Source organism: Streptomyces sp. MJM8645, from assembly GCF_001625365.1.
GTDB lineage: Bacteria > Actinomycetota > Actinomycetes > Streptomycetales > Streptomycetaceae > Kitasatospora.
Window position 1 is genome coordinate 511,371 of record NZ_LJJF01000001.1, and the last position, 56,508, is coordinate 567,878.

50 protein-coding genes (2 of these 50 running past the window's edge) are annotated in these 56,508 nt (G+C 75.0%); 32 read left to right on the plus strand and 18 right to left on the minus strand.

Going from position 1 to position 56,508, the window contains the following annotated elements:
* Nucleotides 1-785: the 5' portion of a siderophore-interacting protein gene (locus A6F73_RS02075; protein ID WP_063346161.1), read on the minus strand. It extends 67 nt beyond the left edge of the window; only the first 785 of its 852 coding nucleotides appear in the window; the start codon lies at nt 783-785; its stop codon lies off the left edge, out of view.
* An 82-nt stretch (nt 786-867) separates the two neighbouring features.
* Here A6F73_RS02075 and A6F73_RS02080 point away from each other — a divergent pair, with 82 nt between their 5' ends.
* Entirely contained in the window at nt 868-1,683 is an 816-nt protein-coding gene (locus A6F73_RS02080; RefSeq protein WP_063346162.1) for a TetR/AcrR family transcriptional regulator C-terminal domain-containing protein, read from the plus strand.
* Nucleotides 1,684-1,691: 8 nt separating this feature from the next.
* Here A6F73_RS02080 and A6F73_RS02085 read toward each other — a convergent pair whose 3' ends face one another.
* On the minus strand, nt 1,692-1,889 hold the full coding sequence (locus A6F73_RS02085; protein WP_063346163.1) for a hypothetical protein: 198 nt from the start codon (nt 1,887-1,889) through the stop codon (nt 1,692-1,694).
* 271 nt (nt 1,890-2,160) lie between these two features.
* On the opposite strand from A6F73_RS02085, the gene A6F73_RS02090 reads away from it, so the two are divergent.
* From A6F73_RS02090 to A6F73_RS02100, 3 genes are all read left to right on the plus strand, one after another.
* A complete protein-coding gene (locus A6F73_RS02090) occupies nt 2,161-3,405 on the plus strand; it encodes a D-alanyl-D-alanine carboxypeptidase (RefSeq protein ID WP_079136176.1) in 1,245 nt (414 codons plus the stop codon).
* Between the two features lie 25 nt (nt 3,406-3,430).
* A complete protein-coding gene (locus A6F73_RS02095; RefSeq protein ID WP_063346165.1) occupies nt 3,431-3,841 on the plus strand; it encodes a PPOX class F420-dependent oxidoreductase in 411 nt (136 codons plus the stop codon).
* Between the two features lie 113 nt (nt 3,842-3,954).
* Nucleotides 3,955-4,368 carry a hypothetical protein gene (locus A6F73_RS02100; protein WP_063346166.1) on the plus strand — a complete coding sequence of 138 codons (414 nt, stop codon included), beginning with the start codon at nt 3,955-3,957 and terminating at the stop codon, nt 4,366-4,368.
* A gap of 90 nt (nt 4,369-4,458) precedes the next feature.
* Here the strand turns inward: A6F73_RS02100 and A6F73_RS02105 are convergent, their stop codons facing one another.
* Complete coding sequence (locus A6F73_RS02105; RefSeq protein ID WP_159398318.1) at nt 4,459-4,896, minus strand: hypothetical protein; 438 nt, start codon at nt 4,894-4,896, stop codon at nt 4,459-4,461.
* A gap of 610 nt (nt 4,897-5,506) precedes the next feature.
* On the opposite strand from A6F73_RS02105, the gene A6F73_RS02115 reads away from it, so the two are divergent.
* Together A6F73_RS02115 and A6F73_RS02120 are read left to right on the plus strand one after the other, a co-directional pair.
* Complete coding sequence (locus tag A6F73_RS02115; protein WP_063346169.1) at nt 5,507-7,846, plus strand: heavy metal translocating P-type ATPase; 2,340 nt, start codon at nt 5,507-5,509, stop codon at nt 7,844-7,846.
* Complete coding sequence (locus A6F73_RS02120) at nt 7,843-8,361, plus strand: copper chaperone PCu(A)C (protein ID WP_079135356.1); 519 nt, start codon at nt 7,843-7,845, stop codon at nt 8,359-8,361. The genes A6F73_RS02115 and A6F73_RS02120 overlap by 4 nt, the downstream gene beginning before the upstream one ends.
* A gap of 168 nt (nt 8,362-8,529) precedes the next feature.
* Here A6F73_RS02120 and A6F73_RS02125 read toward each other — a convergent pair whose 3' ends face one another.
* A complete protein-coding gene (locus tag A6F73_RS02125; RefSeq protein ID WP_063346171.1) occupies nt 8,530-9,396 on the minus strand; it encodes a universal stress protein in 867 nt (288 codons plus the stop codon).
* A 339-nt stretch (nt 9,397-9,735) separates the two neighbouring features.
* Here A6F73_RS02125 and A6F73_RS02130 point away from each other — a divergent pair, with 339 nt between their 5' ends.
* The 11 genes from A6F73_RS02130 to A6F73_RS02180 all read left to right on the plus strand — a co-directional run bounded on the left by A6F73_RS02130 (nt 9,736) and on the right by A6F73_RS02180 (nt 24,148).
* Complete coding sequence (locus A6F73_RS02130) at nt 9,736-11,433, plus strand: GAF domain-containing sensor histidine kinase (RefSeq protein WP_063350871.1); 1,698 nt, start codon at nt 9,736-9,738, stop codon at nt 11,431-11,433.
* Nucleotides 11,434-11,656: 223 nt separating this feature from the next.
* On the plus strand, nt 11,657-13,228 hold the full coding sequence (locus tag A6F73_RS02135) for an amino acid adenylation domain-containing protein (protein ID WP_063346172.1): 1,572 nt from the start codon (nt 11,657-11,659) through the stop codon (nt 13,226-13,228).
* Nucleotides 13,218-13,460 (plus strand): phosphopantetheine-binding protein, encoded by a 243-nt coding sequence (locus tag A6F73_RS02140; protein WP_063346173.1) that lies wholly within the window; start codon nt 13,218-13,220, stop codon nt 13,458-13,460. The genes A6F73_RS02135 and A6F73_RS02140 overlap by 11 nt, the downstream gene beginning before the upstream one ends.
* Entirely contained in the window at nt 13,457-14,905 is a 1,449-nt protein-coding gene (locus A6F73_RS02145; protein WP_079135357.1) for an FAD-dependent oxidoreductase, read from the plus strand. The genes A6F73_RS02140 and A6F73_RS02145 overlap by 4 nt, the downstream gene beginning before the upstream one ends.
* Before the next feature lie 94 nt (nt 14,906-14,999).
* Complete coding sequence (locus A6F73_RS02150) at nt 15,000-16,808, plus strand: class I adenylate-forming enzyme family protein (RefSeq protein WP_063346174.1); 1,809 nt, start codon at nt 15,000-15,002, stop codon at nt 16,806-16,808.
* Nucleotides 16,809-16,814: 6 nt separating this feature from the next.
* Nucleotides 16,815-18,203, plus strand: coding sequence for a hypothetical protein (locus tag A6F73_RS02155; RefSeq protein WP_063346175.1), 1,389 nt, complete (start codon nt 16,815-16,817; stop codon nt 18,201-18,203).
* Nucleotides 18,200-19,357, plus strand: a complete 1,158-nt coding sequence (locus A6F73_RS02160; protein WP_159398319.1) for a hypothetical protein — start codon at nt 18,200-18,202, stop codon at nt 19,355-19,357. Before A6F73_RS02155 ends, A6F73_RS02160 begins: the two co-directional genes overlap by 4 nt.
* Nucleotides 19,354-20,583 (plus strand): AMP-binding protein, encoded by a 1,230-nt coding sequence (locus A6F73_RS02165; protein WP_063346177.1) that lies wholly within the window; start codon nt 19,354-19,356, stop codon nt 20,581-20,583. The genes A6F73_RS02160 and A6F73_RS02165 overlap by 4 nt, the downstream gene beginning before the upstream one ends.
* Nucleotides 20,580-21,914 carry an MFS transporter gene (locus tag A6F73_RS02170; protein WP_063346178.1) on the plus strand — a complete coding sequence of 445 codons (1,335 nt, stop codon included), beginning with the start codon at nt 20,580-20,582 and terminating at the stop codon, nt 21,912-21,914. The genes A6F73_RS02165 and A6F73_RS02170 overlap by 4 nt, the downstream gene beginning before the upstream one ends.
* The gene (locus tag A6F73_RS02175; RefSeq protein ID WP_063346179.1) at nt 21,911-22,870 is read left to right on the plus strand and encodes an SDR family NAD(P)-dependent oxidoreductase; all 960 of its coding nucleotides are present in this window, start codon (nt 21,911-21,913) and stop codon (nt 22,868-22,870) included. The genes A6F73_RS02170 and A6F73_RS02175 overlap by 4 nt, the downstream gene beginning before the upstream one ends.
* 18 nt (nt 22,871-22,888) lie before the next feature.
* Nucleotides 22,889-24,148, plus strand: coding sequence for a hypothetical protein (locus A6F73_RS02180; protein WP_063346180.1), 1,260 nt, complete (start codon nt 22,889-22,891; stop codon nt 24,146-24,148).
* Between the two features lie 46 nt (nt 24,149-24,194).
* Here the strand turns inward: A6F73_RS02180 and paaI are convergent, their stop codons facing one another.
* Nucleotides 24,195-24,605: a hydroxyphenylacetyl-CoA thioesterase PaaI gene (gene paaI / locus A6F73_RS02185; protein WP_063346181.1), complete on the minus strand. Its 411-nt coding sequence runs from the start codon at nt 24,603-24,605 to the stop codon at nt 24,195-24,197.
* Nucleotides 24,606-24,762: 157 nt separating this feature from the next.
* Between paaI and A6F73_RS02190 the strand changes: the two genes are divergently transcribed.
* Together A6F73_RS02190 and A6F73_RS02195 are read left to right on the plus strand one after the other, a co-directional pair.
* Entirely contained in the window at nt 24,763-26,034 is a 1,272-nt protein-coding gene (locus A6F73_RS02190) for a sodium:proton exchanger (RefSeq protein ID WP_079135358.1), read from the plus strand.
* A gap of 132 nt (nt 26,035-26,166) precedes the next feature.
* Nucleotides 26,167-27,225 carry an IS630 family transposase gene (locus A6F73_RS02195; protein WP_244293570.1) on the plus strand — a complete coding sequence of 353 codons (1,059 nt, stop codon included), beginning with the start codon at nt 26,167-26,169 and terminating at the stop codon, nt 27,223-27,225.
* 4 nt (nt 27,226-27,229) lie between these two features.
* Here the strand turns inward: A6F73_RS02195 and A6F73_RS02200 are convergent, their stop codons facing one another.
* The 5 genes from A6F73_RS02200 to ctaD all read right to left on the minus strand — a co-directional run bounded on the left by A6F73_RS02200 (nt 27,230) and on the right by ctaD (nt 31,619).
* Nucleotides 27,230-27,682: a GNAT family N-acetyltransferase gene (locus A6F73_RS02200; RefSeq protein ID WP_208869037.1), complete on the minus strand. Its 453-nt coding sequence runs from the start codon at nt 27,680-27,682 to the stop codon at nt 27,230-27,232.
* Between the two features lie 224 nt (nt 27,683-27,906).
* On the minus strand, nt 27,907-28,287 hold the full coding sequence (locus A6F73_RS02205; RefSeq protein WP_063346182.1) for a pyridoxamine 5'-phosphate oxidase family protein: 381 nt from the start codon (nt 28,285-28,287) through the stop codon (nt 27,907-27,909).
* Nucleotides 28,288-28,366: 79 nt separating this feature from the next.
* A complete protein-coding gene (locus A6F73_RS02210) occupies nt 28,367-29,086 on the minus strand; it encodes a response regulator transcription factor (RefSeq protein ID WP_063346183.1) in 720 nt (239 codons plus the stop codon).
* A gap of 196 nt (nt 29,087-29,282) precedes the next feature.
* Nucleotides 29,283-29,810 carry a hypothetical protein gene (locus A6F73_RS40245; protein ID WP_063346184.1) on the minus strand — a complete coding sequence of 176 codons (528 nt, stop codon included), beginning with the start codon at nt 29,808-29,810 and terminating at the stop codon, nt 29,283-29,285.
* A gap of 117 nt (nt 29,811-29,927) precedes the next feature.
* The gene (gene ctaD / locus A6F73_RS02220) at nt 29,928-31,619 is read right to left on the minus strand and encodes a cytochrome c oxidase subunit I (RefSeq protein WP_347878509.1); all 1,692 of its coding nucleotides are present in this window, start codon (nt 31,617-31,619) and stop codon (nt 29,928-29,930) included.
* A gap of 664 nt (nt 31,620-32,283) precedes the next feature.
* Here ctaD and A6F73_RS02225 point away from each other — a divergent pair.
* Complete coding sequence (locus A6F73_RS02225) at nt 32,284-34,110, plus strand: AfsR/SARP family transcriptional regulator (RefSeq protein WP_063346186.1); 1,827 nt, start codon at nt 32,284-32,286, stop codon at nt 34,108-34,110.
* Here A6F73_RS02225 and lanKC read toward each other — a convergent pair.
* From lanKC to A6F73_RS41230, 3 genes are all read right to left on the minus strand, one after another.
* A complete protein-coding gene (lanKC, locus tag A6F73_RS02230) occupies nt 34,103-36,718 on the minus strand; it encodes a class III lanthionine synthetase LanKC (protein WP_063346187.1) in 2,616 nt (871 codons plus the stop codon). The two genes, A6F73_RS02225 and lanKC, sit on opposite strands and share 8 nt — an antisense overlap.
* Nucleotides 36,719-36,788: 70 nt before the next feature.
* Nucleotides 36,789-38,051, minus strand: a complete 1,263-nt coding sequence (locus A6F73_RS02235) for an MFS transporter (RefSeq protein WP_063346188.1) — start codon at nt 38,049-38,051, stop codon at nt 36,789-36,791.
* A 141-nt stretch (nt 38,052-38,192) separates the two neighbouring features.
* Entirely contained in the window at nt 38,193-38,366 is a 174-nt protein-coding gene (locus A6F73_RS41230; RefSeq protein WP_159398320.1) for a hypothetical protein, read from the minus strand.
* Between the two features lie 375 nt (nt 38,367-38,741).
* Here A6F73_RS41230 and A6F73_RS02240 point away from each other — a divergent pair, with 375 nt between their 5' ends.
* The 3 genes from A6F73_RS02240 to A6F73_RS02250 are packed head-to-tail and all read left to right on the plus strand — an operon-like array spanning nt 38,742 to nt 43,334.
* A complete protein-coding gene (locus A6F73_RS02240) occupies nt 38,742-41,852 on the plus strand; it encodes an adenylate/guanylate cyclase domain-containing protein (protein WP_063346189.1) in 3,111 nt (1,036 codons plus the stop codon).
* Nucleotides 41,849-42,793: a S8 family serine peptidase gene (locus tag A6F73_RS02245; RefSeq protein ID WP_079135359.1), complete on the plus strand. Its 945-nt coding sequence runs from the start codon at nt 41,849-41,851 to the stop codon at nt 42,791-42,793. Before A6F73_RS02240 ends, A6F73_RS02245 begins: the two co-directional genes overlap by 4 nt.
* Nucleotides 42,777-43,334: a GAF domain-containing protein gene (locus A6F73_RS02250; RefSeq protein ID WP_063346190.1), complete on the plus strand. Its 558-nt coding sequence runs from the start codon at nt 42,777-42,779 to the stop codon at nt 43,332-43,334. Before A6F73_RS02245 ends, A6F73_RS02250 begins: the two co-directional genes overlap by 17 nt.
* Here the strand turns inward: A6F73_RS02250 and A6F73_RS02255 are convergent.
* From A6F73_RS02255 to A6F73_RS02275, 5 genes are all read right to left on the minus strand, one after another.
* The gene (locus A6F73_RS02255; protein ID WP_063346191.1) at nt 43,325-44,218 is read right to left on the minus strand and encodes a hypothetical protein; all 894 of its coding nucleotides are present in this window, start codon (nt 44,216-44,218) and stop codon (nt 43,325-43,327) included. The genes A6F73_RS02250 and A6F73_RS02255 overlap by 10 nt on opposite strands.
* A gap of 78 nt (nt 44,219-44,296) precedes the next feature.
* On the minus strand, nt 44,297-45,439 hold the full coding sequence (locus tag A6F73_RS02260) for an AI-2E family transporter (RefSeq protein WP_244293259.1): 1,143 nt from the start codon (nt 45,437-45,439) through the stop codon (nt 44,297-44,299).
* A 292-nt stretch (nt 45,440-45,731) separates the two neighbouring features.
* On the minus strand, nt 45,732-46,493 hold the full coding sequence (locus A6F73_RS02265; protein WP_079135360.1) for a glycerophosphodiester phosphodiesterase: 762 nt from the start codon (nt 46,491-46,493) through the stop codon (nt 45,732-45,734).
* A gap of 69 nt (nt 46,494-46,562) precedes the next feature.
* Nucleotides 46,563-46,979 (minus strand): TOBE domain-containing protein, encoded by a 417-nt coding sequence (locus A6F73_RS02270; protein ID WP_208869038.1) that lies wholly within the window; start codon nt 46,977-46,979, stop codon nt 46,563-46,565.
* A gap of 140 nt (nt 46,980-47,119) precedes the next feature.
* Nucleotides 47,120-48,313, minus strand: a complete 1,194-nt coding sequence (locus A6F73_RS02275; protein WP_063346192.1) for an ROK family transcriptional regulator — start codon at nt 48,311-48,313, stop codon at nt 47,120-47,122.
* Nucleotides 48,314-48,543: 230 nt separating this feature from the next.
* Here A6F73_RS02275 and A6F73_RS02280 point away from each other — a divergent pair, with 230 nt between their 5' ends.
* The 9 genes from A6F73_RS02280 to A6F73_RS02320 form a co-directional block, all read left to right on the plus strand.
* Nucleotides 48,544-49,791, plus strand: a complete 1,248-nt coding sequence (locus A6F73_RS02280) for an MFS transporter (RefSeq protein ID WP_063346193.1) — start codon at nt 48,544-48,546, stop codon at nt 49,789-49,791.
* A gap of 91 nt (nt 49,792-49,882) precedes the next feature.
* Entirely contained in the window at nt 49,883-50,680 is a 798-nt protein-coding gene (locus A6F73_RS02285) for a dienelactone hydrolase family protein (RefSeq protein ID WP_063346194.1), read from the plus strand.
* On the plus strand, nt 50,680-51,282 hold the full coding sequence (locus tag A6F73_RS02290) for an RICIN domain-containing protein (protein ID WP_063346195.1): 603 nt from the start codon (nt 50,680-50,682) through the stop codon (nt 51,280-51,282). Before A6F73_RS02285 ends, A6F73_RS02290 begins: the two co-directional genes overlap by 1 nt.
* A 49-nt stretch (nt 51,283-51,331) precedes the next feature.
* Nucleotides 51,332-52,060: a VTT domain-containing protein gene (locus A6F73_RS02295; RefSeq protein ID WP_079135361.1), complete on the plus strand. Its 729-nt coding sequence runs from the start codon at nt 51,332-51,334 to the stop codon at nt 52,058-52,060.
* Nucleotides 52,061-52,173: 113 nt separating this feature from the next.
* Complete coding sequence (locus A6F73_RS02300) at nt 52,174-52,689, plus strand: DinB family protein (protein ID WP_063346196.1); 516 nt, start codon at nt 52,174-52,176, stop codon at nt 52,687-52,689.
* A gap of 270 nt (nt 52,690-52,959) precedes the next feature.
* Entirely contained in the window at nt 52,960-53,352 is a 393-nt protein-coding gene (locus A6F73_RS02305) for a cell division protein SepF (RefSeq protein ID WP_063346197.1), read from the plus strand.
* Nucleotides 53,353-53,558: 206 nt separating this feature from the next.
* Nucleotides 53,559-54,164: a TetR/AcrR family transcriptional regulator gene (locus A6F73_RS02310; RefSeq protein ID WP_063346198.1), complete on the plus strand. Its 606-nt coding sequence runs from the start codon at nt 53,559-53,561 to the stop codon at nt 54,162-54,164.
* Nucleotides 54,161-55,750, plus strand: coding sequence for an MFS transporter (locus tag A6F73_RS02315; protein ID WP_079135363.1), 1,590 nt, complete (start codon nt 54,161-54,163; stop codon nt 55,748-55,750). The genes A6F73_RS02310 and A6F73_RS02315 overlap by 4 nt, the downstream gene beginning before the upstream one ends.
* A 146-nt stretch (nt 55,751-55,896) precedes the next feature.
* Nucleotides 55,897-56,508 carry the 5' portion of an FCD domain-containing protein gene (locus A6F73_RS02320; RefSeq protein WP_063346199.1) on the plus strand. Its footprint extends 114 nt past the window's final position, so the window shows 612 of its 726 coding nt (coding positions 1-612); the start codon lies at nt 55,897-55,899; its stop codon lies beyond the right edge, outside the window.

Here is a 56,508-nt window from a genome sequence, read left to right on the forward strand (position 1 = left end):
AGCCGGTGGCGCCAGTACCCGGTGAAGTCGATCGACCGCTTCGGCACGCCGCGCTCCGCCACCAGGTGGCGGCGCAGTGCCCGCACCGCGCCCGCCTCCCCCGCGAGCCAGGCGAACGGCGTGCCGGCCGGCAGCTCGGCGGACCGCACGGCCCCGGCCAGCACGACCCCGGGGGCCGCCCCGCCCCGGACCAGCCAGTGCACGGCCAGCTCGGCGCGGCCCTCCAGTGGCTGCCGCTCGGCCTCGTCCGCGACCTCGACGAACGCGAGGGCCCGGACCCCGGCGGGCAGCGCCTCGACCAGCGTCGCGATCGCCGGCAGTGCCGACTCGTCCCCGGCCAGCAGCACCCAGTCGGCAGCGGCGGCGGCCTCGGCGAGCGGGACCGGCGGGGCGTACAGCGCCGAGGGGCCGACCAGCCCGAGCCGCTGCCCGGGCTCCGCGCGCTCCGCCCAGGCGGCGGCCGGGCCGGTGTCGCCGTGCAGCACGAAGTCGATCTCGACCAGCCGGGTGCCGGGCCGGCGGCGCCGGAGGGTGAAGCTGCGCAGCAGCGGGCGCCGGGCCTCGGGGATCGCCAGGTACGCCTGGTACCAGCTCATCGGGTCGTCGCTCTGCGCGGGCAGTTCGGGCACCGTTTGGCCGGGGCGGGGGAAGCACAGCTTCACCTGCTGGTCGGGCGCCGTGCCCACGGAGTCCGCCAGGGCCTCGGCCTCGAAGGTGACCCGGGCGGTGCGCGGCGTGATCCGGCGGACCTCGACGACCTCGACGAAGGTGACGGGCAGTGTCATCGAAAAACCCCTTCGGTTGATAACCTTACGGCATAAAGAGTTGTCGCGGCCGAGGATACTTTACGCCATAAGGAGTTGCTGCATGGTCGTCTACGCCGGACAGGGCGACGCCCACCGGTCCCTGTCCCTGCTCTGGGGCACACCACCGCAACCGCACGCCGGGCGCAGCGGCCCCAAACCGGGCCTCAGCGTCGACGCGATCGTCTCCGCCGGCATCGCGGTCGCCGACGCGGACGGCATGGCGGCGCTATCGATGCGCGCCGTCGGCGAACGACTCGGCCGCACCGCCATGGCCCTCTACACCTACGTCCCGGGCAAGGCCGAACTCCTCGACCTGATGCACGACCGGGCACTCGGCGAACTACGGCTGGACGTCGCAGACTTGGACGGCTGGCGACCCGCCGTCACCGCCTGGGCCGAGGAACTGTACGCCTGCTACCTGCGCCACCCCTGGATCCTCCAGGTCTCGCAGGCCCGCCCGGTGCTCGGACCGGCCGAACTCGCCGCCATGGAAGGCCTGTTGCGCGCCCTGCAACCGGCCGCCCTCGCACCCGCGCGGCTGCACGGCGTCGTCGCGGCGCTCTGGCAGTTCGTCCGCGGCACGGCCGCCGTGGCCGCCGAATCGCGCGGCGCCGCCGCCGCGACCGGCATCGCCGACGAGGACTGGTGGACCACCCGATCCGCCCGACTCGCCGAACTGGCACCGGACTTCACCGACCGATTCCCCCTGCTGACCGCCCTCCAGGGCGCCGGCGACGGCACGCCGCAGGACCGCGACCGGGCGGCCTTCCGCACCGGGCTCGCCGTCCTGCTCGACGGCGTGGCGGCCTCGGGGGCGGGGGCTGATCAGGGCTCCGAACAGGGCTCCGATCGGGACGCGGATCAGGCTTTGGGCTGAACCGCTGATCAGCCTCGGCGGGCCGCCGGGATCGCCAGCAGGATGCCGAGCACCAGCAGAGTGGCGTACCCGGCGGTCTCATGGCCGTCCGGAACCAGGAAACGGACGAAGCCGAACAGCCGGAAGCCCCCCAGCCAGCCCGCCGCCAGGCCGGACCCGCCGCCGAGGATCAGCACGAAACCGAGATAGCCGAGCAGCGTCTTCATACCCCGAGCCTAGGCAGCTCCCGGCGCCCGGGAATCCGACTTTCGGCGCGACCCGGGGATGACCAAAGTCGTCCCGTCGCCTTCCCCCGGCCGTCCCGGCGCCGTGCCGCCCGGGGTCCGGACCGCCGTACCGCCCGGGATCCGTGCCACCCGGGATCCGGACGGAGCAGCAGGCGCGGCGGCCCGGCGGCGCCCCGGGTACGTTCGCCGTGTGCAGCAGATGCCACAGCATGTCAGCAGAGTGGCGGCGGCCGCCGCGGTGTCCACCCTGATGCTCGCCGCCGGCGCCCCGACCGCCCCCGGGCAGGACGCCGCCGGTGCGATCGGCGGCGAACGGCTCGGCCAGTCCACCGTCCAGGTCGCTCCGCTGGCCGGGGCGCCCGCGCTGCCGCCCACGTTGACCGGGCGGTCCTGGCTCATCGCCGACGCCGGCACCGGCGAGGTCCTCGCGGCCCACAACGCCCACCTCCAGCTCCCCCCGGCCAGCACCCTGAAGATGCTCTTCGCGGACACCGTGCTGCCCAAGTTCGACCGCACGACGGAGCACAAGGTCACCACGGCCGAACTGGCCAACGTCGGCGCCGGCAGCAGCCTCGTCGGCGTCAAGGAGGACCTGCCGTACCGCGTCGAGGACCTCTGGCGGGGCGTCTTCCTCAGCTCCGGCAACGACGCCGTCCACGTCCTCGCGCACATGAACGGCGGCCTCCAGCAGACCGTCGCCGAGATGCAGGCCCGCGCCCAGGCCCTGCAAGCCCGCGACACCAAGGTGGTCTCCCCCGACGGCTACGACATGGACGGCCAGGTCTCCTCCGCCTACGACCTCACCCTGTTCGCCCGCGCCGGGCTGCGCAACGCCGACTTCCGCTCCTACTGCTCCACCCGCACCGCGCACTTCCCCGGCGGACTCGACAAGCTCACCGGGCAGCGCACCAGCTTCGACATCGCCAACACCGACCGGCTGCTCGGCAAGTACCAGGGCCTGATCGGCGTCAAGAACGGCTACACCACCAACGCGGGCGCCACCTTCACCGGCGCCGCCCAGCGCGGCGGCCGCACCCTGCTGGTGACGGTGATGCACCCCGACACCCAGACCCGGGTCTACGACGAGGCGGCCGAGCTGCTCGACTGGGGCTTCGCGGCGGCCGACAAGGTCCAGCCGGTCGGGCAACTGGTGGAGGACACCGCCGCCGCCCACCCGGCCACCATCACCGGCCGGGCCGGCGCCGCCTCGTCCGCCGCCCCCGCCGCCACCGCCGGCCAGGCGCACCCGCAGGCCGTCCGGGGCAACGACCCCGGCCTCGCCCCGGCCGCCTGGACGGCCATCGCACTCGGCGCCGTCCTCGCCCTGTGGGCCGCCGCGCGCACCGCCGCCCGCCGCCGCGCCGCACTCGCCGCCGACCCGGCCGCGCTCCCCGACCCGGGCGCCACCGCCCTCGGCGGGCACCGCCACCACGGGCTGGCCCGCCGGGCCCGGGCCCTGGTCAGGCACGCCTTGCCGCGCGCCCGGCGCGAATGATCAGGCACGCCCTAGACTTCCGGCCATGACCACGCCCGACCCCGTTCCCTCCGACCGGCTCGCCCGGATCGTCAGCCTCTCCTCCGGGAGCTACCTGCTCGTCACCACCTACAAGAAGGACGGCACCACCGTGCCGACCCCCGTGTGGGTGGTGCGCGACGGCGAGGCGCTCGGCGTCTGGACCGTCGCCGACTCCTGGAAGGTCAAGCGGATCCGCAACCGCGCGGACGTCCTGGTGGGCCCCTGCGACGTCAAGGGCCGGCCGACCGGCGAGCAGTACCCCGCCACCGCCGAGATCCTCAGCCCCGAACGCACCGCCGCCTACCGCACCCTGCTGCGCCAGAAGTACGGCCTGCTCGGTGTGCTCACCCTGCTCGGCAGCCGCCTGCGCCGCGGCGAGCGCGGCACCGTCGGCATCCGGATCACCCTCACCTGACGCACCACCCGGCTGACGGGGCCCCGGTGGGTTCGCCCGGCGGCCCCGCCGGCCCGGTCACTCGCCGGGCCGGCCCTGGGAAAGGCGTGACGAGGAAGGGCGTGGGAGAGGCCATGGAGGACAGGGACGCGAACGGGACCCGGGGCGGGCTGCCGCTGCTGGTGGTGGACGGGGCCAACGTGGTCGGGTCGGTGCCCGACGGGTGGTGGCGGGATCGGCGGGGCGCCGCCGAGCGGCTGCGGGACGCGCTGGTCGCCGTCGCCGGGCAGGGCCTGCCGGAGCGGCCCGGGCCGCTGGAGGTGGTGCTGGTCGTGGAGGGCGCGGCCCGGGGCGTGGACGGACTGCCCGAGGTGCGGGTGGTCGCGGCGGCCGGCAGCGGTGACGACCGGATCGTCGAGCTGGTCCGGGCGGCCAGGGCCGAACAGCCGGACCGGGACTGCCTGGTCGTCACCGCCGACCGCGAACTGCGGGCCCGGGTCGGCGCGCTGGGCGCGGCGGTCACCGGGCCGCGCAGCGTGCGGCGTTAGAGCCGGTCCCGTTCAGTCCCGTTCAGCCCCGTTCAGTCCCGTCGCGCGCGCGGCAGGACCGAACGGGACCCGCTCCGGGGCGCGGCGGGGTCAGTCCGCCTGGGTGGCGTACATGCCCCAGTGGATCGTCTGGTCGGAGGCGGTCACCGTGAACAGGAGGTCCCGGCCGGGCCGGGCGGGGATCTCCACCGAGCCGGTGCCGGTCGCGCCGACCGGGCACTGGACCGTGAAGTCGGCCGGCGCCAGGCCGGCGACGTGGACCTGGACCGAGCCGCCGCCCTGGCAGCCCACCGTCACGGTGAAGGGCTGCGAGGGGTTGACGGAGGCCGTCACCGCGCCGCCGTCGCCGATCCAGTCCGGGATCCAGATCAGGCCCGCCTCCCCCGGGTACGGCAGGATCTCCCCCGTCCCCATACCGCTCTGGACCGCAGCCGGGCCCGGCTGCGCCGAGGCCGTCCCGGCGACCGCCAGTACCCCCGCCAGCGCGGCCGCGCTTGCGGCCAGCGTCCGCTTCCCCGTACGTGCCATCGCTACTCCCCGCTGCGTTGACCATCCGTCCGGCCGCACGAGCTCGCGCGGCCGGGCCGGGTGCCGGTCTTCGGCACACGAAGGGATCTTATGACGATCAGATTTCAACAGGGGGCGGATTCGCCCGGACCCCGGGCCATGACCCGGATCACGGGCTGGAACGGCCCCGGGGCCGAACGCGTAGGCGCCTCCCGGAACCGGCCACGGGCACCGGCACCTAGTTGACGGGTAGTAGCCGGGACCCAGCGCATCGGGAGGCGCCGTCCCGGACGTTACCTGGTCACATCGGGTGCGTCATCCGAATTAATCCGGGCCCGGAGCCTGCCGTACGGGTCTCGCCGGGCCCGCGGTGCCAGGGCGCGCCCCACCGGTTCGGACCGTACGGGAACCAACCGCCCCCGCCGTCCGACTGCTGGGGGGTGAGTGCGAAGTCGCCGGGTGTCCGGCCCTTGAGTGTGCTGGCGGGGTTCGCCCTGCTGCTGGTGGTGGTGTTCGTGGTGGCGTATGCGGTGGGACGGCAGGCGGGCCCGGTGTCTCCCGGGCTGACGCCCGGGGGCGGCGCGTCGCCCGGGGCGCCCGGGATGGGCGGGCACGACATGGGCGGGATGCGATGAGCCCCGTTGCGGGGGCCGACGCCGGGGCCCTGGTGAGCACCGATCTGGCGGTCGGCGGGATGACCTGCGCGGCCTGCGTGGGCCGGGTGGAGAAGCGGCTGGCCCGGATCGACGGAGTGACGGCCGGGGTGAACCTGGCGACCGGTCGGGCCCGGGTGCTGCACCCGGCCGGGGTGCCGGTCGCAGAGCTGGTGGCGGCCGTCGAACGGGCGGGCTACACCGCCGAGTTGGCGCCCGCAGGGGCGGGCGTCGGGCTGCCGGACGAGGAGCCGGCGGAGCGCCGGCGACTGCTGATGACGACGCTGCTGGCCGTCCCGGTGGTGGTGCTGTCGATGGTGCCGTCACTGCAGTTCCCCGCCTGGCAGTGGGTCTGCTTCGCGCTGGCCGTCCCGGTGGTCACCTGGGGGTCGGCCGGGTTCCACCGCCGGGCCTGGCAGGGGCTGCGGCACGCGGCGGCCACCATGGACACCCTGGTCAGCCTGGGGGTGGTGGCGTCCTTCGGCTGGTCCGCGTACGCGCTGGTGTTCGGCGGCGCCGGGGAGGTCGGCATGCGGATGCCGTTCTCGCTGACCGCGGACGGCGGCGGCGCGGCGCACGTCTACCTGGAGGCGGCGGTCGGGGTGCCGCTGTTCGTGCTGGCCGGGCGGCTGCTGGAGGGCCGGGTGCGGCGGCGCAGCGGTTCCGCGCTGCGGGCGCTGGCCGAACTCGGCGCGAAGCAGGTGTGCGTCCGGGACGGCGGGACCGGCGAGGAGCGCCTGGTACCGATCGAACTGCTGCTGCCCGGACAGGAGTTCGTGGTGCGGCCGGGCGAACGGGTGGCCACCGACGGGGTGGTGGTCGAGGGCGGTTCGGCGCTCGACCTGAGCCTGCTGACCGGGGAGAGCGTGCCGGTGGAGGTCGGCCCCGGGGACGCGGTGGCCGGCGCGACCGTCAACGTCGGCGGCGCGCTGGTGGTACGGGCGACGGCCGTCGGCGCCGACACCCAACTCGCCCGGATCACCGCACTGGTGGCGGACGCCCAGGCCGGCAAGGCCCGGGCGCAGCGCCTCGCCGACGCGGTGGCCGGGGTGTTCGTGCCGTGCGTGCTGGCGGGCGCGGTGTGCGTGCTGGGCTTCTGGCTCGGCGCGGGCGCAGCCCCCCAGGCGGCGGTGACGGCGGCGGTCGCGGTCCTGGTGGTCGCCTGCCCGTGCGCCCTGGGCCTGGCCACCCCGACGGCACTGCTGGCGGCAACCGGGCGGGGCGCGGAGCTGGGCGTGCTGGTGCGCGGCCCGGAGGTACTGGAGAGCCTGCGCCGGGTCGACACCGTGGTGCTGGACAAGACCGGGACGCTGACCACCGGGCGGATGGAACTGGCGACGGTGACGGTCGCCCAGGGCTTCGACGCGGGGCTCGACTCGGAGCTCGACGAAGGGCCCGACTCGGGGCTCGACTCGGGGCTCGACTCGGGACTCGACGAGAGTGCGGTGCTGCGGCTGGCCGGCGCGGTGGAACACCGCTCGGAGCACCCGATCGGGCGGGCCGTGGCGGCGGCCGCGCGGGAGCGCTGCGGTCCGCTGCCCGCAGTGGACGGCTTCGCGGCCGCCACCGGGGTCGGGGTGTCCGGGGTGGTCGAGGGCCGGGGCATACGGGTGGTCCGCCCGGACGGCACGGCGCAGCCGCTGCCCGCCGACCTCGCGGACGCGGTCACCGCCGCCTCGGACACCGGCCGCACGGCCGTGGTGGTCGAGCTGGACGGGCGGGCCGCGGCCGTGCTCACCGTCGGCGACACGCTGCGCTCGGGCAGCTGGCGGGCGCTCCACCGGCTGCGCGGAATGGGGCTGGAGACCGTCCTGCTGACCGGCGACGGCCCGGGCGCGGCCCGGGCGGTGGCGCGCGAGCTGGGCATCGAACGGGTGCACGCCGCGGCCTCGCCGGAGGGCAAGGCCGCGGTGGTGGCCGAGCTGCGGGGCGCCGGGCGGACGGTCGCGGTGGTCGGCGACGGCGTCAACGACGCGGTGGCACTGGCCTCGGCGGACCTCGGGGTGGCACTGGCCTCGGGCAGCGACGCCGCGATCGGCGCGGCCGGACTGACCCTGGTGCGCGGCGACATCGAGGCGGTGGTGGACGCCGTCCGGCTGGCCCGACGGACCCTCGGCACGATCCGGGCCAACCTGCTGTGGGCCTTCGGCTACAACGTGGTGCTGATCCCCCTGGCGGCCGTCGGCCTGCTCAACCCGATGCTGGCGGCGGTGGCGATGTCGCTCAGCTCGCTGCTGGTGGTCGGCAACAGCCTGCGGCTGCGCACCTGGCAGCCCGGACGGGGCGCCTCGGCGGCCCGGAAGGGGGCGCGGCGATGAGCGGGGCGATGAGCGCGCTCGGACGGCTGCGGGTGGTCGGCCCGCCGGTGGGCGCGGCGGCACTGACGCTGGTGCTGCTGACCGGGTGGACGGCGGTCGGCGGGGCCGGGCGGCCCCGGCCGGTGGAGGCCGGCCCGGGCTGGCTGCTGCTGCCGACGGCAGGCGCGGCCCCGGCCACGGCGGCGTTCTTCACGATCCGCAACCCGGGCGACGTACCGGACGAACTGACGTCCGCCAGCTGGGAGTTCGGCGGCAAGATCACAATCAAGCGACACCTCCACCAGGGCGCCGCAGGCCGCTGGGAGCCGGTGACCGCCCTCCCGATCCCAGGCCGCGGCGAACTGGCAATGGCCCCGGAGGACGCCGACCTGATGATCGCCGACCCCCCACCCCTACGAGCCGGCCAGTGGGTCGACTTCACCCTCGGCTTCCGCCACAGCCCGGACCTCCACCTCAAGGCCCAAGTCCTCCCCCCGGGCACCCGCCCCCGCCCGGCCGAACCGCCGACACCCTGACACTCCCCGCCCGGATCACGCCCCGACACCCGTCGAGGCGCGATCCGGCCCCGCCGATGGCCCGGACCGCTGTGCGGTCCGGGCCATCTGTCTGCGGAGGGTGCGAGGTTCGGACTCGTGGGGGGTTGCCTTGGCCCGCTTTCCGGGCGGGCGCTGCCGGGGCGTTGGTCAGGGGTGGGGGATGACGGCGACTGGGGACTGGGCGTGGTGGAGGGCGGCGTGGGCGACGCGGCCGAGGCGGGGGCCGAAGTCGAGGGAGCGGTGGCGGCGGCCGACGACCAGGAGGGCGGCGCCGGCGGAGGCTTCGACCAGGCCGCGGGCGGCGCCGAGCCGGACGTCCTCGATCACCGCGGTGTCCGGGTGTCGCTCGCGCTGGCCGGCCAGGGCGAGGGAGAGCAGTTTGGCCTCCAGCGCCTCCAGTTGGGCGATCTCGGTGGGCGGCACGGCTCCGCCGGCGTAGCCGAAGACCGGCGGGAGGTCCCAGCCGTGCACGGCCCGCACCCGGGCGCCGCGCAGGGCGGCCTCCTGGAAGGCGAAGGCGAGCACCTCCTCCTCCGGGGCGTGCGCGTCGACGCCGACCAGTACCTCGGGCACGCCGTCGCCGGCGCCGTCGGGCGCGCCCGGCTCGCGCACCACGACCACCGGCACCGTGCTGCGGGCGGCCGCGGCCATGCCGACCGAGCCGAGCAGCAGCCCGGTGAAGCCGCCGAGGCCGCGTGAGCCGAGCACCAGGAGGGCGGCGTCCGCGGCCGCGGCGACCAGGCCGTCCACCGGCGCGTCCAGGACGGCGTCGGTGTGCACCGCCAGACCGGGGTGGCGTTCGCGGATCGCGTCGGCGGCCGAGGACAGGACCCGCTGCGCGGCGGCCGGCAGGTCGTCGGGCTCGGCGAAGGTGGCCACGCCGTCGGTCAGCCACGGCCAGGCGTGCACCAGGCGCAGCGGGGTGCCCCGGAGCACTGCCTCGTCGGCGGCCCAGAGGGCGGCGGTGGTGCTCTCCGGCGAGCCGTCGACCCCGGCCAGGACGGATGGCGTCATGAGGGTTCCTCCACTGTGTCGGCGCTTGGCGGGGCGGCGCGGGGACGGTGTGCGCACTGACGGCCCGTCCGCTCCTCCCCCACCCTGGCGGTCCGCCAGGGCCTCGCGACAGAGGCCGCAGGCCCCTCTGCGACGGGACGAAAGGCCCGCCCGTGGGAGCGTACGGCGCACCCCGGCGTGCGGGGTGCCGACACCCGGGCACTACCGTGAATCCGGCAATCGCCCTGATCGGGCGGCACCTGGCGCCCTCCGGCGGTGGGTGGAGGACGGGCCAGGGCGAGTACGAGGAGGACAGCGGTGGGCGGAGCGGACGGCAGCGCGGCGGGTGGCGGCGCGCGGATGCCCCGGCTGCGCCTGGACGAGCTGCTGGAGGAGCTCCAGTGGCGGATCGACGCGGCGCGCGGCACCCAGAACCGGGTGCACAGCCTGTTGGAGGCGGTGCTCGCGGTCGGCCGGGAGCTGGACCTCGCCCAGGCGCTGCACCGGATCGTCGAGGCCGCCGCCGACCTGGTGGACGCCCGTTACGCCGCGCTCGGGGTGATCGGCCCGGACGGGCACTCGCTGTCGCAGTTCCTGACGGTGGGGATGTCCGAGGAGGAGATCGCCGAGATCGGCCCGCCGCCGTCCGGCCGGGGCATCCTCGGCGAGTTGATCCGCGACCCGCAGCCGCTGCGCTGCCCGGTACTGTCCGAGCACCCGGCCTCGGCGGGCTTCCCGCCGAACCATCCGCCGATGCACACCTTCCTCGGGGTGCCGGTGCGGGTGCACGGCGAGGTGTTCGGGAACCTGTACCTCACCGACAAGCGCGGCGGGCTGGACTTCGACACCGACGACGAGGCGGTGATCTCCACCCTGGCGGTCGCGGCCGGGGTGGCGATCGACAACGCCCGGTTGTACGAGGAGGCGCAGCTGCGCCAGCGCTGGCTGCGGGCCAGCGCGGAGATCAGCCGCAGCCTGCTGTCGGGCGCGCCCCGGCTGGAGGTGGTGGAGCTGATCGCCCGCCGGGCCGGGGAGATCGCCGGCGCCGAGCTGGCCGACGTCTCGGTGGCGCTGGACGGTCCGCGGGAGCGGGCGGAGGAGCTGACGGTGGAGGTCGCGCTGGGTGGGGCGCCGGCCGCGCGGCTGGGGGTGACGGTGCCGGTGGACGGCACGCTGTCGGGCGCCGCGTACGCCTCCGGTTCGCCGGTGACCAGCGACGACCTGGCCTGCGACGCCCGCTACCCGGCGGGCCCGGCGGGGCGCTTCGACGGGCTGGGCCCGGCGGTCGCGGTGCCGCTGGGCACCGGGGCGGGGTACGGGCGGGGCGTGCTGCTGCTGGCCCGCGCGGCCGGGCAGCCGGCCTTCGGGCCGGACGAGACCGGGCCGCTGCTGGGCTTCGCGGACCAGGCGGCGCTGGCCCTGGAGCTGGCCGAGCGGCGGCGCGACGCCGAGCACCTGACGCTGCTGGAGGACCGTGACCGGATCGCCCGGGACCTGCACGACCTGGCGATCCAGCGGCTGTTCGCGACCGGGATGACGTTGCAGAGCGCGGGCCGGCTGATCGACAGCCCGGCCGCCGCCGACCGGGTCGCCCGCGCGGTGGCGGACCTGGACGAGACCATCAAGATCATCCGGTCGACGATCTTCGGGCTGCGCGCCCACAGCGAGCCCGACCGGGGCCTGCGCGCCCGCGCCACCCGCGTCGTGGCCGAGGCGCAGGGGACGCTCGGCTTCGCGCCCCGGCTGAGCATGGAGGGCCTGCTGGACACCGACGTGCCGCAGGAACTGGCCGACCACGCGGTGGCCGTCCTCGGCGAGGCGCTCAGCAACGCCGCCCGGCACGCGCGGGCGGGCCGGGTGGAGGTGACGCTGCGGGCGCTCGCCGGGCGGGTGGCCCTGGTGGTGGCCGACGACGGGGTGGGCGTGCCCGAGGGCGGCCGGCGCAGCGGGCTGCGCAACCTCGCCGAGCGGGCCGAGCGGGTGGGCGGCACCTTCACGGTCGAGCCCGCCGAGGGCGGCGGCACCCGGCTCTCCTGGGAGGCCCCGCTCGGCTCCTGACGTGCCGTCACCGGGATGTCGCCGGGCCTTCGCCCACGCCGCTCCGCGCCCTTGCGTGCGCCGTCCCTACTCGAACGACCGAACGCCCTCGGGCGGGTTCACACGTCGAGCACGCCCCCCTCGAAGAACGCTCTCAACATCCATTGTCGCCACGCATGTTCGACGGTAGAGTCGCCGTTCGCCGAGCACGGATGAGCATTCGACAGCATCATTTGGGGCGGCCATGTCAATTAATCAGGACACCCTCCAGGTCGCTCCCGACCTGATCCACGCGTTCACAAAAATGGCACGCCGCAATCCCCGGCACCCCGCGATCGTCCAGCGGGGGCGCACCCTCGACTACGGTCGGCTCGCAGAGCTGGCGAACACCCTGGCCAGGCGCCTGGGACCGGACCCCGGCACGGTCTGCGTGCCGGCCGTCCACACGGCCGAAACGGTGGTCGCACTTCTCGGCGTGCTGACCGCCGGAGGTACGTACTGCCCGATCGATCCGGCATTCCCGGAGGCCCGTCGACACGCCATGGCGACGGCCGCGAACTGCCGCACGGCGATACTCGGCGAAGCCGTCGCGGACCACCAACTCGGCACTCGATTAGTGGAGTTACCCGCCCTCTCGGAATTCCCCGGAGAACCGCCCGGAACCCTTCCGGCGGACCGCACCGCAAGCGGCCCGGAACATCCGGCCTACATTCTCTTCACGTCGGGTTCGACCGGGCAGCCGAAACCCGTCGCCACTCCCCGCCGGGCGGTCGCGGCCACGGCCCACGCACTGCGCGACCTCTTCCACCTCACCCCCCAGGACCGGGTGCTCCAGTTCGCCTCGCTCAACTGGGACACCTGCTTCGAGGAGATCCTCCCGGCACTCACCGCGGGCGCCACCCTCGTCCTCGACCCCGACGCGCACTGCGGATCGTTCCCGCGCTTCCTGCGGATGGTCGAGCGCGAGCGGATCACCGTCCTGGACCTGCCGACCGCCTTCTGGCACGAACTCGTCCACCACCTCGTCGACGACCGGGCCGAACTGCCGCCCTGCGTCCGGCTCCTGGTGATCGGCGGGGAGGCCGTCCAGCCGGCCCGGCTGGACGACTGGGCCCGGCTGGACACCGGGCGGATCCGGCTGCTGAACACCTACGGCTGCACCGAGACCACCCAGATCACCCACGCCGTCGACCTGTCCGGACCGCTCGCCCGCGAACCGGCCGCCCGCGCACCGATCGGCCCCGCACCGATCCGCCCCGCACCGATCGGCCACGCCCTGCCGCACGTCATCGAACGCCTCGGCGAGCAGGGCGAGTTGCTGATCGGCGGGCCGGGCCTCGCGCTCGGCTACCCCGGCCTGCCCGAGGCGACGGCGGCCCGGTTCACCACCGTCGACGGCGAGCGGTACTTCCGCACCGGCGACCGGGTGAGCCGCGGCCCGGACGGCCTGCTCACCCACCAGGGCCGCCTGGACGGCGAATTGAAGGTGCGCGGCGTCCGGGTGGACCCGGCGGAGGTCGAGGCGCACCTCACCGGCCACCCCGAGGTGACCGCGGCCGCCGTCACCGGTGCCACCCTGGCCGGCCGCACCACGCTGCTCGCATACGTCGTGGCACGCCGGCACACCTCCCCGCCGGACCTGGCCGGCGAGTTGCTGTCCTACCTGCGGGCCCGGGTGCCCGGCCACCTCGTGCCCGGGCGGATCACCGTCGTCCCCCGGCTCGTGCACACCCCCAGCGGCAAGGTCGACCGGGCCGGCTGCCACCTGCGCTACGGCGCCCACGACAGGTCGAAGGAGACCTCCGTTGAGCACTGACCTCACCACCCCCGCCACCCCGCAGGACCTGGTGGCCGTCTTCCGGCGCGTGCTGGAACGCGACGACGTGGCGCCCGACTCCGACTTCTTCGACCTCGGCGGCGACTCGCTGATCGCCACCCGGGTGCTGAGCGCCGTCGCGCGCGGCTACGCCGTCGAGCTCACCTTCGACGAGTTCCTGCTCGCGCCCACCCCCACCGCGCTCGCGCGCAGAATCACGGCCGCGAGATGAACGACCACCCGTCCGACGACGACCCGTTCAACGACCACCCGTTCAACGGCCGGCAGTTCAACGACCAGCAGCCCGCAGGCACCGCCGTCGTGGTCGGCGCCGGACTGGCCGGGCTCACCGCCGCCACCGGGCTGGCGGCGCACGGCTTCGACGTGACCGTCCTGGAGGCCCGGGACCGGGTCGGCGGACGCACCCACGGCATCGAGGCCGCCCCCGGCGTCCTGGTCGACGCCGGCGCCGCCTACCTGGGCGACCGGCACACCGAACTCCTCGCCATGATGGACGAGTTGGGGCTCAAGACCACCCCCACCACGATGTCCGGCGCCAGCCGGTTCGCGCTCGGCGGCGGCACCGGCACCGGCAGCGACGCCGAACCCGGCCCCGGCCCCGGCCCCGACGCCGCGACCCGCGACGGCCGGTTCCCGCCGCTCGACGGCGTCGCGCTCGGCGACCTGTTCGACCGGCTGTCCGAACTCACCGCCGCCGTACGGCCGGAGGCGCCCTGGCTCACCCCGGACGCCGAACGCCTGGACGCCCTGACCGCCGCCGAGTGGGCCGAGCAGCACCTCACCCACCCCGACGCCCGGCTGTTCTTCCCGCTGTTCCTGGGCGAGATGACGGCCGCCGACCCGGCCGACATCTCCGTCCTCCACCTCGCCTTCTACCTGCGCTCCGGCGGCGGCCTGCGCTACCTCAACGCCTTCGCCGGCGGCGCCCAGCAGGACCGGATCGCCGGCGGCGCCCACCAGGTGTGCGAGCGGCTGGCCGAGCGCCTGGGCCGCCGGGTACGGCTGGGCGAGCCGGTCCGGGCCGTCCACCAGGACGCCGACGCCGTCACCGTGCACACCGACCGCGGCGAACACCGCGCGGACGTCGCCGTCATGGCACTGCCGCCGCTGCTCGCCGACGCGATCGACTACCGGCCCGGCCTGCCGGTGCGCCGGGCCGGCGAGCGCACCGCACGCGGCTGCGCGGTCAAGGTCCACCTGGTCTACCCGGCGCCGCTGTGGCGCGACCACGGCCTGTCCGGCTGGTCGGTCAACGCCCGGGGGCCGCTGCTCTCCACCGTGGACGACTCCCCCGCCGAGGCCGGCATCGGAGTCCTGACCGGCTTCGTCACCGGCGCCGAGGCGCACCGCTTCGCCGCCCTCACCCCGCGGCAGCAACGCGCGGCGGCCGTCGGGCAGGCCGCGCAGCTCTTCCCGATGCTCCCCGAGCCGACCGCCTGCCACGTCACCGACTGGCTCAACGAACCGTACAGCCAGGGCTGTTACGCCGCCCTGCTGGGGCCCGGCGACTGGCCGCGGCTCGGCCCGGCGCTGACCGCGCCGCACCACCGGGTGCACTGGGCCGGCACCGAGACCAGCACCGCGTACTTCGGGCTGATGGAGGGCGCGATCCGCTCCGGCCACCGGGTCGTCGCCGACATCCTCGCCCGCGCCTGAAACCAGCGCCCGACGCCCGCACCCCCCGCCTTTCCCCCTCCCCGGCGCCGGTTCCACGAGAACCCGCGCCCGGCACCCCCCTCGGGAGACCCCCATGAGCGACCGCAATTCCATCGCGCCCCTCGCCGTCAGACAGCGGCTGATGACCGAACCCGCCCTGGGCGCGGGCAACTTCCTCGACCACGCCCTCGCGGCCAACCCGCACCGCGCCGTCCCCTCCGTCTTCACCCACCGCACCGACCACCGCGGCGAGGTCGTGCTGCGCGGCCACAGCCTGCTCGACCTGGCCGCGCTGCGCGACCGCTACGCCGCCTGGTACCACGCCAACGGGGTGCGCCCCGGCGAGCCGGTGGGCGTCGTGGTCGGCGAGGGCCTGGAGCCGCTGCTGCACTTCCTCGCGCTGACCTCGCTGGGCGCCGTCCCCGCGCTGGTCAACGACGCGATGCGGCACGACGTGCTGGTCCGCTACCTGGACCACGTCGGCGTGGTCGGCGTGGTCGCCGACGACCCCACCCGGCTGGCCGCCGCCTACCGCGAGGACCCGGGCCGCCGCCCGCGCTTCCTCGCCCTGGCCGCCGAGGTGCAGGCCTTCGACGCCGACGCCGTCGAGCTGCCCGCCGACCACCCGTACCGGCACGCCCCGGACGACGTGGTGGCGCTGATCCACTCCTCCGGCACCACCGGCACCCCCAAGTCCACGATGCTGGCGCACCGCCAGTTCTGGGACGGCAAGCAGCCGCGCATGGAGCGCTTCCCCGCCGAGCCGTACGACCGGCTGATGTCGCTGATGCCGCACACCCACGCCGGCGGGCTCAGCTACTTCCTCACCGCGACCCTGCTCGGCCTGCCCACCGTGGTGATGTCCGACTGGCGGCGCGCCGTCGTCGAGCCGGTGATGGAGGCCTTCCAGCCAACCATGGTCGCCTCCTTCCCCCGGACCTTCGTCGAGCTGGCCACCGGCGAACTCCCGGTCCGCGGCGCGGCCCGGGTGCACTCCTGGTTCAACACCGGCGACAGCGCGCACCACGGGCACATCCGCCGCCTGGTGACGCTCGGCGAGCGGCCTGCCGGGCTGATCCGCCCCTGGCTGCTGCCGCAGGACCTCGCCGACCAACCCGCGCTGCCCGGTTCGCAGTTCGTCGACGGCCTGGGCTCCTCCGAGATGGGCATGGCGCTCTTCGGCCAGGTGACCACCCCGGAGAGCACCCGCGACGACCGCTGCGTCGGCAGGCCGCTGGAGGTGGTCCTGAAGGCCGCCGTGCTCGACCAGGACGGCACCGAACTCCCGGACGGCACGGTCGGGTTGCTCGGCGTGGTCAGCCCCTCCCGGACCCCGGGCTACTGGCACGACCGGCGGCTGACCGAGAGCTTCGAGCTGGCCGGCTACTGGCTCACCGGCGACGTCGCCCGCCGCTCGCCCGACGGCCGGTTCTACCACCTCGACCGCACGGTGGACGTCATCGACACCGCCGACGGCCCGGTCTACAGCCTGCCGATCGAGGAGGTGCTGCTCGCCGACTGCGCCGACCTGGTGCAGGACTGCTCGGTGGTCGGCGTGCCCGGGGCGCCCGGCGAGGGCCAACGCCCGGTCGCCGTCGTCCGGTTGCAGGCCGGGGCCGGAGGGGACGCCGGGGCCGCCGGGGCCGGGGCCGAGGAGGTGCAGGACGCGGCGAACAAGGCGCTGGCCGCGGCCGGGCTGGCCGCGCTCGCCGCCGTCCGGATCGCCCGCACACCGCAGGACTTCCCGCTCGGGCCGACCGGCAAGGTGCTCAAGCGCGAGCTGCGCACCCGCTTCGCCGGCCTCTTCACCGACCCCCAAGCCGACCCCCAAGCCGACCCGCGAACCGAGCCCCGAACCGGCACCCAGGCCGGCCCCTCCACCGCCCCCTCCGCCGGCCAGTAGCCGGCCATGGACCACCCCGTGATCCGCCAGCCGTACACGTACGCGCGGACGGCGCTGGTCGAGCCGGACTGGCGGCGGCTGCCGGGCTGGCGCCACGTCACCGAGGCGCAGTGGCGCGACGCCCAGTGGCAGCGGGCCCACTCGGTGAAGACCGCCCGGCAGCTGCGGGCCGTCGTCGGCGACCGGCTCTCCGACCACTTCTATAGCGAACTCGCCGCCGACCAGGCCGGGTTCGCCACCATGCCGATGCTGCTTCCGCCGCAGCTGCTGAACACCATGGCCCCGGACGCCCCGGCCGACCCGCGGGCCTTCACCGAGGCGTTCCTGGCCAACCCGGTGCGCCGCTACATGCTGCCGGTGCGCACCGACCGGCACCCGCACTGGCCCAGCCACCCCCGGGCCGAACGGGACTCGCTGCACGAGGCGGACATGTGGGCCGTCGAAGGTCTGACGCACCGTTACCCCACCAAGGTGTTGGCCGAGTTGACCGCCACCTGCCCGCAGTACTGCGGCCAGTGCACCCGGATGGACCTGGTCGGCACCTCGACACCCCAGGTGGCCAAGACCCGGCTGCTGCTGCGCCCGGCCGACCGGCAGGAGCAGATGCTCGACTACCTCAAGCGCACCCCCGCCGTGCGCGACGTGGTGCTGTCCGGCGGCGACCTCGCCAACGTCCCCTGGCCCCGGCTGGAGTCCTTCCTGCTGCGGCTGCTGGACCTCGGCACCGTCCGGGACATCCGGCTGGCCAGCAAGGCCGTGGTCGGCCTGCCCCAGCACTGGCTGCAGCCGCAGTTGCTGGACGGCCTGGCCCGGGTCGCCGAACTGGCCGCCCGCCGCGCGGTCAACCTGGCCGTGCACACCCACGCCAACCACGTGCGCTCGGTCACCCCGCTGGTCGCCGAGGCGGCCCGGGCCCTGCTGGACGCGGGTGTGCGGGACGTCCGCAACCAGGGCGTGCTGATGCGGGGCGTCAACGACACCCCCGAGGACCTGCTCGACCTCTGCTTCGCCCTCCAGGGCGAGGCGAACATCCTGCCGTACTACTTCTACCTCTGCGACGTGATCCCGGGCGCCGAGCACTGGCGGACGCCGCTGCACCAGGCGCAGCGCCTCCAGGAGGCGATCATGGGCTACCTGCCCGGCTACGCGACCCCGCGCCTGGTCTGCGACGTCCCGCACGTCGGCAAGCGCTGGGTGCACCAGGCGGTGGCCTACGACCGCGAGCTCGGCATCTCGTACTGGACCAAGAACTACCGCACCGGCCTGGAGAGCGGCGACGGCGGCCAGGACGCCCCGCTCGACCGGCGCCACCCCTACTACGACCCGGTGGACACCCTCCCGGAGACCGGCCGCCGCTGGTGGTCCGGGCCGTCCACCGCACGAGGAGCGCGATGAGCACCCCCGACCCGAGCCCCGGCCCGAGCCCTGCCCCGAGCCCCGACCCAAGCCCCGCACCGAGCCCCGACCCTCCCCGGGACGGCGAACTGCGCCGCCTGTGCTGGATCTTCCCCGACCGGGAGTCCTCCCGGATGGCCGCGATGTGGCACGGCTTCTTCTGGGACCTCTACGCCGAGAGCGCCGCCGACCTCGGCCTGCGCTGGACCAGGCACGCCCCGGAGGCCGTCACGGTGGACGCCACCGGGCCCGGCCGCCCCCGGGTCTACGTGGACGACGAGCCGGTCACCCCCGAGGACACCCTGTTCATCACCGCGCTCTACTCGCTGCCGTACCAGTCGATGGACGTCTTCAACCAGTACGCGCTGTACGCGGTGCTCGAACAGGCCGGGTTCTACCTGCCGTTCCCGCCGCAGGTCTCGCTGATCGGCAACGACAAGCTGGCCACCCTGCTGTTCCTGGGCGGCTCCCCGGTACCGACCATCCCGACGGTGCGGATCGGCACCGGCCGGGACATCAGCAAGCACGGCTACGAGGTGGGCCTGCGGAACATGACCTACCCCGCGATCGTCAAACCCTCCGGCTGGTGCGGCGGCGGCGGGATCAACCTGGCCCGCGGCCCCGAGGACGTCCGGGGCCTGGCCAGCCTCGCCCAGGGCGGCGACACCACGCTGGTGGTCCAGCCCTACCTGGGCGACGGCACGATCGACTACCGGGTGTACGTCGTCGACGGCGAGCCGTACGCGGTGATGAAGCGGACCCCGGAACCCGGCTCCCCGGTCGCCAACGCCAGCCGGGGCGGCGCCATGGAGTTCCCCCCGGTGCCGCCCGAACTCGTCGCCGCCACCGCCTGGTTCGCCGAGCGGCTGCCGATCCCGTTCTTCTGCGTCGACTTCCTGTACGACGGCGAGCGGTACTGGTTCTCCGAACTGGAACCGGACGGCGTGATCGCCCCCGACCTCACCGACCCGGACCGCACCCTCCAACGGGACGTCACCCGCGCCCGCTTCGCCGCCTACCGCGACGGCCACGCCAAGTGGCTCGCGGACGGCGCCCGCCCGCTCACCCTCGACCCCGCCCGAAGCCCCGCCCACAGCCCCACCCGAAGCCCCGCCCACACCCAAGCCCTCGCCCCCCGGACGGACTCCCGATGACCGCCTCCTTCTCCCTGCCCCCCGAGACCGCCGAGCCCCGCCTGCACGTGGCCCGGCGCACCCTGGAGCGGCTGCGCAGCGTCCCCGCCCTGGCCCCGCGCTACGCCAGCCACGTCAACATCCACACCCTCGACCGGCTCGCCACGCTCCCGCCCCTGGCCAAGGACGACCTCAACACCGCCCTCGCCCACCTGGAGCCCGCCGCCGACCAGGCCGCCACCTGGCTGTTCCAGAGCGGCGGCAGCACCGGCGCCCCCCAGGTCGGCTACGCCCCCACCGGCTTCTACATGGCCGGCGTGCACGCCCACTGGCAGCCGCTCGACCGGACGGACGTCTTCGTCAACGCCTGGGGCGCCGGCCGGATGTGGGGCGCGCACTTCCTCGCCGCCGCGCTCGCCGACCTCTCCGGCTGCCGGATCATCGCGCTCGGCTCGGTCGCCGCCGAGGAGTACGGCGACTGGCTGGCCTTCCTGGCCGCGCGCCGGGTGACGGCCATCGGCGGGACGCCCAGCGTGCTGCGGCTCTGGTTCGCGCACGCCCGCGCCGCCGGCATCCGACTCCCCTCCCTGCGCAAGGTGTTGTGGCTCGGCGAGGCCTGGCAGCCCCAACTCGCCGAGGACCTCGCCGTGGTGGCGCCCGAGGCGCAGCGCTGGGGCATGTTCGGCAGCACCGAGACCTGGGTGGTGGCCACCAACACCCCCGACTGCCCGGCCGACACCTTCCACCCGCTGCCCGACCAGCTGGTCCACGCCGACGCCGACGGCCTGCTCGACTTCACCACCCTCAACCCCGAGATGCTCAACCCCGTGCTGCGCTACCGCACCGGCGACGCGGGCGAGTTGACCGACTGCCCGTGCGGGAGGCCGGGTCCGGCGATGCGGGTGCTGGGCCGGCGCGACAGCGTCGTCCAGGTCCGCGGCCTCGGGCTGGACGTGGCCGAGCTGATCGCCCGGGCCGAGCGCGAACCGGGCGTGGCCCGGGCCCAGGTGGTGCTGACCGAACAGCGCGGCCGGGCCACCGGGGTGGAGGTGCTGCTGCTCACCGGCGGGACGGGCGCCGCGCCCGACACCGAGCGGCTGCGCAAGGAGCTGTTCACCGCCACCTTCACGCTCAGCACCGCTTTCCAGCACGACCCGGAGTCCTTCCGAGTGCGGCCGGTCGAGGAGCTGATCAGCAACGGCCGCACCGGCAAGACCGCCGGGCTGGTCCTGCGGGAGGGCGCGTGAAGTCCGACCCGGCGGGAGGCGGGGTGACGTCCGACCCGGCGGGAGGCGGGGCGGCGCCCGTCCGGCCGGCGCCGCTGGGCCGGGGCTTCGACCTGTTCTGGGCCGGGCAGACCGTCAGTCTGGTCGGCGACAAGGTCACCGTGTTCGTCGTCCCGACCCTGATGATCTTCGTCCTGCACGCCTCCGCCCTCCAGGTCGGCGTGGTGGCGATGGCCCAGTACCTCGGCATCCCGCTGCTCGGGCCGGTCGCCGGAGTGCTGGTCGACCGCTGGGACAAGCGCCGCACCATGCTCGGCTGCGACCTGGTCCGGCTGGCGGCGGTGGCGGCGATCCCGCTCGCGTACTGGCTCGACGTGCTGTCCACCCCGCTGCTGTTCGGCTGCGTGGCGGTGATCAGCGGCGCGACGATCTTCTTCAACGTCGGTTACCTGGTCGCCGTCCCCGCCGTGGTGCCCGAGGACGGCATGGTCCGCGCGTACTCCCGGCTGGAGGGCAGCGGCTCGGTCGCCGAGGTCGCCGGCCCCTCCATCGCCGCCGCCCTGTACAGCGCGCTCGGGGTGGCCGCCCTGCTGGTCGACGCGGCCAGCTACCTGGTCTCGGCCGTCTGCTTCCGGTACATGAGCCCGTGGGGCGAGCGGACGGTCGAGGACGGCTCGATCCGGGAGCGGCTGACCCTCGGCTTCCGGCTCAACTGGGCGGACCCGGTGCTGCGCCGGGTGGTGCTGGCGGCCGTCACGCTCAACTGCGGCGGGCCGGTCTTCGTCACCGTCCTGCCCGTCCTCGCCTACCGGGGCCTGGGCGTGACGGTCGGCGCCTTCGGCGCGGCCATGTCGGTGGCCGCGCTCGGCGCGCTGATCGGCGCCCTCGTCGCCCCGCGGCTCAGCCGGCGGTTCGGCCTGGGGCGGACGATGGCCTGGTCGCTGCTGCTGCACTGCCTGGCCGGCCTCGGCCTGCTCGCCGCGCCCGCGCTGCCGCCCGGGCCGGTGATCGCGGTGACCATGGGCTGCTACGGGTTCTTCATGTCCTGCATCAACGTGTGCAGCGCGCCCACCCGGCAGGCCCGGATGACCGCCCGCAACCAGGGCGTCATGCACGCCGCCTTCCGGACCGTCACCTGGGGCGTGATCCCGCTCGCCGCGCTGGTCGGCGGCCTGGCCGTCACCCTGCTCACCGGCCCGCTGGGCATCCTGGACGCGGCCCGGGCGGTGATGGCGGGCGGCACCCTGCTGGCCGCCTGCTCCTTCCTCCCCGCCCTCGGCCTCCAGCCGCTGCTGGACGCCGCCGGACGCGAGGCCGCCGCCCCCGGGGAGCTCGCGGAGAGCGCGTCGTGAGCGACGCGAACGCCGGGAACGCCGTGAGCAATGTGAACGCCGACAGCAAGGTCCTGCTGATCACCGGGACGTCCTCCGGCATCGGCCTGGCCACCGCCGTCGCAGCGGCCCGGGCCGGGTACCGCACGGTGGCCACCCTGCGCGAACCCGGCCGCGCCGGGGAGCTCCGGCGGGCCGCCGAGGCCGCCGGCGTCACCGTGGACGTCCGCCGCCTCGACGTCACCGACCCCGGCTCGATCGCCGCCTGCCTGGACGGCGTGGCCCGGACGTACGGGCGGCTGGACGCCGTGGTCAACAACGCGGGCGTCTCCAACTCCGACCCGACCCTGGAGATGTCCACCGACGCGGCGCTGCGGGCCAACCTGGAGGTCAACTTCTTCGGGGTGGCCGCCGTCAGCCGGGCCGCGCTGCCGCTGCTGCGGGCCGCCGCAGGCCGCCTGGTCGCCGTCGGCAGCGTGCACGGCGTGGTCGGCCAGCCGTTCAACGAGGCGTACTGCGCCGCCAAGTTCGCCGTCGAGGGGTTCCTGGAGGCGCTCGCCCCGGTCGCGGCGGCGCACGGCGTCCAGGTCTCGGTGGTCGTGCCCGGCTACGTCCCGGACACCCGGTTCGGGGTCTTCCCGGACATCGACCGCGGCACCATCCAGGCCGCCTCCGGCCCGTACGCGCCCACCTTCGCCGGCTACCTGGACTGGGTCGGCGGCCAGGGCTGGGAGTCGGCCGGCCAGCCCGCCCGGGAGGTCGCCGAGGTCGTCGTACGGACCCTGCTCGCCGACCGGCCGCCCTTCCGGGTGCCCGCCAACCAGTGGGCCGCCGACTACCTGGCCGCCAAACTCGCCGACCCGGACGGCTCCACCGTCCAGTCCCTCGCCCGGACCTGGCTCGGGCAGCCCGACGCACGCCGCGAAACACGCCGCGAAGCACCCGCCGAAGCACCCCCTGCAGCACCCTCCTCCTGAACAAGGGACCCGACCACCATGCCCGCCAAGCCCCTGGCCGAGCTGATCGCCTTCGCCCGCGCCAACTCGCCGTTCTACGCCGAGCTGTACCGCGACCTGCCCCCCGCCGCCGAGCGCCTCGACCAGCTCCCCGTCATCGACCAGGCCGCCTTCTGGGCCGCCAACACCTGGCCCGACAACCGCGTCCTGACCGGCCCGCTCAGCGACGCCGGCATCTACAAGACCGGCGGCACCACCGGCGTCCCCAAGTTCTCGCCCTGGACCCGTACCGAGCACGCCGACTCGGTCACCGCCTTCGGCGCCGGACTCGTCCGGGCCGGCCTGCGGCCCGGACACCGGGTCGCCAACCTGTTCACGGCCGGCGAACTCTACGGCGGCTTCCTCTACATCGAGGGCGCCCTGCACCACGCACCCGTGGACAACGTCCGCCTGGGCGTCGGCGGCGCCGCCCCCGACCCGTACATCGCCGACCTCATCACCGGTTTCGGCGTGCACGTGCTGGCCGGCGAGCCGATGAAGCTCAGCGCCGTCGCCGAGTGCCTGGTCCAGCGCGGGGAGACGGCCGACGGGGTCGAACTGCTGCTGTTCGGCGGCGATCTGCTCTTCGCCGACCTGCGGCCGATCCTCGCCCGGGCCTTCCCCCACGCCGCCGTCGCCTCCGTCGGCTACGCCTCCAACGACGCCGGGCTGGTCGGCTCACCCGTCCCCGGCGACGACGTCCGGGTGCACGAGGCCTTCGCGCACCGCACGGTGGTGGAACTCGTCGACGACGTCACCGGCAAGACGATCACCACGCCCAGCACTCCCGGCCGGGTCGTCGTCACCAACCTGTTCCGCACCCTGATGCCGATCCTGCGCTACCCGACCGGCGACCGCGCCGAGTGGACCGACGCCCGCTGCCGCCGCTTCCGCCTGCTCGGCCGCTCCACCGAAGGCGCCCGGGTCGGCACCGTCGCCATGCCCACCGAGGAGATCCGGGCCGTCCTGCTCGCCGCCGACCCGGAGCGCCACATCACCGGCATGCAGCTCGTGCAGCGCCGCTGGGCCGGGCGCGACGGCCTGATCCTGCGCCTCGGCTACACCGGGCAGCGGCCGGCCCCCGAGCTCGCCGACCGGCTCGTCGAGGCCGTGTACACGGCCCGGCCGCTCTACCCCGACGAGGTCGCGCTGGGCAGCATCCACGACCTCGCGGTCGAGTGGGTGCCGCGCTCCGAACTGGTCACCAACCCGCGCACCGGCAAGCTCCAGCAGGTGCTGGACGAGCGTCCGCAGTCCTGACCGGGCGGTGACGGCGGGGGCCGGGCAGCGGTAAGGGGCCAGGCGCTCAGCCGGTCTGCGGCCGGCCCCCGATCACCACGCTCTGCCCGCGGAACTCGGCGATGACCTTCCCGTCCGCCCGCCGGACCGTCACGTCGTAGACCCCGCTGCGCCCGGCCCGCGACCGCTCCACCGCCTCCGCCACCAGTTCGTCCCCGACCGCCGCCGGGGCCAGGAAGACGACCTGCGCCGCCTGCGCGACCGTCACCGGGCCGTGGCTGTTGCAGGCGAACGCGAACGCGGCGTCGGCGAGCAGGAACAGGAAGCCGCCGTGCGCCGTCCCGTGGCCGTTCACCATCGTCGCGGCCACCGTCATCCGCGTCACCGCGCGACCGGCGGACACCTCGTCCAGCGCGATGCCCAGCAGCCGACAGGTCTCGTCCCGCGCGTAGAGGGCGGCGGTCCCGGGGTCGAGCATGGCGTCCTGTTCCCTCCGTCGACGGCGTCCGGGTCAGCGTAGAGCACGGCGCCCGGCCGCCGTCCGGGGGAACTCGGCCGCGCCGCATCGCCGTTCAGCCCACCCTGCCGCGCGCCGACCCTAGCCTGCTCAGGTTCCCCGAGCGCAAGGACGGCTGATGGCCCAGAAGTCACCCGCGACCGCCACCCCACCGGGCCCCGCCGAGATCCCGTCGGCGCAGCCGCCCAGCGGATCCGTGACGGCCCTGCGGATCGGGGCCGCCGTGACCGGCGCGCTGCCCTCCGTGGTGCTGCGGCTGGCCGGGGTGCACCTGGCGCCCGTGCCGGGCATGGTGGTCTTCGGCCTCGGCGTGCTTGCGGCGGCGCTCCTGCTGATGTGGGCCGCGGAGACCGCCCGGGCCGACATCTCCGGCCCGCTCGCCCTGGCCCTGCTGGCGTTCATCGCCGTCCTGCCCGAGTACGCCGTCGACCTCTACTTCGCGTACGCGGCCGGCACCCGGCCCGAGTACGCCGCCTACGCGGCCGCCAACATGACCGGCGCCAACCGGCTGCTGGTCGGCGTCGGCTGGCCGCTGGTCGCCCTCGCCTCCTACTTCGCCGCCCGGCGCCGCGGCGCCGCCCCCGGGATCACCCTGCGGGAGCACCGGCGGATCGACACAGGCTTCCTCGGCGCCGCCGCCCTGGTGGCCTTCGTGATGCCGCTGACCCGGCAGATCTCCTGGGTGCTCGCGGTCGTCCTGATCGCCTGGTACGGCTACTACCTCTTCCGGGTCAGCCGCTGCGGCGAGGACGACGAGGAGGAACTCATCGGCGTCCCGGCCCGGTTGGCCGCCCTCCCGCGGCAGCGCCGCCGGGCGACCACCGTCCTGGTCTTCGCGGTCGCGGCCGGGGTGATCTTCGCCTGCGCCGAGCCCTTCGCCACCTCGCTGGTCGACGCCGGCGCCTCGCTCGGCATCGACCGCTTCCTGCTGGTGCAGTGGCTGGCCCCGCTCGCCTCGGAGGCGCCCGAGCTGATCGTCGCGGTCGTCTTCGCCTGGCGGCTGCGCGGGGACGACGGCCTCGGCGCGCTGCTCTCCAGCAAAGTCAACCAGTGGACCCTGCTGATCGGCTGCCTTCCGTTCGCCTACCTGGCCGGCGGCGGCGCGGCCTCCCTCCCGCTGGTCGAGCGCCAGGTGGACGAGGTGCTGCTGACCGCCGCGCAGACCGTCCTGGCCGTGGTGCTCCTGCTCGACCTGCGGTTCCTGCCCTGGAAGGCCGGGCTGCTGTTCGCCTTGTTCGCCGTCCAGTTCGCCCTCCCCGGCGAGTCCGCCCGGGTCGCGCTGAGCTGGGTCTACCTCGCCCTGGCCGTCCCGCTCCTCGCCGTGCGCCTACGCCAACTCCCGCCCACCGTCCGCGCCTTGGCGGGCCGCATCGAGGGCGATCCGCACTAGCACCAGTGGCTCGGCTCGATTGGTCGACCGGGAAATTGATCGGCTGCTGGTAGTCCGTCAGGCTGTCTCCGAGTTCTGATCTTGGAGGTGGTCGTGGGGCGTCGTCCGGGAATATTCGTCCGGCCGGTGAGCATGGAGGAGGGCCGGCGGCTGCAGCGGATCGGCCGGACGTCGAAGGATCCGGTGAGGCTGCGGCGGGCGATCGTGGTGCTGATGTCCACGCAGGGGCAGTCCGTGCGGGACATCACCTCGCTGCTGCGGGTCGGTGAGGACTACGTGCGCGATGTCATCCACGCCTTTGACGAGCGGGGGTTCGACGCACTGGACCCAAAATGGAGCGGGGGACGCCCGAAGACGATCGGTGAACAGGTGCGCGAGCGCATCTGCCTGATCGCCCGGACGTCCCCCGCGGACTGGGGTATCGCCGCGTTCTCCACCTGGAGCCTGACCAAGCTCGCCGAGCACCTGATCGCGCGCAGGGTCGTCACCGTCCTCAGCCGCGAGACCCTGCGCCGGATCCTGCGCGAGGGCAAAGTCTCCTGGCAGACGACGACCACATGGAGGGCATCCACGGACCCGGCCTTCATCGCCAAGATGCACCGGGTCCTGGAGCTCTACGACGCGCCGCCCGCCGACGGGCGGGTGGTCTGCGTGGACGAGTTCGGCCCGCTCAACCTTCAGCCGCGCAAGGGCAAGGCCTGGCGCCCCACGCGTTCGCCGCGCCGGCTGCAGGCCACCTACAACCGCTACGACGGCGTGATGCACATGCTCGCCGCCCTCGACCTGACCACCGGCAAGATCTACTACCGGATCCGTAAGCGAAAGCGATGGCGTGAGTTCCTCGGCCTGCTCAAGGCCCTGCGCTCCCGCTGGCCCGGGGAGAAGCCTTACGTCGTGCTGGACAACTTCTCCCCGCACAAGCACCCGAACGTGCGGGCCTGGGCAGCGGACAACGAGGTCGAGCTGGTCTTCCTACCCACCTACGGCTCGTGGCTGAACTGGATCGAGTCCGAGTTCGCGGCACTTCGTTACTTCGCGCTCAACGGCACCGACCACCGCAGCCACGCCGAGCAGAACGCCGCCATCAACGTCTACATCCGCTGGCACAACGCATGCGCCGAGCCCAAGTCCAGCTTCGCCCTGGGCTCGCCGATCCGCAGTTGGACCGAGTATCCAGCCAGGGCCGCGTAGCGCGTCACGTCTCGGTTTGGCCTCGGGGCGCCCGGATCCTCGGCAGGCCGAAGCCCGTCATCTGCTTCTCCTCGTAGGAGAGGAAGCCCATCTGCCGATAGAAAGCGTGGTTCCTCTTCCCCTCCGGTGTCGACTCATGGTCGGTGGACAACAGGAAGAAGCGACAGTGCGCGTACCGCTCCATCAGGTGTTCAAGCAACGCCCGGCCGATCCCCTGCCGGTGGAACCTCGGGTTGACCAGCAGGTCCTGGACGTAGCAGATGCTTTCATCGTCGGAGACCGTCCTGGCTAGGCCAAGGAGCACGCCTGACTCATCGCGGGCAGTGATGACCAGGTGCGAGTTGGCCAGACCGCGACAGAGCTTGTCGACGTCGCAGGTGTACCCCTCCCACCCGACCGAGACGTAGAGCCCGAACATCTCCTCCGGGTCGAACTCTGTTTCCTCCGCAATCACCACGCCGGACTCTCCAACTCCAGTCAGCCGCCTCGCGCCGGCACGGCCAGGGACTCAGGACTGCGCTGCCTGCGACTTCCCCACCCGGGCGGCAAGCAAGGCGGTTCCCTCCATCTGCCGTCCAGCATGCATCCTCTATTGATCTTGCCGGATGCACAACGCATGCCGGTCTCCAGGTTGGCGCCCCGCAGAGATCAATTACCCGGTCGACCAATCGAGACGCGCCACTAGTTTGTGCGCGGGGGCAGCCGCCGGCCGACGACGAGTTCGGGGCGGATGCGGATCCGGACGGCGCCGGGGGCGCGGCCGACGGCGGGGCCGACCTGGGCGCGGCCGAGGACGGTGACGTACCAGCCGGAGCCGTCCACGCCGTCCACCTCGTCGGCCTCGAAGGCGATCACGGCGTCGTCCACGGCCCGCGCGAGTTCGGAGCCGGCCGGGGCCGAGAGCAGCACTCCGCCGCCGTCCGACAGGTCGAGCCGGAAGGACACCGGCAGCACCGCCGGGAGAGCGCGGATGGTGTAGACCACCCGGCCGACCGCGGCCCTGGCCAGCAGTTCCAGCGCCCGCTCCCGGTCCAGTTCGAGCAGGTCGTGATCACCGTTCATGCCCTCGATGCTCGCCCCGGCGGTGGCGGCGCCGCGAGGGCCGATGGTCCCGCCGGGGGTCCCGGGCCCGGACGTCGCGTCAGCCCCGGAGGGAGCGCAGGTGCCCCGGCTGCGCGGCGGCGGCCGCCTGGCGCAGCTCGGTGGAGATCAGCGCGGCCTGCACCCGCCGCTCCACGCCCAGCTTGGCGAGCAGCCGCGAGACGTGGTTCTTCACCGTCTTCTCGGCGAGGTAGAGCCGTTCGCCGATCTGCCGGTTGGTCAGGCCCTCCCCGATCAGCGCCAGCACCTCCTGCTCGCGCACGGTCAGCGCGGGCCCGGTGGTGACGGGCTGCGCGGGCTCGGCGTCGCTGCGCAGGCGGTTGAGCAGCCGGGTGGCGGCGCCCGGGTCCAGCATCGAGCGGCCGGAGGCGACGGTCCGCACGGCGGCCACCAGGTCGGTGCCGCTGATCTGCTTGAGCACGTACCCGGCGGCGCCCGCCATGACGGCGTCCAGCAGCGCCTCCTCGTCGTCGAAGGAGGTCAGCATCAGGCAGGCGAGGCCGGGCATCCGGGAGCGCAGTTCACGGCAGACCGACACCCCGTCGCCGTCGCCCAGCCGGACGTCCAGCACCGCCACGTCGGGCCGCAGCGCGGGCACCCGGACGAGCGCCTGCTCGGCGGTGGCGGCCTCGCCGACCACCTCCAGATCGGGCTCGCCGTCCAGCAGGTCGTGCACCCCGCGGCGCACCACCTCGTGGTCGTCCAGCAGGAACACCCGCACCGGCGCCGGTGCCCCGGCGCCCGCCGTCTTGGTCGCCATCACGCGGCTCCACCTTCGTCACCCCCGCACACTCCCGGCAGGGCCCAGGGCATCATCGCCCACCGGCCGCCGCAGGGCCCAGGGCCCAACGACCCCATTCGGGCGAGCGCGCGGGCGGCGCGGCCCCCGCAGGAGCCGCGCCGCCCGTAGGCCCTGTCCGGCCGATCTTGCCGGACAGGGCCGAGGGGAGGGGCCGTCAGCGCCGCCGCGCGCTGCCGAGGCCCGCCAGCAGGAAGGCCAGCGCCACCCCGGCCCCGCTGACCGCCGCGAGCGCCACCCGGGAGCCGACGGCGCCCTCGTCCGACAGCAGGATCGCCACCGCCCCCAGCGAGGCGACGGCGGCGCCGACGACCAGCCACCCCGCGAGGGTGACGGCGGCGGGGCGGCCGGAGCGCGGCGCCGGCCGGGCGCCCAGGGCCGCCCAGCGGGCGGCGGCCTCGTGCTGCTCCCCGCGCCGGTCCCACCGGGCGCGGACCCGCAGCGCCGCGCCGCCGACCAGCCCGGCGAGGGCGATCTGCGCGGCGGGCCGCCAGTCGGGCAGGGCGAGCAGCAGCCCGCCGGCCATGGCGAGGGCGGCCCACCACAGGACGCAGGCCGCCGCGGCCGTGCGGGTGGAGCGGGGCCGGTCGGCGCCGGCCTGGAGGTCGGCGATGGCGGGCAGGTACCAGACGCAGCCGCTCGCGGTGAGCGCGGCGGTGCCGATGGCGAGGACGGTGTGGGTCATGGGGCCGGCCTTCCAGGTCGCGAGGGGGGAGCCGTCCCCGCCCGTGACGGGGGCGTGGGCGGGGACGGCGGTCGGTGGGTGTTCGGAGCGGGTGGCCGGGGCGCGCCCGGCCTCGGGTCAGCTGTCCACGGCGGACCGCTCGCGCTCCGCCCTGGTCTGCGGCAGGTCGTACTTGGCCGGGGTCACGTCGCCCAGGTGGGTGGCGGGCTTGCCGGTGTTCTCCAGGACGTCCAGGGCCGCGATGTCGGGGTGGTGGAGGTCGAAGGCCGGGGATTCGGAGCGGATCCTCGGCAGCCGGACGAAGTTGTGCCGGGGCGGCGGGCAGGAGGTGGCCCACTCCAGCGAGCGGCCGTAGCCCCACGGGTCGTCGGCCTCGACCTTCTCGCCGTACTTGGCCGTCTTCCAGATGTTGTAGAGGAACGGCAGGATCGACAGCCCGAGCAGGAAGGAGAAGATGGTGGACAGGGTGTTGAGCGTGGTGAAGCCGTCCGAGGCCAGGTAGTCGGCGTAGCGGCGCGGCATGCCCTCGGCGCCGAGCCAGTGCTGGACCAGGAAGGTGCCGTGGAAGCCGACGGTGAGCGTCCAGAAGGTGATCCGGCCGAGCCGTTCGTCGAGCTTCTTGCCGGTCATCTTGGGCCACCAGAAGTGGAAGCCGGCGAACATCGCGTAGACCACGGTGCCGAACAGCGTGTAGTGGAAGTGGGCGACGACGAAGTACGAGTCGGAGACGTGGAAGTCGATCGGCGGGGCGGCGAGCAGCACGCCGGTGAGGCCGCCGAACAGGAAGGTGACCAGGAAGCCGACCGTCCACAGCATCGGTGTCTCGAAGCTGAGCGAGCCCTTCCACATGGTGCCGACCCAGTTGAAGAACTTGACCCCGGTCGGGACGGCGATGAGGAAGGTCATGAAGGAGAAGAACGGCAGCAGCACCTGCCCGGTGACGTACATGTGGTGCGCCCACACCGTCACCGACAGGCCGGCGATGGCGACGGTGGCGGCGATCAGCCCCGCGTAGCCGAACATCGGCTTGCGGCTGAAGACCGGGATGATCTCGGAGATGATCCCGAAGAACGGCAGCGCCAGGATGTACACCTCGGGATGGCCGAAGAACCAGAACAGGTGCTGCCAGAGCATCGCCCCGCCGTTGGCCGGGTCGAAGACGTGCGAGCCGAACTTGCGGTCGCATTCGAGGGCGAGCAGGGCGGCGGCGAGGACGGGGAAGACCAGCAGCACCAGCACCGAGGTGAGCAGCACGTTCCAGCAGAAGATGGACATCCGGAACATGGTCAGCCCGGGTGCGCGCATGCAGATGATCGTGGTGATGAAGTTGACGGCGCCGAGGATGCTGCCGAAGCCGGAGAGCGTCACGCCCATGATCCACATGTCGGCGCCGACGCTGGGCGAGTGCACGGCGTCGGACAGCGGCGCGTAAAGGAACCAGCCGAAGTCGGCGGCGCCCTGCGGGGTCGCGAAGCCGGCGGCGGCGATCAGCGAGCCGAACATGAACAGCCAGAAGGACAGCATGTTCAGGCGCGGGAAGGCGACGTCCGGGGCGCCGATCTGCAGCGGCATGATCCAGTTGGCGAAGCCAGTGAACAGCGGCATCGCGAAGAGCAGCAGCATCACCGAGCCGTGCATGGTGAAGGCCTGGTTGAACTGCTCGTTGGAGAGGATCTGCGTTCCGGGCCGGGCGAGTTCGGCGCGCATGACCAGCGCCAGGACACCGCCGATCAGGAAGAACCCGAACGCCGACACCAGGTACATGGAGCCGATCGTCTTGTGGTCGGTGGTGGTCAGCAGTCTGACCACGGCCGAACCGGGCCGTTTCGGCCGAACCGACGGCTGCGGTACGGAGGTTGGCGGTGGCGTGGGGTCGCCCTGTGCCGGGGTGGCGCTCAAGGACGCACTCCTTAGGAACGTCGTGCGAATGGCTGGCGATCCATGATCCGAACGCACCGCCCCCGCCCCCTAGGGCCGTTCGGCCCGCGCCCCCGGGGCCGCACGGCCCGCGTTCCGACGCCCGGACCGGGACCTCCGGTGGCCGTCGGTCCCTCCCCGGCCCCTCGGGCGGCGCTCACCGCGCCGACGAGCACCGCTGGAGGAACGCCGGAACCGCCCCGGCGTCCGCGCCCCGGAGCGCCCCCGCCCGGCCCCGTCCGCCCCGGGGCCCGCACCCCCGGCCCCGGCCCTCCGCCGCGCCCCGCCGGCCCCTCCCACCCCGCCCCACCGGCCACGACACCGCACCCGCCGGCCGCCACCACACCCGGCCTCCCCCTCCCCCGGGTGTCCCCTCCCCCAGGTGCCCGAAGTGTGAGGGTCGCGTGAGCGAAACAGGACGATTCCGTGCCCTACAGATCGGATCGGCCGTCAAGTAGCCTGCGGCCACGCCCGCACCGCACCGGTCACGCCCCCGCTCGGTCACACCCCCGCTCGGACACGCCCTGGCCCCCACCCACGCCCCGGAGGTACGCCGATGCCCCTGGCCCAGCCCGCCGCCCCCACCCGGCCGCGCTTCTCCGTCCTCGGCCCGCTGACCGGCGAAGCGGACGGCCGCCCGCTCGCCCTCGGCCCGCTGAAGCAGCGGCTGGTGCTGGCCGTCCTGCTGAGCCGCGCCAACACGGCCGTCCCGGTCGACCTGCTCACCGACGCGGTCTGGCCCGAGGAGCCGCCGCGCACCGCCCGCAAGAACCTCCAGGTCTACATCTGCACGCTGCGCACCCTGCTCGGCCGCGACCCCGGGCCCGAGCGGCTGGTCCACACCGCCGGCGGCTACCTGCTGCGGGTCGCCGAACCCGAGCTCGACGTCCTCCAGTTCCGCGCCCTCGCCCGGGCCGGCCGGGCCGCCGCCGACAGCGGCGCGCTCGCCCCCGCCGCCCGGCTGCTGCGCCAGGCCCTCGACCTGTGGCAGGGCCCGCCGCTCGCCGACCTGCGCTGCTCGCCCGCCGTCCAGGCCGAGGCCGACCGGCTGGAGGCCCGCTGCCTCGGCGTCCACGAGGACTGGGCGGAGACCGAGTTGGAGCTCGGCAACGCCACCGCCGTCGCCGAGGAACTCGCCGACCTGGCCGAGCGCCACCCGCTGCGCGAACGCCTCCAGGCCGCCCGGATGAACGCCCTGCACCTGTCCGGCCGCCAGGCCGAGGCGCTCGCCGTCTACGACACCCACCGCCAGCTGCTCGCCCGCGAGTTGGGCCTCGAACCCAGCCCCGCCCTGACCGCCCGCTACCGGCAGCTGCTCGCCCACGGCCCGGCCCGCCCCGCCACCGCCCGGCCGGCGCAGCACCCCGGCCCGAACGGCGCACTGCTGCCCGCCGACACCACCGACTTCACCGGCCGGAGCCACGAACTGCGCGACCTGATCGACGCGTTGGCGGAGGGCGGCGAGCGCGTCGCGGTCCTCTCCGGCCCGGCCGGCATCGGCAAGACCGCCCTCGCCGTGCACGCCGGACACCTGCTCGCCGACCGCTTCCCCGACGGCCGGCTGCTGCTCCGGCTGCGCACCGAGGACGGCACCCCGCGCCCGCTCACCGACATCCTCACCGAACTCGCCGCCCTCACCGGCCGATCCGACCCCAGACCGGCCGACCCGGCCCAGGCCGCCGCCCTCTGGCGCGCCTCCCTGGCCGGACGCCGGATGCTGCTGATCCTCGACGACGCCCCCGGCGAGGCCGTGGTCCGCGAACTGCTGCCGGGCTTCGGCCCGAGCGCCACCCTCGTCACCTCGCGCAGCCAACTCGCCGGACTGGCCTCAGTACACCGGGTCACCGTGCCGCCCTTCGCCCCCGCCGAGGCGCTCGACCTGCTCGGCCGGATCGTCGGCACCGGCCGGACCGGCACCGACCGCGCGGCCGCCGCCCGGATCGTCGAGGCCTGCGGGCTGCTGCCGCTCGCCGTGCGGGTCGCCGGCACCCGGCTCGCCGTCCTGCGCCACCTGCCGCTCGCCGAGTACGCGGCCCGCCTCGCCGACCCGGCCGGCGCCCTGGACGAACTCGTCGCCGGGGACGTCACCGTCCGCGCCCGCCTCGACTCCGGCTGGCGCGACCTCACCGACCAGGGCCGCCTCGCCCTCGGCCGGCTCGCCGCCCTCCCGCTCTCCCTGCTGTTCACCCTCCCCGAGGCCGCCGCCGCCCTCGGCCGCCCCGAACGCCTCGCCCTGCGCACCCTGGAGGCTCTCACCGACACCGGCGCCGTCACCTCCCCCACCGGCGAGGTCACCGCCCACGCCGCCCTCTACGCCCTCCCCCGCCTCACCCACCTGCACGCCCGCGAGCACAGCACCGTACTGGCCGACAACCTCAGCTGAGCCCGCCGCGCCGGCCGGCGCCCCTTGGGCCGAGCGTCAGCATGTCCAGTAACTCCCCGCCCTCCAGGCCCTGTTCGGCAGCGTGCAGGGCGAGCAGGACGCCCGCCGCCCCGGTGTGCAGGTCCGCCGAGAACCGCCGCAGCCGCATCCCGGGGACGAGCAGCCCCTCCGGCCGCGCGACCAGGTGCCACTGGAGCTTGCGGACCTGCTCGCGGACGGCGTCCCGAGCCGCCGGACCGCCCAGCCGGTCCAGCGCCAGCAGCAGCCCGGCGCGGCCCCGGAACAGCCCGGGTTCGCGGACGAATCCGGGGGCGCAGACCCGCCGCACGTCGGCGAGGAACTCCTCGGACCCGCCGAACTCCTCGGACCTGCCGAACTCCTCGGGCCCGCTGCCGCCGAGCGCCTGGTACTCCTGGGCGACGAGCGCGATCCCGCTGCTGCCGCGGTCGAGGTAGGCGAGCCGCCGCCCCCGGTCGAGGACCTGCACCGACCCGTCGGGCACCCGTACGCACTGCGCCACGGCCCGGTCCAGCGCCTCGCGCCCGGAGGCCAGCAACCAATCCTCGCCGGTCCGCTGGTACAGCCGCAGCTGGACGAGGGCGATCCCGGCGAGGCCGTACAGCAGTCCGGCCGCCGTCGGCGCGCCGAGCCCCGGGACGGTCTGCCCGCGCAGCACCGCGTCGAGCGCCCGCGCGTCGGCGAGGGCGTCCGCGAGTTCGCGCCGGCTGCCGAGGGCGTCGGCGAGCCGCAGCCGGGCGAGCGCGGCGCCGGCCCGGCCGCCGTGGAGGGCGACGGTGGGCGCGGGCCGGGCCTGCCGGGCCTGTGCGGCCAGTTCGGCGGCCTCGTCGCCGCGGCCGACCCGGGCGAGCACGGCCGCCACGCCGAGCGGCCCGTCGAAGAGCCCGCCTGCGCCCGGTCTCGGGCCGCGCCGCCGCATCGCCGCGATCAGCCAGTCCGCGTACTCGTCGGGGCAGGGCGCCCCGGCCCGGTGCAGCGCGTACAGCACGCCGGCGGCGCCGTGGGCGACGCCGGTGCCGCCGTCGGCGAATCCGGCCGGGTCGCCGGGGAAGAGCCGGTCCGGCCGGTCGGGGGTGGCCCCGGCGTGGATGCCGGCGACGAGTTCGTTCCTGGCGGCGTCGAGGGTGGGCCCGGCGAGGAGTTCGCGGACCCGCCGTTCGCCGACCGGTTCCACCGGCGCCACCGGTGCCACGGCGCCCGGCCGCACCGGCCCCTCCTCCGGCCCGAGGCCGAACCAGCGCCGTGCCCGCCGTTCCAGCGCGGGCAGCTTGCCGGGATCGCGTTCGGCCAGCTCCATCACGGGCATCAGCAGCATCAGCCAGGTGGCCCAGAGCATGTGGCGGTCGGCGTCGGCCCCGTCGAGCCCGGGCGGGGGCTGGAGCCCGCCCGCGCCGGCGAGCGGGACACGGCGGCCGGTGAGCTCCTCCGCGTACTCGAAGTCGACGAGCACCACCGAACCGTCCGGACGGACGATCACATTGGCCGGGTGCAGGTCGCCGAACCGGACGCCCCGCTCGTGCAGGGCGCCGAGCGCCTTCTCCAGCCCGGCCACGACCCCGGCCACCCAGTGCGCGTACTCGGCGCGCTGTCCGGCGGTGCATTCCTGGTGCACCAGCGGGTAACGGCGGATCGCCTCGGCGAACAGCTGGACGCCCTCGATGTGCTCCTGGACCAGGAAGGTGTGCTCCCAGACCGTCCGGACCTCGTGCAGCCGGGGCACGCAGTCCAGGCCGGCGAGCCGTTCCAGCGCCCACTGCTCGCGCCGCAGCCGGGTGACGGCGTCGTCCCCGGCGGCGTCCAGCCCGGCGTGCGGGCGGGCCTCGCGCAGCACCACCCGCTCCCCGGTGGTCCGGTGCTCGGCGAGGTAGATCCCGCCGGCGTTGGAGAACTGCAGCACCTCGACGATCCGGTACGGCAGGTCGCCGCCGGCCGCCTCCCGGGCGGCCAGGTGTGGGCGCAGCTCCTCGGGCGGTTCGACCCAGGCGGGCAGCTGGAACACCGGGTCGCGCCGGTCGGGGACCAGCTCGCCGGACGGGTCGCGCAGCGCGGGCACGGGCCGCCCGTCCTCGTCCTGGCACCACAGCTCGACGAACGCGCCGTAGCGCACGTACACGGGGGCCGTCCCGATCCTCAGGTCGGTGAGCACGTACGGCCCCAGGCGGCCCGCCAGCACCTCGGCCAACTCCGCCGCCACGGCCAGGAACTCCTCCTCCGACCCCGGGTAGACGGTGACGAACTTGCCGCTGCTGCCGCGCCCCATGTACTTGCCGTTCGCGACCCGCAGCGCCTCGTCGCTGCGCAGGAACTTGAACGTCGTACGGCGCGCCGTGCAGACCCGCGCGACGGCCCGCAGGGTCGCCTCGGCCTCCTCCGGCACGGTCGAGACGTGGATCTTCCAGCCCTGCTCCGGCAGCCGGGCGCCGTCCGGCCGCAGCGCCGTCCACAGCCCGCGCCGTTCGCGCCGCCACCCGGCGGGCGGTGCGCCGAGCCCCAGCTGGTACCGGCCGGCCCGGTCGCGGAGGCGCCCCGGGGTGTCGTAGTACATCGGATCGGCGAGGCAGTACAGCTGGGTCTCCTGGGCGCCGGCCATGGCGCGCCTCCTCTTCCGGGTCGTCTTCCAAGCTCTTCCGGGTCGTTCGTCTCCCGGGCCGCCGAACGGTTCAGCCTGCGGGCGCCGGTAGCGGTGCCGGGGCCGGCGCCGGGCCGCGCCGGACCGGCGGCGCCCAGGTGACCACGGCCGCGCAGAGCGAGATGGCGAGGGCCAGCAGGGCGAAGGTCCGGGTGCCGCCCAGGGCGCCGAGCAGCGCGCCGCCCACCAGCGGGCCGAACGGCTGGACCAGGGTGGACAGGAAACCGGCGGCGCTCTGCACCCGGCCGATCCGGTCGGGCGGCGCGGCGAGCAGCATGCCGGAGACGAAGCCGATGCTGGCGACCGTGGACAGGCACATGCACACCGCGCAGAGCAGCCCGATCAGCAGCGGGATCCGGGTGAGCACCAGCACCCCGGCGGTGGCGGCGGCCGCCCAGCAGCTGAGCGCCACCAGCCTGCCGTCGCCCGCCCCAGAGCGCGCTCTGGGCCCTGTCCGGGCCTCCAGCCTCGGGGCGAGCAGCGCGCCGGCCAGGGCGCCGGCCGCGGTGCAGGAGACCACGGTGCCGCCGCCGATCCCGGAGCGGCCGCCGTCGGAGGCCACGGCCAGGGTGGTGAACATCAGCGCGCTGAACGCGAAGTTCATCCCGAGCCCGAAGATCAGCAGCAGGGTGCGCAGGTAGGGCTGGCGCCAGATGAAGCTGAGCCCGGCGGTCAGTTCGCCGCGGCTGAACGCCGCGCCGCTCCTGGCGGCGGGCACCGAGCGGGTCCGCATCAGCGCGACGCAGACGGTGGAGAGCAGCAGCCCGACGCCCTCCGCGAGGAACGGCAGCACCGGGTGCCAGGCGAACAGCGCGCCGCCGGCGATCGGCCCGACCAGCCGGGCTGCGGCGCCGCGCGCCTGCATCCGGGACGAGGCCGCGCGGACCTGCTCGCGCGGCACCACCGCGCGCAGCAGGCCGCCGGCGGCGGGCCCGTAGGCGCTGGTGATGAGCGCCCCGGCGGCGGCCACCAGCAGCACCAGCGGCAGCGGGGTGTGGCCGCGCAGGACGGCGATCACCAGCGCGGTGACGGCGAGCAGGCTGCCGACGTCGCACACCCGCATCAGCCGGCGCCGCTCGATCCGGTCGGCGATGACGCCGCCGGGCAGCATGGTGAGCAGCAGCGCGCCGATCGAGACGGTGCCGATGGCGCCCGCCTGGGCGGCCGATCCGGTCTCCCGCAGGACGAGCAACGGCAGGGCGATCGAGGCGAGTTGGGAGCCGAGCGAGGCCATCAGGCCGCCGACCCAGAGCAGCCGGAAGTCCCGGTTGCGGGAGAGCGAGGTGGGCTCCATGGCCGTCCTCCGGGGTGGGGGGTGGAATCGGGCCGGGGCGGTCCCGCACCGGCGGGACCGCCCCGGAAGCCAATCACTGCCCGACGGCCGGGGGCGGTGGTGCGCCCGCCCCCGCGCCGGACACCGCTGACCTGCCGCTGGTCAGGCGGAGGTCTCGGCGGAGCTGACGTAGCTGATCAGGCTGAAGCAGCTGCCGTCGGAGGCCTCCTGGAGGACCTTCATCGCCTGGAGGTCCAGGACGTTGGCGGCGTGCGCCTCGACCTCCGGGGTCTCCTCGCTGTCCTCGCCGACGATCGGGTCGATGTTCTCGGCCATGGCTGAACTCCTCTCGCTGGGTTGATCGGTGGGGGTTCGACGGGTGGTGGCCCGCCGTGGTGAAGACGGTACGCAGGCGGGGCTGCGCACGGCCTGGGAACCGGTACGGCACCGGTATGGCCGCAGGTCGGGGCGCCGACGGCGGCGCCGTCCGGCCTGCCGCACCCGTCCGCCGGGCCCCCCGCACCCGCTCCGGGCTGCGGCCATACCGCCGGCAAGGCGGCCGCGAACCGGGCCCGAAGCCGGGCCGGGGAGCCTGGCCCGGCACGCCCGCACGCCCGGCTCCGTGCACGCCCCGGCCCCGTGCACCACCCAACCCCACGCACTCCCCGATGCACTCCCCGCACCGCGAAGGACTAGCGAAGGACTGCCACCATGCCCTGCCCGCTCTGCGCCCAACTCGCCAGCACGAACGACCAGTTCTGCCCCGCCTGCGGCACCCCCCGGGCCGCCGCCCTCGACCTGGCCGCCGAGGAGCGCAAGCTGGTGACGGTGGTCTTCTGCGACCTGGTCGACTCCACCGCCCTGTCCGGCGCGCTCGACCCGGAGACGCTGCGCGAGGTGATCCTGCGCTACTTCGAACGGATGCACCGTCAGATCGAGGCGCACGGCGGCACCTTGGAGAAGTTCATCGGGGACGCGGTGATGGCGGTGTTCGGCGTCCCGGTGATCCGCGAGGACGACGCCCACCGGGCGCTGGCCGCCGCGCTCGCCATGCTGGAGGACCTGGAGGACCTCAACACCGAGCTGGACGCCACCCTCGGGGTCCGCCTGGACGTCCGGATCGGTGTCAACACCGGCCAGGTGGTGGCGGGTTCGGACGCCTCGGCGCGCCAGGCCCTGATCTCCGGCGAGACCGTGAACATCGCCGCCCGGCTGCAGACCCAGGCCGCCCCCGGCCAGGTGCTGATCGGCCCGCAGACCCTGCGCGCGGCGGGGCCCGCCGCCCAGGTGCACGAGGTCGGCCCGCTGCGGCTCAAGGGCAAGACCGAGCCGGTCACCGCGTACCGCCTGGTCGGGCTGGACGAGGACGACCCCGAGCTGCTGCGCCGCTTCGACGTCCCGCTGGTCGGGCGGGAGCGCGAACTCGCCCAACTGGACGCCGCGCTGGCCCGGGTGGCCGGCGGCCAGGGCGCCGAACTGCTGCTGGTCGTCGGCGAGGCCGGGATCGGCAAGACCCGGCTGGTGCGCGAGTGGCAGGAGCGGACGGGCCGGCACACCGCGCGCTGCGGCACCGGCCGCTGCCGCAGCTACGGCGAGCAGGGCGTCCTGACCCCGCTCGCGGAGGCCGTCGGGGCCCTGCTCGGCGGCCCGGGGACGCCCGCGCCCGCCGAGGCGCTGGACCGGCTGGCGCAGGCCACCGCGCCCGGGGTGAGCGCCGAACAGTCCCTGGACCGGCTGGCCGCGATCCTGCGCGGGCGGACCGTCGAGCGCCCGGCCGTGCTGGTCCTGGACGACTGCCAGTGGGCCGGCCCGGTGCTGCTGGACGCCGCCGAGCGGCTGGTCGCCGCCCTCGGCCAGTCCCCGGTGCTGCTGCTGTGCCTGGCCCGGCCGGAGCTGCCGGCCTCCCGCCCGGAGCTGCCGGCGCTGCCGGTCGGCGGCCTGTCCTGGGACGAATCGGCGCTGCTGGCCGCCCAGTTGACGGAGCTGAGCGCCCACCAGGACGCGGTGCCGACCCGGCTGCTGGAGCGGGCCGAGGGCAACCCGCTGCACCTGGAGGAGCTGCTGGCCGCCCTCACCGAGGCGGACGGCCCCGCCCTCGCCGACGAACTCCCGCCCACCGGCCGGGCGTTGCTCAGCGCGCGGATCGACGACCTGGAGCGCGACGAGCGCACCACCCTGGACCTGGCCGCCGTACTCGGGCGCGCCTTCACCGCCGCCGAACTCGCCCAGCTCGCCCGCGGCGGCGCCGACCAGGACGCCTTCGCCGACCCGGAGGACGACGTCTTCACCGGTCCGTTCGACGGCCTCCCCGGCCTGCCCGCGGGCGACGACACCCCGCCGCGGCTGCACGCCGCGCTGGCCCGGCTGGCCGAGCGCCGCCTGGTCGAACCGGCCGGCACCAGCTTCCGGTTCAGCAGCGGCCTGGTCCAGGAGTCGGTCTACCAGTCGATGTCCAAGCGGGCCCGCGCCGAGCGCCACGAACGCGCCGCCGACCTGCCGGCCGTCCGCGCCGCCGGGGACGCCGCCGTCGGCGGCCACCTGGAGCGCGCCCACCGCTACCGGCTCGAACTCGGCCTGCTGGACGCCCGGACGGACGCCCTGCGCACCCGCGCGGCGGCCGCCCTCGGCGTGGCCGGCGCCCACGCCCTCGCCCACGCCGACCTGCCCGCCGCCACCGACCTGCTGGAGCGCGCCGTCCGGCTGCACTACCCGAACGAGCGCACCGCCGGCCCGACGCTGCGCCGCCTCGGCGAGGCCCGGCTGGCGCTCGGCCGGGCCGACGAGGCCCTGCCCGTCCTGGCGCAGGTCCGCGACTCGGCCGCCGACCCGCTGGACGCCGCGCACGCCCGGCTCGCGCTGGCCGCCCGCGGCCTGCCGCCCGGCCCGGAGCAGCCCGCCGCCACCGCCCGCGCCGTCCTCCCGCTCTTCATCGACCTGCGGGACGACCTGGGCCAGGCCCGGGCCGGGCTGCGCCTGGCCGAGGAACACCTGCTGGCGGGCCGGCACACCGAGGCGGAACGGCTGCTGGACGACGCCCTCGACCACGCCGCCCGCACCGACGCCGAGCTGGACCGGGCCGCCGTGCTGGCCGCGCTGGCCGCCTCCCTGCTGGCGGGCCCCGAGCCCGTCCCGAACGCCGTCTTCCGGCTGCGGGCCCTGCTGGCCGGGCACGGCGCCGGCCACCGGACGGTGCGGGTCGCGCTCAACGGCCCGCTGGCCGTCCTGCTCGCCCTGCGCGACCGGCCCGGCGAGGCCGAACTGCTGCTGGCCGAGGCCAACGGCCTGGCGGGCGAGCTGTCGCTGGCCGACGCGATGGTCTCGCTGCCGGCCCTGACCGCCCAGGCCGCGGCGGCCACCGGCCAGACCGGGCAGGCGCTGGACCTGCTCGCCGACGCCGCCGAGGTCGCCCGCCGGCTGGGCAACGCCGCCCCGCTGCCCCGGCTCGCCCTCACCACCGCGCGCGCCCTGCTGGACACCGACCGCCCGGGCCCGGCCGCCCGCCACCTGGACGGCGTCGACGCCACGTCCGCGCTGCCGCCGGTGCTGGCGATCGAGCTGGACGCGCTGCGCGGCCGGCTCGCCGCCTCCCGGGGTGAGGCCGACCCGGCGCTGGAGCTGACCGCGGCCGCCGCCCAGGCCGCCGAGGCCACCGAGTCGCTGCTGCTCCAGGCGCTCACCGCGCTGGACCGCGCCCACGCGCTGCTGCTGCTCGACCGGCGCGCCGAGGCCGCTGTGGCGGCCGCCACCGCCCGGGACCGGTTCGCCGCCAAGGGCCACCTGCCGGGCGTGCGCCGGGCCGAGCGGCTCGGGGGCGCCCGGTGAGCGGCCCGGCCGGCCTCACCTGGAGCCTGCGCGGCCGGGCCGCCGCGGACCTGCCGGTGCTCGCCGACACCACCGCGCACGGCAGCGCCGCCCACGGCAGCGCCGGCCCCGACACCACCGGTCCCGGCGGCGGGGGCACCGGCAAGGGCGTGCGGGTGTGCGTCGTGGACTCCGGCATCGAGCCGGACCACCCGCTGGTCGGCCCGCTGAACGGCTCCTGGGTGGTGGTCAAGGACCCGACGACCCGGGAGCTGGTGGTCCGCCCCGACCGCACCGGCGACACCTGCGGCCACGGCACCGCCTGCGCGGGCATCATCCGCCGCACCGCCCCGGACTGCGAGCTGTACAGCGTCCGGGTGCTCGGCGAACGCTTCACCGGCACCGGCGACATGCTGATCACCGGGCTGCGCTGGGCCGTCGAGCAGGGCTTCGACGTCGTCAACCTCAGCCTCTCCACCACCCGGACCCGCTTCCTGGAGGAGCTGCACGCGATCGCCGACGACGCCTTCTTCGCCCGCACCGCGATCGTCGCCTCCGCCCACAACACCCCGGTGGAGAGCTACCCCTGGCGGTTCTCCTCGGTCATCTCGGTCGGCAGCCACCAGGAGGACGACCCGGCCCTGCACCTGTACAACCCGGCGCCGCCGGTCGAGTTCTTCGCCCCCGGCCAGAACGTCCGGGTCCCCTGGCTCGGCGGCTCCACCATCCGCACCACCGGCAACAGCTTCGCCACCCCGTACGTCGCCGGGCTGTGCGCCCGCATCCTGTCCGGCCACCCGAGGCTGACGACCTTCCAGCTGAAGAGCGCGCTCTACCTCACCGCAGCCAACGTCCAGGTCGGCACCGGGGCCGGTCCTCACCGTCCCCCAGGCGGGAGTTCGACGACCGAGCCCACCCCGTCCACCCCCATCACGGAGGCGCCCGATGACCCTCAGCACTGATCCCGCCGTCGACCCGCTGGCCCGCGAGCTGCTGCAGTCCGTGGTGGACGTGGCCCGAGCGATCTTCGGCGCCGAGGCCGGTTCGGTCTGCCTGCTCGACGAGGCGGCCGGGGAGCTGGTGTTCCAGGCCGTCTCGGGGCGCGGCGAGGAGTCCCTGGTGGGCCGCCGTTTCCCGGCGGGCAGCGGCATCGCGGGCTGGGTCGCCGCCTCGGGCGAGCCGATGGTGGTCGACGACCTGGGCGCGAGCCGCACCTTCGACCGGGCCTTCGCCGAGTCCACCGCGTACGTTCCGAACGCGCTGATGGCGGCGCCGCTGACGCACGGCAGCAGGGTGCTGGGCGTCCTGGAGGTGCTGGACCCGGCCCCGCAGGCCCGGTCCAGCCTGCCCGAGCTGGACCTGCTCGCCCTGTTCGCCCGCCAGGCCGCCGCCGCCCTGCGGGTCATCGCCGAGCGCTCCCCGGCTCCGGCGGCGGTGCCCGACCGCGCCGCCGCCCTCGACCTGCTGGCCGACCTGGAGGAGCTGCTGCGCCGTCAGCCCTGACGCGGCGCCAACCGCGCGATCGATCCGCGCTCCAGCGCCGCGTACACCGCGCCGTCCGGGCCGACGGCGATGCCGTGCGGCTCGGCGGCCGGGCCGGGCAGCCGGTGGCCGTCGAGCTGCCCGTCCGGGCCGAGCACCCCGATCCGGCCGGCGCCCCACTCGGTGAACCAGAGCCGGCCGTCCGGGCCGCAGGTGATCGCGTGCGGCCGGGCCGCCCGGTCGGCCAGCGGGTACTCGGTGACCTCGCCGTCCACCGTGATCCGGCCGACCAGCCCGCCGCCGATGCCGACGTACCAGAGCGCGCCGTCCGCCCCGGCGGTGATCCCGACGGGGGCGGTGCCCCCGGTGGGCAGCGGGTGGACGGCGACCTCGCCCCCGACGGTGATCCGGGCGACGGCGTCCGCCTGGTTGAGCGTGCACCAGAGCGCGCCGTCCGGGCCGGCCGTGATGAACGACGGGAAGGCCCCGGCCCGCGGCAGCGGGTACTCCGTCACCTCGCCCTCGACGGTGATCCGCCCGATCCGGTCGGCGTTCAGCTCGGTGAACCAGAGCGCCCCGTCGGGCCCCGCCGCGATCCCGTACGGCCCGGCGCCCGCCGTCGGGACGGCGAAGGAGCGCGTCTTCCCGTCGGTGTCGATCCGTCCGATCCGGTGGTCGCGCATCCGGGTGAACCAGAGCGCGCCGTCCGGGCCGACGGTGAGCACCGCGGGCCCGCACTCCGGCGCCCCGAGGCCGTACCGCTCGACCGTGCCGTCCGCTGCCAGCCGTCCGATCTCCCCGGCGTGCACCAGCGTGAACCACACGCCCCCGTCCGGCCCCACGGCGACCCCGTACGGTCCGGCCCCCTCCTCGGCGACCTCGATCAGCTCCGCGATCCGTGTCATGCGAACCCCCACCCTCACTATCGCGACTATTATCGCATTAGTGATGCTCGCACGCCCGCCCCGCCCCCGGCAACCGGGTTACTCCCCGTTCCCCGCGCGGCGGGCGGCCCGCGGGGCGGGGACACCGCGCAGGACGGAGACGATGCCCACACCGGCGGCGCACACCGGGACGGCGAGCAGCGCCCCGAGGATGCCGGCGATCCCGGAGCCGGCCACCACGGCGACCATGATGGTGGCCGGGTGCAGCTCCACCGTCCGGCTCTGGATGAGGGGTTGGAGCACGTTGCCCTCGAACAGCTGGACCGCCATCACCACGCCGAGCGCCCACAGCGCCGTCCCGATCCCGCCGTCGGCGAGCGCGACCAGCACGGACGCCGCCCCGGACAGGAAGGCCCCGACGAACGGGATGTAGGCGCCCATGAACACCAGCGCGCCCAGCCCCGGCGCGCCGGGCACCCCGAGCGCCACCAGGCCGATGGTGATGAAGGTGGCGTCGATCAGCGCGATCAGCGAGGTGCCGCGCATGAAGCCGGCCATCGCGTCGAAGGCCCGCTCGGCACAGGCGATCACGGTCTCGGCGCTGCGCTCGGGCAGGTAGGAGCGGATCGTGTCGCCGGTGCGGTGGCCGTCCCGGAGGAAGAAGAACACCAGGGCGAGCGCCAGCACGCCGCCGGCGATCAGCTGGGTGGCCAGACCCAGCCCGGACAGCACGCCGTTGGTGACGGTCGAGACCAGCGAGTTGGTCTCCCCCTTGGCGTTGTCCAGCGCGTGCCGGATCTTCTCCCCGGTCGGGCCGAGCCACGCGGCGAGCTGGTTGCCCGCCTGCTGGAGGGACTCGGCGATCTGCGGGGCGCTGTGCACCAGCGCGTTGACCAGCAGCGCGATCACCCCGCTGACGGCGGCGACCAGCAGCACGCAGGTGAGCCCGGCGGCCAGCCCCCGGTTCACGCCCCGCCGGACCATCCACGGCACCGCCGGATAGAGCAGCGAGGCCCCCAGCAGCGCCAGCACCACCGGCACGGTGGCGGCCCGCAGCTCGACCAGCGCGAAGACCAGCAGCGAGGCGAGGGCGAGCAGCAGGATCACCGCCGCGGCCCAGGCGGCCGCCTGCCGGACCACCGGCGGCAGCATCAGGTACGGCCTGCGGGGGTCCGGCGCGGCCCCGCCCACGAACCGGGGTTCCACCGCCGGGCCCTCCCCAGCCGGGTGCTCCTCGGGCACGGCCACCTCCGCCTGGCTCGTCGACGAGTCCGAATCACCCCGTCTCGGCGGACGATCCATCAGCGTGCCCGCTTCCGGCCGGCTCCCCGGCGACAACGGCACGCCGTCGTCCAACCGATCAAGGGTGGAGCCGATTCAATCCGCCCCCCGTCCGTCGCGTACAGAGCAGCCGGTGGAGCTCACCTCATCGGACGAAGCGCCCTGGCGGACGCGTTCGAGCGCCGGACCTCAGTTCGCCCCGGAACGCCCCCGTCCACCCGGAACGACCGACCCCGACCAGCAGGCGGCAGGCTCACCGGCGGCCGTCCAGGACGGCGCGCAGCACGCCGATCCGGTTGCTGGTGATGGAGGCGACCCCGGTGTCGCGCAGCCGGCGCATGGTGCGGCGCAGGTCGGCGGTCCAGGTGGAGACGGCGAGCCCGGCGTCCGCGGCGGCGGCGGTGAACTCGGGGGTGACCAGGCCGAACGGCGGGTTGAGGTAGCGCGGGCGCAGGTCGTCGAGCAGGGCCCGGACGGGCAGCCGGGGCTCCTTCCAGGTGAGGGCGATCTCGGCGTCGGGCGCCAGCGCGCGGACGGCGAGCATGGCGGTGGCGGGGCCGCAGAAGGAGACCAGCCCTTCGGCGCCGAGGCCGGTGACGACCGACCAGGTGGCGGCGACGGGGCCGGGGTCGTCGAGGTCGATGAGCAGCCGGGGGCCTCCGGCGGCCGCGACGACCTTGACCGTCTCGGCGAGGGTCGGGACGGCGAGCGGCCCCCGGCGCAGTTCGTCGAGCTGCGCGGTGGTGACCCGGCCGATCGACCGCGGGTCGCCCCAGAGGCGTTCCAGGGTGCGGTCGTGCAGCAGGACGGGCACCCGGTCGCGGGTGAGCTGGACGTCCACCTCGACGGCGTCGGCGCCGGCGGCGAGCGCGGACTCGACGGAGGGCAGGGTGTTCTCGCGGTGGCGGTACGGGTCGCCGCGGTGTGCGACGGCGAGCACCCGGCGGCGGTCGGCGGCCGGTTCCCCGACCGCGCGGACGGCGCTCTGGGTGGTCGGCAGATGCGGGTGGGACATCCCGGGCGGGCCTCTCGTTCGGAACCGGTACGGACGGGGCTCGACGCGCCGTCGGCGCGCGGCGCGCGGCTAACGCCGCTCGATCATCACATTGGTGGACTTGATGACCGCGGTGGCGGGGGCACCGGGGACGAGGTTCAGCTCCTCCGCCGACTCCCGGCTGATCAGCGACACCACCCGGAAGGGCCCCGCCTGGACCTCCACCTGGGCCGCGACGTCGCCGAGCACCACGTGGGTGACGATCCCGGGGAAGCGGTTGCGGGCCGAGGACGGACGACCCTCGGCCTCGGCGTTCTCCGGGCGGGCCAGCTCACGGGCGAAGGCGGCGAGGTCGACGCCGGGGATGATCCGGTGGCCGTGCTCGTCCCGCTCGGCCGCGACCCGCCCCGCGTCCACCCAGCGCCGCATGGTGTCGGCACTGACCCCGAGCAGCGCCGCGGCTTCACCGATGCGGTACGGGTTGACCGGCGCCTCGGACTGGCCCATGTACGACTCCTGACACTGACTCGGGGACCGCCCCGGGGCTGGCCCGGGGAACGTGGGACGGGAACGGGGACGCCGCACGCGCGGCGGGCCGTCGCCGTCATCCTGCCGTACCGGCGGCCGGGGCCGCCAAGCGAGGCGGGTCAGGGCTCGCCGAAGAGGTCGCGGCGCACCGCGTCCCCGGCGGTGAGGACGGCCCCGGCCAGTACCGCGCCGCCGCCCGCCGTGCCGGGCCGGACCTCGGTGCGCAGCGGCGACAGCTCGGCCAGCCGCCGTTCGACCCGGCCGGCCAGTTCGGCGCCGCCAGCCCGGCCGAGCTCGCCGCCGAGCACCACGCAGCCCGGGTCGAGGACGACGCAGATGCTGGCGGCGCCGACCGCGATCCGCGCGGCCAGCTCGTCCAGGAACGGCCCGCCGGGCCCGTCCGGGCCGAGGGCGTCCAGCGCGGCGCGGACGGCCGCCTCGGCGGCGGGGGCGTCCCCGGCGGCGCCGGCGGGCAGTCCGTGGGCGCGGGCGAGCTCGCAGACGGCGGCGCTGCCGGCCAGGCTGTGGAAGCCGCCGTCGCAGCCGGTGGCGCTGGGCAGGCCGCCGGTGCCGGGGACGGGCAGGAAGCCGATCTCGCCGGTGCCGCCGGAGAAGCCCCGGCGCAGCCGGCCGTCCAGGACGACGGCGGCGCCGACGCCGTGGCCGAGCCAGAGCAGCACGAAGGTGTCGCGGTCGCGGGCGGCGCCGATCCGGTACTCGGCCCGGCCGGCCAGGTTGACCTCGTTCTCCAGGATCACCTCGGTGCCGGGCAGCCCGCGCAGTTCGGCGAGCAGTTCGGCGTGCCAGGCGGGGAGTTTCCCGGTGCTGTTGAGGCGGCCGGTGGCGGGGTCGACCAGTCCGGGGGCGCCGACGGCGACGGTGTGCAGCCGTTCGACACCGACGCCGCGCGCGGTGTCCAGCAGGGTGCGCACCAGGTGCTGTGCGGTGTCGGGCGTCCCGTCGCCGTGCACCGGGACCTCGGCGCTGGCGAGGGTGCGCCCGGCGAGGTCCGCGACGACCAGGCTGACGCCGCCGGAGCGCACGTCGAAGGCGGCGAGGTGGGCGCGGGAGGCGACCAGCGCGTAGAGCCGGGCGTTGGGGCCACGCCGCTGCTCGCCCCGCTCGCCGACGACGGCGACCAGGCCGGTGCGCTGGAGGCGGTCGAGCAGGTCGGCGACGGTCGGCCGGGAGAGGCCGGTGAGGTCGCGCAGCTCCGTCGCGGTCAGGGGGCCCTGTTCGAGGAGCAGGTTGAGGGCCAGCCGGTCGTTGATCGCCCGGGCGGTGCTCGGCGTGGCCGTGCGCGCGGTGGTCATGGCGGCTCATCCTTCCAGAGTGTTTCTATCAGGGTCCCTTCCTGATAATTTTATCGGACCATCCGCCGGACGGCCGTCGCCGCCGCGCGGACCGAACGGCCTGCACGTAGACCACCCTCAGGCACGTCAGAACCACCGCCGGGCACGTCAGACCACCCACCAACACATCAACCACCCACACAGGGCACCGTCGCGCCGCCCCGCCTGCGCGACCCGGGAGGGAACGCCGGATGAGCACGACCGCACACTCACTGGAGCCACTGGCCTCCCCACGCCGGGCCAGGGCGGGCATCGCCCTGGTCTTCGGCGTGCACGGCGCCGTCAGCGGCAGCTTCGTCACCCGCATCCCGTGGATCCAGGACCGCCTCGACCTCTCCCCCGGCCAGCTCGGCCTGGCCCTGGTGATGCCCGCCATCGGCTCCTCCCTCGCGATGCCGCTGGCCGGCCGGTTCGTCCACCGCTACGGCGGGCGGGCGGCCGTCCGCGGACTGATCTCGCTCTGGTGCCTGGCCCTCGCCCTGCCCGCGCTCGCCCCCTCACTGCCGGTGCTGTGCGTGGCGCTGCTCGCGTACGGCGCCTCGGCCGGGATGGCGGACGTCGCGATGAACGCGCAGGGCGTGGAGATCGAACAGCGGCTCGGCCGCTCGATCATGTCCGGACTGCACGGGATGTGGAGCGCCGGCGGGCTGCTGGCCTCCGGCTTCGGCATCCTGGCCGCCCACCTCGACCTCGACGCCCGGCTCCAACTGGCCGTCACCGCGCTCGTGCTGCTCGCCCTCGCGCAGCCCGTCTGCCGCAACCTGCCCGACCTGCGGGCACCGGAGGGGGCGGAGGAGCCGCCGCGGTTCGCACTGCCGCCGCGCAGCTCGCTGGTGATCGGACTGGTCGGCTTCTGCGCCGTCTTCGCCGAAGGCGCCTCGATGGACTGGAGCGGCGTCTACCTGCGGGACGTCACCGGCGCCTCGGCCACCGTCGCGGCCGCCTCCTACACCGCCTTCTCGCTCACCATGGCCGTCAGCCGCCTCTGCGGCGACGCGGTGGTCCGCCGGCTCGGCGCCGTGCGCACCACCCGTCTCGGCGGCGCCGTCGCCACCGTCGGCGGCCTGCTGGTGGTGGCCGCCGACAGCCCGGCGCTCGCCATCCCGGGCTTCGCCCTGATCGGCATCGGCATCGCGGTCACCGTCCCGCTGGCCTTCGCGGCGGCCGGGCGGATCGGCAGCAACCCCAGCCAGGCCATCGCGGGCGTCGCCACCGTCACCTACACCTCCGGCCTGGTCGCGCCCGCGATCATCGGCGCCCTCGCCCAGGCGACCTCGCTCACCGTCTCCTTCGGCCTGGTCACCGCGCTCGCCTTCGCACTGCTGCTGAGCGCCGGGGCGCTGCGCCGGGCCGAACGGAATTCCCCCGGATCCGGCGCCGAGAATGTGACCGCAACGTCACCGGAAAGCACTTCGAAAAAAGATCTCTCTGCGATATGATCTAGGAAATTCCGGGGAATTCCTCGCTAATATCGCCGACCGCCGGGCGCATTCCGCGCCCGGCGGTTTCGCGATCCGTGAGGTGGACCCCGTGTGCTACGACCCCGACGCCGCCCCGCCCGCCGTCACCCCCGCGCTCTGGCCCCTGGCCGAGGCGGCGGCGCTCACCCTGACCTCGGCGGACGGCACCGAGTTCGCCGCCTTCCTGGCCCGCCCCGAGGTGGCCACCGGGGTCGGCGTCCTCGTCCTGCCGGACAACAAGGGCCTTTCCGGCTTCTACCGGCAGACCGCCGCCCGGCTCGCCGAACAGGGCCACCCCGCGCTCGTCGTCGACTATTACGGCCGCACCGCCGGAGCCGATCCCGAAAGCCGCCCGGAGGAATTCGGCGACCTGCCCGGCCTGCTCCGCCACCTGCTCGCCCTCACCCCCGAAGGCCTGGACGCCGACCTGGCCGCCGGCCTCGCCCGGCTGCGCGCAAGCGGGCCGGCCGAGGTGGTCGCGCTCGGCTTCTGCTTCGGCGGCCGGCAGGCCTTCCGCGCCGCCGCACCCCGGTTCGGGCTGGCCGGCGCGGTCGGCTTCTACGGATACCCCGACGCGATCAACGGCTCCCCGGGGCCCACTCAGCTCGCGGCCGGCCTCAGCGCGCCGATCCTCGCCTTCTGGGGCGGCACGGACGAGCACATCCCGCCCGCCGCCGTCGACGCCTTCGACGCGGCCCTGACCGCCGCCGGCAACCCGCACGAGTTCGTCACCTACCCGGGCGCGCCGCACAACTTCTTCGAGCTCTCCGCCGTCGAATACTCGGACGCGGCCCAGGACTCCTGGCGACGTCTGCTGGGATTCCTCGCCGACCGCTCCGCATCCGCGACCCCCCGGAGGACGCTCTGATGTCCCGCCAGTCCCGCCTGTCCTGCATTTCCCGGCTGTCCCGCATTTCCCGGCTGTCCCGTCGTGCGCGGCTCGCCGCCGCCACGGCCGCCCTCGCCACCGCCGCGGTGGCGCTCACCGCCCCGCCAGCCCCCGCAGCCACCACCGCGGCCACCGCCGACTTCGGGCCCGCCGAGATCCGCACCGGCATGTACGCGGGCCCTGACGACCTGTGCCTGGAGGTCGCCGACTGGCGCACCGACGACGGCGCCCCGGTCCGGATCTGGACCTGCACCGGCGGCGCCAACCAGCAGTGGACCCAGAGCGCCCGCGGCTGGGTGAACCTGAACAGCGGCAAGTGCCTGGACATCCCGGCCTTCAGCACCACCTGGGGCACCCAGGCCGACCAGTGGACCTGCGACGGCGGCGCCAACCAGAGCTGGAGCGACCCCCCGGCCAGCCACCCCGGCACGCCCCGCCGGATCGTGAACGGCTACAGCGGCCTCGTCCTGGACGTCTCGGGCGGCGCCCTGACCGACGGCACCCCGGTGATCCAGTGGGAGTTCCACAGCGGCGACAACCAGTTCTGGCACTACAACCCGGAGAAGCCCCCGTACAGCTGACCGCGACCGCCCTCGACGCCCGCAACCGGGCACCGGTTAGGCTCGGCCGGTGCCCGCACCCGCGCCGCCTGCGCCCGCAACAACCCCGCCCGCCGTCGAGCAGCCGCCGTCCGGCCCCGCGCCGCGTTCGCCGTGGTGGCGGTTCGCGCTGCTGGTGGTGCTGCTCGGCGCCGCGGCCGGATCGCTGCTGCTGTGGAGCCCGACGGCGCTGCTGAACGGCGGCCTCGCCGACCGGATGCCCGGGTACTGGTTCGCGCCGCTGTTCGCCACCGTGTACGCGGTCGGCACGCTCGCCTTCGTCCCCCGGCCCGCGCTGAACGCCGCCGCCGGGCTGCTGCTGGGCATCCAGCAGGGCGTGCTGCTGTCGGTGCTCGGCACCACGCTGGGCGCGGCCATGGCCTTCGGGCTCGGCCGGGGCCTCGGGCGCGAGGCGCTGCGGCCGTACCTGCGCGGGCGGGTGCTCGGCACGCTGGACCGGCGCTTCACCGAGCAGGGCTTCCGCAGCGTGCTGGTGCTGCGGCTGCTGCCGGGCATGCCGTTCCAGGCGGCCAACTACGGCGCGGCCTTCTCCGGGGTCCGCTTCGCGCCCTTCCTGTTCGCCACCGCGATCGGCGTGGTGCCGACCACGGCGGTGTACGTGACGGCGGCGGCCAGCGCGGGCGAGCCGGGCTCGGCGGCCTTCCTGGTGTCGGCCGGGGTGATCGCGCTGCTCGTGCTGGGCAGCGTGGTCGGACTGTGGCGGGCCGTGGCCGCCCGCCGCCGCGCACCGGCCGCCTGAGCACCTGAGCGCCTGACCGCCACACCCCCTGACCGGCCGAGATTCCGAGGCACTCGGGGGGCGCTCGACAATTCGCTCGCGCCCGCCGATCGGTGGGCACCAGAATGTCCCGCATGACCGAACTCTCCCCGCGGGTGGACCCGCCGATGGCGGCCGACGAGACCGCCATGCTCACCGCCTGGCTCGACTACCACCGCAGCACCCTCGCGCTCAAGTGCGAGGGCCTGACCGACGACCAGCTGCGGCTGCGCTCCGCCCCGCCGTCCGCCCTCTCGCTGCTCGGCCTCGTCCGGCACATGGCCGAGGTGGAGCAGTACTGGTTCCAGGCCATCCTGCGCGGCGACGAGTACACCGAGAACCACTACTGGACCGCGGCCGACGAGGACGGCGACTTCAACAACGTCGACACCGCCGACGTCGCGGCCGACTTCGCCACCTGGCGCGCCGAGGTCGAGGCCGCCCGCCGCGCGAGCGCCGGCCTGTCGCTGGACACCGTCGGCAAGCGGCTGCGCCGCGGCGAGGAGGTGACGCTGCGCTGGATCCTGGTGCACATGGTCGAGGAGTACGCGCGGCACAACGGCCACGCCGATCTTCTGCGCGAACTGGTGGACGGCACCACCGGCGAGTGAAATCGTTTCCTCATTGTTGACAGATGGTCAATTGCGCGGTGACCCCGACCGATATGGTCTACGCGCGCAACCGTACGGCTCACCGCCGCGTCGCTGATGTTGCCCGGGTTCGCCCGGGTTTCCGTCGCGGCACGACTCGTACGGGGGCCGCGAGCGGGCACGGGACCGGTGAACAGTGCGATACTCGGACAGTTCCGACGAGTGGATGACGTGTCAAAAAGGGCACGCGGCCCCGGGGGACCAGGACGGGACGAGGCAGGGAGGCGCGGCATGGGAGCACTTCGCGACGAGCACCACAACGGGTGGCTGATGCCCTCCGGGAACTACCCGGCCGCGGTGTACGAGGACGAGTGGGTCGATCAGGAGACGATGCCGGCCGTCCCCGCGCCCGCGAAGATCGTCTCCCTGCGGCCGACCGGTTTCGAGGCGGCCCGCACGGTGGGCGAGCACATCCGGGCGAGCATCCCGGTGGTCATGGACCTCACCGAGATGAACGAAGCCGAGGCCAAGCGGATGGTGGACTTCGCCTCCGGGCTGATCTTCGGCACCCAGGGCGGCATCGAGCGGATCGCCCGCCGGGTGTTCCTGCTCACCCCGGCCGACGTCGAGGTCATGGTGATCGACCGCCCGCTCGACGAGACCGGGTTCTACAACCAGAGCTGATCCGGGCGGCGCACGGCCCGACCGGGCCGAACCGACCGAACTGAACCAGCCGAGCTGAACCGGCCGCACGACAGCGGCACCCCGACCGGGGACGGCACCCGCCGTCCCCGGTTTTTTGCCGCCCCAACCGTGGCAGTCAACGCCTCATCCGAGACGCCAGCCATAATTTTGAGACATCCATGTCTCATGTGGCCTACACTCGATTCATGGCCACCGATCGCGACACCGTCCTCGAAGCCGCTGTCGGCGTGCTCTCCCGCCGCCCGACCGCCCACCTGGACGAGATCGCGCGCGCCGCCGGGATCAGCCGCGCCACCCTGCACCGGCTCTTCCCCGGGCGCGAGGCCCTGATCCGCGAGGTCGGCCTGCTCGGCCTGCGCCGGTTCGCCGCCGCCCTGGACACCGCCGCCGTCGAGGACGGCGACGCCGAGGCCGCGCTGCGCCGCCTGGTCGACGCCGCCGTCCCGGACGCCACGCTCTGCGCTTTCCTGGCCGGCGAGAACCAGCTCTACGACGACGACAGCGTCAACGACCTCTGGGAGCTCCAGATCGTTCGACTGCACGCGCTCTTCCTGCGCGGCCAACAGCAGGGCACGTTCCGCATCGAGCTGAGCGCCGCCTGGCTGAGCGAGGCCTTCTTCGACCTGGTGGCCGGCGTCGGCTGGGCCATCCAGGACGGCCGCCTCGCCCCGCGCGACGCCGCCTTCTCGCTCGCCGAGCTGTTCCTCGGCGGCGCGCTGCGCCGACCCGACGCCGTCACTCCCCCGCCCACAGCACCTTCGGCCCGCACACCGGAAACCGATACCCCATGAGCAGTACCGTCCTTGCCAGCCCCCGCCAGCGCTGGACCGGCCTCGCCGTCCTCGTCCTGGCCGTCACCGTGGTCGCCCTCGACGCGACCGTCCTCTCCCTCGCCATCCCCTCCATCAGCGAGACGCTGGAGCCCAGCGGCACCCAGCTGCTCTGGATCGGCGACTCCTACTCCTTCGTCCTGGCCGGCCTGCTGGTCAGCATGGGCTCGCTCAGCGACCGGATCGGCCGCAAGAAGCTGCTGCTGATCGGCTCGGCCGCCTTCGGCGCGGCCTCGCTGCTCGCCGCCTACGCACCCAGCGCCGGCTGGCTGATCCTGGCCCGCGCGCTGCTCGGCGTCGCCGGCGCGACGATCATGCCCTCGACGCTGTCGCTGATCCGCGGCCTCTTCCCGGACGACCGGGAGCGGGCCACCGCGATCGGCATCTGGGGCGCGGCCGCCACCGCCGGCGCCGCGCTCGGGCCGGTGGTCGGCGGGGTGCTGCTGGAGCACTTCTGGTGGGGTTCGGTGTTCCTCATGAACATCCCGATCCTGCTCCTGCTGCTGGTGCTCGGCGCCTGGCTGCTGCCGGAGTCCAAGGACCCGAAGCCGGGCCGCTGGGACGTGCTGAGCGTCGCCCTGTCGATGGCCGGGGTGATCGGCACGGTCTACGCGATCAAGGAGGCCGCCGCGCACGGCGTGGCGCGCTGGGACGTCCCGGTCGCCTTCGTGCTGGGCGTCACCGCGCTGACCGTCTTCGTCCGCCGCCAGCTGCGGCTGGAGACCCCGCTGCTGGACGTGCGGCTGTTCCGCGACCGGCGGTTCACCGCCGCCGTGCTGGCCTCGCTGATCGCCCTGATCGGCCTGTCCGGGGTGGTCTTCGTGACCTCGCAGTACCTCCAGCTGGTCCGCGGCTACGAACCGCTGCGGGCCGGCCTGGCCGAGCTGCCGGCCTTCGTCGGCGCCGTCATCGGCGGCCTGCTGACGGCCCGGCTGGTGCGCCGCACCGGCGCCCGGGCGGCGCTGACCGGCTGCCTGCTGGCCATGGGCCTCGGCGTGGGCGTGCTCGGCTGGCTCCAGCAGGACACCACCTACCTGCTGCTGGCCACCTCCTTCCTGCTGGTCGGAACGGCCGAGGGCGTGGTCTACACGCTCGGCGCCGACCTGGTGCTGAGCGCCTCGCCCGCCGACAAGGCCGGCGCCGCCTCGGCGGTCTCGGAGACCGCGTACGAGCTGGGCACCGCGCTCGGCATCGCGCTGGTCGGCTCGGTGGTCGGTTCGATCTACGCCGGCGGGCTCGTCGTCCCGGCCGGGACGGACCCGGCGGCCGCGGCGCGGGCCGGCGAGTCGCTGGGCGCGGCGGTCGAGACGGCGCACGCACTGCCGCAGGGCGTCGCGGAGCCGCTGCTGGCGAGCGCCCGGGAGTCCTTCACACACGGCATGAACAGCGCCGGCCTGCTGGCCGCCGTCCTGCTGATCGGCGCGGCCGTGATGGCCTGGCGGCTGCTGCGGGGCCTGGACAGCACGACCAGCGCGACCACCCCGGCCACTGCGGTCGAGGTACCCGCTCCGGAGCAGCCGGAGAAGCCGGAGAAGGTCGACGCGTAAGCACGCCCGACACCCCTGCCACCGGCGGGAACGGCCACGGCCGTTCCCGCCGGTGGCGTATCGCGGGCCGGGCGGCCGGAACCGGGGCGACCCAGGCCCAGGAGCATGCGATGTTCAAATGTCTGATGTTTGTATAGGCTGCCTCCATGACACGCATCAGCACACCGCGCAGAACGGCGAGCCTGTCCGCGCAGCTCGTGGACAGCCTCCGCTCGCACATCGAGGCGGGCGGCTGGCCGGTGGGGACGCGGATCCCGCCGGAGCAGGTCCTCGTCGAGGAGCTCGGGGTCGGACGCAGCACGCTGCGGGAGGCGATCGGCGCGCTCGTGCACCTCGGCCTGCTGGAACCCCGGGCCGGGGACGGCACCTACGTCCGCGCGTCGAGCGAGCTCCAGTCGGTCATGGTGCGGCGGGCGAGTTCCGCCCGGCGGGACAACGTCCTCGAACTGCGCACCGTCCTCGAGGAGTACGCCTCGGGGGCCGCCGCCCTGCGGCGCAGCGAGGACCAGCTGCACCAGCTGAGGGAGCTGCTGGCCGACGCCGACGCGGCCTGCGTCGGCGAGGACAGGTCCGCGGCCATGAGTGTCGACGCGCTGTTCCACCGGGCCGTCGTCCGGGCGAGCGGGAACGACCTCCTGATCGAGGTCTACGACTACCTCGGCACGGCCCTCGCCTCCGCCCTGGGAGGCCTGCCCTGGGACGCCACCGCCGCCGAGGAGCACGCCGACCTGCACCGGCGGCTCGTCGACGCGATCGAG

Coding starts and splice junctions, on each gene's coding strand:
- A6F73_RS02080 (WP_063346162.1), top strand. CDS start 868: ATGGTCGTCTACGCCGGACAGGGCGACGCCCACCGGTCCCTGTCCCTG.
- A6F73_RS02085 (WP_063346163.1), bottom strand. CDS start 1,889: ATGAAGACGCTGCTCGGCTATCTCGGTTTCGTGCTGATCCTCGGCGGC.
- A6F73_RS02090 (WP_079136176.1), top strand. CDS start 2,161: ATGCTCGCCGCCGGCGCCCCGACCGCCCCCGGGCAGGACGCCGCCGGT.
- A6F73_RS02095 (WP_063346165.1), top strand. CDS start 3,431: ATGACCACGCCCGACCCCGTTCCCTCCGACCGGCTCGCCCGGATCGTC.
- A6F73_RS02100 (WP_063346166.1), top strand. CDS start 3,955: ATGGAGGACAGGGACGCGAACGGGACCCGGGGCGGGCTGCCGCTGCTG.
- A6F73_RS02105 (WP_159398318.1), bottom strand. CDS start 4,896: ATGGCACGTACGGGGAAGCGGACGCTGGCCGCAAGCGCGGCCGCGCTG.
- A6F73_RS02115 (WP_063346169.1), top strand. CDS start 5,507: ATGAGCCCCGTTGCGGGGGCCGACGCCGGGGCCCTGGTGAGCACCGAT.
- A6F73_RS02120 (WP_079135356.1), top strand. CDS start 7,843: ATGAGCGGGGCGATGAGCGCGCTCGGACGGCTGCGGGTGGTCGGCCCG.
- A6F73_RS02125 (WP_063346171.1), bottom strand. CDS start 9,396: ATGACGCCATCCGTCCTGGCCGGGGTCGACGGCTCGCCGGAGAGCACC.
- A6F73_RS02130 (WP_063350871.1), top strand. CDS start 9,736: ATGCCCCGGCTGCGCCTGGACGAGCTGCTGGAGGAGCTCCAGTGGCGG.
- A6F73_RS02135 (WP_063346172.1), top strand. CDS start 11,657: ATGTCAATTAATCAGGACACCCTCCAGGTCGCTCCCGACCTGATCCAC.
- A6F73_RS02145 (WP_079135357.1), top strand. CDS start 13,457: ATGAACGACCACCCGTCCGACGACGACCCGTTCAACGACCACCCGTTC.
- A6F73_RS02150 (WP_063346174.1), top strand. CDS start 15,000: ATGAGCGACCGCAATTCCATCGCGCCCCTCGCCGTCAGACAGCGGCTG.
- A6F73_RS02155 (WP_063346175.1), top strand. CDS start 16,815: ATGGACCACCCCGTGATCCGCCAGCCGTACACGTACGCGCGGACGGCG.
- A6F73_RS02160 (WP_159398319.1), top strand. CDS start 18,200: ATGAGCACCCCCGACCCGAGCCCCGGCCCGAGCCCTGCCCCGAGCCCC.
- A6F73_RS02165 (WP_063346177.1), top strand. CDS start 19,354: ATGACCGCCTCCTTCTCCCTGCCCCCCGAGACCGCCGAGCCCCGCCTG.
- A6F73_RS02180 (WP_063346180.1), top strand. CDS start 22,889: ATGCCCGCCAAGCCCCTGGCCGAGCTGATCGCCTTCGCCCGCGCCAAC.
- paaI (WP_063346181.1), bottom strand. CDS start 24,605: ATGCTCGACCCCGGGACCGCCGCCCTCTACGCGCGGGACGAGACCTGT.
- A6F73_RS02190 (WP_079135358.1), top strand. CDS start 24,763: ATGGCCCAGAAGTCACCCGCGACCGCCACCCCACCGGGCCCCGCCGAG.
- A6F73_RS02195 (WP_244293570.1), top strand. CDS start 26,167: ATGGAGGAGGGCCGGCGGCTGCAGCGGATCGGCCGGACGTCGAAGGAT.
- A6F73_RS02205 (WP_063346182.1), bottom strand. CDS start 28,287: ATGAACGGTGATCACGACCTGCTCGAACTGGACCGGGAGCGGGCGCTG.
- A6F73_RS02210 (WP_063346183.1), bottom strand. CDS start 29,086: ATGGCGACCAAGACGGCGGGCGCCGGGGCACCGGCGCCGGTGCGGGTG.
- A6F73_RS40245 (WP_063346184.1), bottom strand. CDS start 29,810: ATGACCCACACCGTCCTCGCCATCGGCACCGCCGCGCTCACCGCGAGC.
- A6F73_RS02225 (WP_063346186.1), top strand. CDS start 32,284: ATGCCCCTGGCCCAGCCCGCCGCCCCCACCCGGCCGCGCTTCTCCGTC.
- lanKC (WP_063346187.1), bottom strand. CDS start 36,718: ATGGCCGGCGCCCAGGAGACCCAGCTGTACTGCCTCGCCGATCCGATG.
- A6F73_RS02235 (WP_063346188.1), bottom strand. CDS start 38,051: ATGGAGCCCACCTCGCTCTCCCGCAACCGGGACTTCCGGCTGCTCTGG.
- A6F73_RS41230 (WP_159398320.1), bottom strand. CDS start 38,366: ATGGCCGAGAACATCGACCCGATCGTCGGCGAGGACAGCGAGGAGACC.
- A6F73_RS02240 (WP_063346189.1), top strand. CDS start 38,742: ATGCCCTGCCCGCTCTGCGCCCAACTCGCCAGCACGAACGACCAGTTC.
- A6F73_RS02250 (WP_063346190.1), top strand. CDS start 42,777: ATGACCCTCAGCACTGATCCCGCCGTCGACCCGCTGGCCCGCGAGCTG.
- A6F73_RS02255 (WP_063346191.1), bottom strand. CDS start 44,218: ATGACACGGATCGCGGAGCTGATCGAGGTCGCCGAGGAGGGGGCCGGA.
- A6F73_RS02265 (WP_079135360.1), bottom strand. CDS start 46,493: ATGTCCCACCCGCATCTGCCGACCACCCAGAGCGCCGTCCGCGCGGTC.
- A6F73_RS02270 (WP_208869038.1), bottom strand. CDS start 46,979: ATGGGCCAGTCCGAGGCGCCGGTCAACCCGTACCGCATCGGTGAAGCC.
- A6F73_RS02275 (WP_063346192.1), bottom strand. CDS start 48,313: ATGACCACCGCGCGCACGGCCACGCCGAGCACCGCCCGGGCGATCAAC.
- A6F73_RS02280 (WP_063346193.1), top strand. CDS start 48,544: ATGAGCACGACCGCACACTCACTGGAGCCACTGGCCTCCCCACGCCGG.
- A6F73_RS02290 (WP_063346195.1), top strand. CDS start 50,680: ATGTCCCGCCAGTCCCGCCTGTCCTGCATTTCCCGGCTGTCCCGCATT.
- A6F73_RS02300 (WP_063346196.1), top strand. CDS start 52,174: ATGACCGAACTCTCCCCGCGGGTGGACCCGCCGATGGCGGCCGACGAG.
- A6F73_RS02305 (WP_063346197.1), top strand. CDS start 52,960: ATGGGAGCACTTCGCGACGAGCACCACAACGGGTGGCTGATGCCCTCC.
- A6F73_RS02310 (WP_063346198.1), top strand. CDS start 53,559: ATGGCCACCGATCGCGACACCGTCCTCGAAGCCGCTGTCGGCGTGCTC.
- A6F73_RS02315 (WP_079135363.1), top strand. CDS start 54,161: ATGAGCAGTACCGTCCTTGCCAGCCCCCGCCAGCGCTGGACCGGCCTC.